58 protein-coding genes (2 of these 58 running past the window's edge) are annotated in these 55,097 nt (G+C 71.8%); 36 read left to right on the forward strand and 22 right to left on the reverse strand.

Annotation, left to right across the window (positions count from 1 at the left end):
- On the reverse strand, positions 1-936 hold the 5' portion of the coding sequence (locus ACFOX0_RS10300) for a glycoside hydrolase family 2 TIM barrel-domain containing protein (protein WP_377544015.1). The gene continues 2,115 nt to the left of window position 1, outside the view; the window shows 936 of its 3,051 coding nt (coding positions 1-936); the start codon lies at positions 934-936; its stop codon lies off the left edge, out of view.
- Positions 937-1,263: 327 nt separating this feature from the next.
- Between ACFOX0_RS10300 and ACFOX0_RS10305 the strand changes: the two genes are divergently transcribed.
- From ACFOX0_RS10305 to ACFOX0_RS10315, 3 genes are all read left to right on the forward strand, one after another.
- On the forward strand, positions 1,264-2,259 hold the full coding sequence (locus ACFOX0_RS10305; RefSeq protein ID WP_377544252.1) for a LacI family DNA-binding transcriptional regulator: 996 nt from the start codon (positions 1,264-1,266) through the stop codon (positions 2,257-2,259).
- Positions 2,260-2,400: 141 nt separating this feature from the next.
- Complete coding sequence (locus tag ACFOX0_RS10310; protein ID WP_377544018.1) at positions 2,401-2,901, forward strand: beta-xylosidase family glycoside hydrolase; 501 nt, start codon at positions 2,401-2,403, stop codon at positions 2,899-2,901.
- A 203-nt stretch (positions 2,902-3,104) separates the two neighbouring features.
- Positions 3,105-5,213: a cellulase family glycosylhydrolase gene (locus tag ACFOX0_RS10315; RefSeq protein WP_377544020.1), complete on the forward strand. Its 2,109-nt coding sequence runs from the start codon at positions 3,105-3,107 to the stop codon at positions 5,211-5,213.
- Positions 5,214-5,287: 74 nt separating this feature from the next.
- Here ACFOX0_RS10315 and ACFOX0_RS10320 read toward each other — a convergent pair whose 3' ends face one another.
- The 4 genes from ACFOX0_RS10320 to ACFOX0_RS10335 all read right to left on the reverse strand — a co-directional run bounded on the left by ACFOX0_RS10320 (position 5,288) and on the right by ACFOX0_RS10335 (position 10,364).
- Positions 5,288-6,097: a metal-dependent hydrolase gene (locus tag ACFOX0_RS10320; RefSeq protein WP_377544023.1), complete on the reverse strand. Its 810-nt coding sequence runs from the start codon at positions 6,095-6,097 to the stop codon at positions 5,288-5,290.
- Positions 6,098-6,277: 180 nt separating this feature from the next.
- Positions 6,278-6,664 carry a DUF805 domain-containing protein gene (locus ACFOX0_RS10325; protein ID WP_377544025.1) on the reverse strand — a complete coding sequence of 129 codons (387 nt, stop codon included), beginning with the start codon at positions 6,662-6,664 and terminating at the stop codon, positions 6,278-6,280.
- Between the two features lie 145 nt (positions 6,665-6,809).
- Positions 6,810-8,126, reverse strand: a complete 1,317-nt coding sequence (locus ACFOX0_RS10330) for a glycosyltransferase family 4 protein (RefSeq protein ID WP_377544027.1) — start codon at positions 8,124-8,126, stop codon at positions 6,810-6,812.
- Positions 8,127-8,426: 300 nt separating this feature from the next.
- Positions 8,427-10,364 (reverse strand): amylo-alpha-1,6-glucosidase, encoded by a 1,938-nt coding sequence (locus tag ACFOX0_RS10335; RefSeq protein ID WP_377544255.1) that lies wholly within the window; start codon positions 10,362-10,364, stop codon positions 8,427-8,429.
- 96 nt (positions 10,365-10,460) lie between these two features.
- Between ACFOX0_RS10335 and ACFOX0_RS10340 the strand changes: the two genes are divergently transcribed.
- Positions 10,461-13,316: an MGH1-like glycoside hydrolase domain-containing protein gene (locus tag ACFOX0_RS10340; protein ID WP_377544030.1), complete on the forward strand. Its 2,856-nt coding sequence runs from the start codon at positions 10,461-10,463 to the stop codon at positions 13,314-13,316.
- Positions 13,317-13,368: 52 nt separating this feature from the next.
- Here the strand turns inward: ACFOX0_RS10340 and ACFOX0_RS10345 are convergent, their stop codons facing one another.
- The gene (locus ACFOX0_RS10345) at positions 13,369-14,166 is read right to left on the reverse strand and encodes an AfsR/SARP family transcriptional regulator (RefSeq protein WP_377544033.1); all 798 of its coding nucleotides are present in this window, start codon (positions 14,164-14,166) and stop codon (positions 13,369-13,371) included.
- 365 nt (positions 14,167-14,531) lie between these two features.
- On the opposite strand from ACFOX0_RS10345, the gene ACFOX0_RS10350 reads away from it, so the two are divergent.
- The 11 genes from ACFOX0_RS10350 (at position 14,532) to ACFOX0_RS10400 (ending at position 24,858) form a co-directional block, all read left to right on the forward strand.
- Positions 14,532-15,338 (forward strand): SRPBCC family protein, encoded by an 807-nt coding sequence (locus ACFOX0_RS10350; protein ID WP_377544036.1) that lies wholly within the window; start codon positions 14,532-14,534, stop codon positions 15,336-15,338.
- Complete coding sequence (locus ACFOX0_RS10355; protein ID WP_377544039.1) at positions 15,331-15,804, forward strand: cupin domain-containing protein; 474 nt, start codon at positions 15,331-15,333, stop codon at positions 15,802-15,804. Before ACFOX0_RS10350 ends, ACFOX0_RS10355 begins: the two co-directional genes overlap by 8 nt.
- Positions 15,801-17,072: a beta-ketoacyl-[acyl-carrier-protein] synthase family protein gene (locus ACFOX0_RS10360; RefSeq protein WP_377544041.1), complete on the forward strand. Its 1,272-nt coding sequence runs from the start codon at positions 15,801-15,803 to the stop codon at positions 17,070-17,072. The genes ACFOX0_RS10355 and ACFOX0_RS10360 overlap by 4 nt, the downstream gene beginning before the upstream one ends.
- A complete protein-coding gene (locus tag ACFOX0_RS10365; RefSeq protein WP_377544043.1) occupies positions 17,069-18,349 on the forward strand; it encodes a beta-ketoacyl synthase N-terminal-like domain-containing protein in 1,281 nt (426 codons plus the stop codon). The genes ACFOX0_RS10360 and ACFOX0_RS10365 overlap by 4 nt, the downstream gene beginning before the upstream one ends.
- Positions 18,346-20,805 (forward strand): FAD-dependent oxidoreductase, encoded by a 2,460-nt coding sequence (locus ACFOX0_RS10370; protein ID WP_377544045.1) that lies wholly within the window; start codon positions 18,346-18,348, stop codon positions 20,803-20,805. The genes ACFOX0_RS10365 and ACFOX0_RS10370 overlap by 4 nt, the downstream gene beginning before the upstream one ends.
- Before the next feature lie 23 nt (positions 20,806-20,828).
- Positions 20,829-21,122: a putative quinol monooxygenase gene (locus tag ACFOX0_RS10375; protein ID WP_377544047.1), complete on the forward strand. Its 294-nt coding sequence runs from the start codon at positions 20,829-20,831 to the stop codon at positions 21,120-21,122.
- Positions 21,119-22,351, forward strand: coding sequence for a cytochrome P450 family protein (locus ACFOX0_RS10380; RefSeq protein ID WP_377544049.1), 1,233 nt, complete (start codon positions 21,119-21,121; stop codon positions 22,349-22,351). Before ACFOX0_RS10375 ends, ACFOX0_RS10380 begins: the two co-directional genes overlap by 4 nt.
- A gap of 32 nt (positions 22,352-22,383) precedes the next feature.
- Entirely contained in the window at positions 22,384-23,058 is a 675-nt protein-coding gene (locus tag ACFOX0_RS10385; protein WP_377544051.1) for a TcmI family type II polyketide cyclase, read from the forward strand.
- A 49-nt stretch (positions 23,059-23,107) separates the two neighbouring features.
- Positions 23,108-23,473, forward strand: a complete 366-nt coding sequence (locus tag ACFOX0_RS10390) for a type II toxin-antitoxin system RelE/ParE family toxin (RefSeq protein ID WP_377544054.1) — start codon at positions 23,108-23,110, stop codon at positions 23,471-23,473.
- A 3-nt stretch (positions 23,474-23,476) separates the two neighbouring features.
- Entirely contained in the window at positions 23,477-23,782 is a 306-nt protein-coding gene (locus ACFOX0_RS10395) for a helix-turn-helix domain-containing protein (protein WP_377544057.1), read from the forward strand.
- Positions 23,783-23,862: 80 nt separating this feature from the next.
- Entirely contained in the window at positions 23,863-24,858 is a 996-nt protein-coding gene (locus tag ACFOX0_RS10400; RefSeq protein ID WP_377544060.1) for an FAD-dependent oxidoreductase, read from the forward strand.
- 15 nt (positions 24,859-24,873) lie between these two features.
- Here the strand turns inward: ACFOX0_RS10400 and ACFOX0_RS10405 are convergent, their stop codons facing one another.
- Positions 24,874-25,074, reverse strand: coding sequence for a hypothetical protein (locus tag ACFOX0_RS10405; RefSeq protein ID WP_377544063.1), 201 nt, complete (start codon positions 25,072-25,074; stop codon positions 24,874-24,876).
- Positions 25,075-25,142: 68 nt separating this feature from the next.
- The gene (locus tag ACFOX0_RS10410) at positions 25,143-25,412 is read right to left on the reverse strand and encodes a DivIVA domain-containing protein (RefSeq protein WP_377544065.1); all 270 of its coding nucleotides are present in this window, start codon (positions 25,410-25,412) and stop codon (positions 25,143-25,145) included.
- Between the two features lie 248 nt (positions 25,413-25,660).
- Between ACFOX0_RS10410 and ACFOX0_RS10415 the strand changes: the two genes are divergently transcribed.
- The 3 genes from ACFOX0_RS10415 to ACFOX0_RS10425 all read left to right on the forward strand — a co-directional run bounded on the left by ACFOX0_RS10415 (position 25,661) and on the right by ACFOX0_RS10425 (position 27,268).
- Entirely contained in the window at positions 25,661-25,897 is a 237-nt protein-coding gene (locus tag ACFOX0_RS10415; RefSeq protein WP_377544067.1) for a GntR family transcriptional regulator, read from the forward strand.
- A gap of 64 nt (positions 25,898-25,961) precedes the next feature.
- Complete coding sequence (locus ACFOX0_RS10420) at positions 25,962-26,624, forward strand: tetratricopeptide repeat protein (protein WP_377544069.1); 663 nt, start codon at positions 25,962-25,964, stop codon at positions 26,622-26,624.
- Between the two features lie 53 nt (positions 26,625-26,677).
- On the forward strand, positions 26,678-27,268 hold the full coding sequence (locus ACFOX0_RS10425) for a DUF4760 domain-containing protein (protein WP_377544071.1): 591 nt from the start codon (positions 26,678-26,680) through the stop codon (positions 27,266-27,268).
- Between the two features lie 16 nt (positions 27,269-27,284).
- On the opposite strand, the gene ACFOX0_RS10430 is transcribed toward ACFOX0_RS10425, so the two are convergent.
- Positions 27,285-28,097 (reverse strand): SDR family NAD(P)-dependent oxidoreductase, encoded by an 813-nt coding sequence (locus ACFOX0_RS10430; RefSeq protein ID WP_377544073.1) that lies wholly within the window; start codon positions 28,095-28,097, stop codon positions 27,285-27,287.
- Positions 28,098-28,196: 99 nt separating this feature from the next.
- On the opposite strand from ACFOX0_RS10430, the gene ACFOX0_RS10435 reads away from it, so the two are divergent.
- From ACFOX0_RS10435 to ACFOX0_RS10445, 3 genes are all read left to right on the forward strand, one after another.
- Positions 28,197-28,580 carry a winged helix-turn-helix transcriptional regulator gene (locus ACFOX0_RS10435; RefSeq protein ID WP_377544076.1) on the forward strand — a complete coding sequence of 128 codons (384 nt, stop codon included), beginning with the start codon at positions 28,197-28,199 and terminating at the stop codon, positions 28,578-28,580.
- Between the two features lie 13 nt (positions 28,581-28,593).
- A complete protein-coding gene (locus tag ACFOX0_RS10440; protein WP_377544079.1) occupies positions 28,594-29,187 on the forward strand; it encodes a hypothetical protein in 594 nt (197 codons plus the stop codon).
- An 82-nt stretch (positions 29,188-29,269) separates the two neighbouring features.
- Entirely contained in the window at positions 29,270-29,842 is a 573-nt protein-coding gene (locus ACFOX0_RS10445; RefSeq protein ID WP_377544082.1) for a hypothetical protein, read from the forward strand.
- A 41-nt stretch (positions 29,843-29,883) separates the two neighbouring features.
- On the opposite strand, the gene ACFOX0_RS10450 is transcribed toward ACFOX0_RS10445, so the two are convergent.
- The 3 genes from ACFOX0_RS10450 to ACFOX0_RS10460 all read right to left on the reverse strand — a co-directional run bounded on the left by ACFOX0_RS10450 (position 29,884) and on the right by ACFOX0_RS10460 (position 32,802).
- Positions 29,884-31,881: a putative bifunctional diguanylate cyclase/phosphodiesterase gene (locus tag ACFOX0_RS10450; RefSeq protein ID WP_377544085.1), complete on the reverse strand. Its 1,998-nt coding sequence runs from the start codon at positions 31,879-31,881 to the stop codon at positions 29,884-29,886.
- Between the two features lie 150 nt (positions 31,882-32,031).
- The gene (locus tag ACFOX0_RS10455; RefSeq protein ID WP_377544088.1) at positions 32,032-32,316 is read right to left on the reverse strand and encodes a hypothetical protein; all 285 of its coding nucleotides are present in this window, start codon (positions 32,314-32,316) and stop codon (positions 32,032-32,034) included.
- A gap of 54 nt (positions 32,317-32,370) precedes the next feature.
- Positions 32,371-32,802, reverse strand: coding sequence for a hypothetical protein (locus ACFOX0_RS10460; RefSeq protein ID WP_377544091.1), 432 nt, complete (start codon positions 32,800-32,802; stop codon positions 32,371-32,373).
- A 348-nt stretch (positions 32,803-33,150) separates the two neighbouring features.
- Between ACFOX0_RS10460 and ACFOX0_RS10465 the strand changes: the two genes are divergently transcribed.
- From ACFOX0_RS10465 to ACFOX0_RS10495, 7 genes are all read left to right on the forward strand, one after another.
- Positions 33,151-34,437 (forward strand): ABC transporter substrate-binding protein, encoded by a 1,287-nt coding sequence (locus ACFOX0_RS10465; protein ID WP_377544093.1) that lies wholly within the window; start codon positions 33,151-33,153, stop codon positions 34,435-34,437.
- Positions 34,438-34,466: 29 nt separating this feature from the next.
- Positions 34,467-35,426: a carbohydrate ABC transporter permease gene (locus ACFOX0_RS10470; protein WP_377544257.1), complete on the forward strand. Its 960-nt coding sequence runs from the start codon at positions 34,467-34,469 to the stop codon at positions 35,424-35,426.
- Positions 35,426-36,265 (forward strand): carbohydrate ABC transporter permease, encoded by an 840-nt coding sequence (locus tag ACFOX0_RS10475; RefSeq protein ID WP_377544096.1) that lies wholly within the window; start codon positions 35,426-35,428, stop codon positions 36,263-36,265. Before ACFOX0_RS10470 ends, ACFOX0_RS10475 begins: the two co-directional genes overlap by 1 nt.
- A gap of 11 nt (positions 36,266-36,276) precedes the next feature.
- On the forward strand, positions 36,277-37,482 hold the full coding sequence (locus ACFOX0_RS10480; protein WP_377544098.1) for an ABC transporter ATP-binding protein: 1,206 nt from the start codon (positions 36,277-36,279) through the stop codon (positions 37,480-37,482).
- A 241-nt stretch (positions 37,483-37,723) separates the two neighbouring features.
- Entirely contained in the window at positions 37,724-38,350 is a 627-nt protein-coding gene (locus ACFOX0_RS10485; protein WP_377544101.1) for a DUF998 domain-containing protein, read from the forward strand.
- A 117-nt stretch (positions 38,351-38,467) separates the two neighbouring features.
- Positions 38,468-38,722: a type II toxin-antitoxin system Phd/YefM family antitoxin gene (locus ACFOX0_RS10490; RefSeq protein WP_377544103.1), complete on the forward strand. Its 255-nt coding sequence runs from the start codon at positions 38,468-38,470 to the stop codon at positions 38,720-38,722.
- On the forward strand, positions 38,719-39,093 hold the full coding sequence (locus ACFOX0_RS10495) for a type II toxin-antitoxin system VapC family toxin (protein WP_377544106.1): 375 nt from the start codon (positions 38,719-38,721) through the stop codon (positions 39,091-39,093). The genes ACFOX0_RS10490 and ACFOX0_RS10495 overlap by 4 nt, the downstream gene beginning before the upstream one ends.
- 129 nt (positions 39,094-39,222) lie before the next feature.
- Here ACFOX0_RS10495 and ACFOX0_RS10500 read toward each other — a convergent pair whose 3' ends face one another.
- Complete coding sequence (locus ACFOX0_RS10500) at positions 39,223-39,792, reverse strand: TetR/AcrR family transcriptional regulator (protein WP_377544107.1); 570 nt, start codon at positions 39,790-39,792, stop codon at positions 39,223-39,225.
- Positions 39,793-39,805: 13 nt separating this feature from the next.
- Here ACFOX0_RS10500 and ACFOX0_RS10505 point away from each other — a divergent pair, with 13 nt between their 5' ends.
- A complete protein-coding gene (locus tag ACFOX0_RS10505; RefSeq protein WP_377544109.1) occupies positions 39,806-40,567 on the forward strand; it encodes an NAD(P)H-binding protein in 762 nt (253 codons plus the stop codon).
- Positions 40,568-40,765: 198 nt separating this feature from the next.
- On the opposite strand, the gene ACFOX0_RS10510 is transcribed toward ACFOX0_RS10505, so the two are convergent.
- A complete protein-coding gene (locus tag ACFOX0_RS10510; protein WP_377544112.1) occupies positions 40,766-41,089 on the reverse strand; it encodes a hypothetical protein in 324 nt (107 codons plus the stop codon).
- A gap of 137 nt (positions 41,090-41,226) precedes the next feature.
- Here ACFOX0_RS10510 and ACFOX0_RS10515 point away from each other — a divergent pair, with 137 nt between their 5' ends.
- The 3 genes from ACFOX0_RS10515 to ACFOX0_RS10525 all read left to right on the forward strand — a co-directional run bounded on the left by ACFOX0_RS10515 (position 41,227) and on the right by ACFOX0_RS10525 (position 44,279).
- Positions 41,227-43,008: a hypothetical protein gene (locus tag ACFOX0_RS10515; protein WP_377544115.1), complete on the forward strand. Its 1,782-nt coding sequence runs from the start codon at positions 41,227-41,229 to the stop codon at positions 43,006-43,008.
- Positions 43,009-43,075: 67 nt separating this feature from the next.
- A complete protein-coding gene (locus tag ACFOX0_RS10520) occupies positions 43,076-43,732 on the forward strand; it encodes an HAD family hydrolase (protein ID WP_377544118.1) in 657 nt (218 codons plus the stop codon).
- Between the two features lie 55 nt (positions 43,733-43,787).
- Positions 43,788-44,279, forward strand: a complete 492-nt coding sequence (locus ACFOX0_RS10525; RefSeq protein WP_377544121.1) for a type II toxin-antitoxin system PemK/MazF family toxin — start codon at positions 43,788-43,790, stop codon at positions 44,277-44,279.
- Between the two features lie 63 nt (positions 44,280-44,342).
- Here ACFOX0_RS10525 and ACFOX0_RS10530 read toward each other — a convergent pair whose 3' ends face one another.
- Genes ACFOX0_RS10530 through ACFOX0_RS10545 form a run of 4 tightly spaced genes read right to left on the reverse strand, consistent with a single transcriptional unit; the run spans position 44,343 to position 48,551 of the window.
- Positions 44,343-44,897 carry a Uma2 family endonuclease gene (locus ACFOX0_RS10530; protein WP_377544124.1) on the reverse strand — a complete coding sequence of 185 codons (555 nt, stop codon included), beginning with the start codon at positions 44,895-44,897 and terminating at the stop codon, positions 44,343-44,345.
- Between the two features lie 45 nt (positions 44,898-44,942).
- Positions 44,943-46,028, reverse strand: a complete 1,086-nt coding sequence (locus ACFOX0_RS10535; protein WP_377544260.1) for a winged helix DNA-binding domain-containing protein — start codon at positions 46,026-46,028, stop codon at positions 44,943-44,945.
- Positions 46,029-46,074: 46 nt separating this feature from the next.
- Positions 46,075-47,805: a sensor histidine kinase gene (locus tag ACFOX0_RS10540; RefSeq protein WP_377544127.1), complete on the reverse strand. Its 1,731-nt coding sequence runs from the start codon at positions 47,803-47,805 to the stop codon at positions 46,075-46,077.
- Positions 47,802-48,551 (reverse strand): response regulator transcription factor, encoded by a 750-nt coding sequence (locus ACFOX0_RS10545; RefSeq protein ID WP_377544130.1) that lies wholly within the window; start codon positions 48,549-48,551, stop codon positions 47,802-47,804. Before ACFOX0_RS10545 ends, ACFOX0_RS10540 begins: the two co-directional genes overlap by 4 nt.
- 147 nt (positions 48,552-48,698) lie before the next feature.
- Here ACFOX0_RS10545 and ACFOX0_RS10550 point away from each other — a divergent pair, with 147 nt between their 5' ends.
- Complete coding sequence (locus ACFOX0_RS10550; RefSeq protein ID WP_377544133.1) at positions 48,699-49,508, forward strand: polysaccharide deacetylase family protein; 810 nt, start codon at positions 48,699-48,701, stop codon at positions 49,506-49,508.
- Here ACFOX0_RS10550 and ACFOX0_RS10555 read toward each other — a convergent pair.
- Entirely contained in the window at positions 49,456-50,040 is a 585-nt protein-coding gene (locus tag ACFOX0_RS10555) for a CGNR zinc finger domain-containing protein (RefSeq protein WP_377544135.1), read from the reverse strand. The genes ACFOX0_RS10550 and ACFOX0_RS10555 overlap by 53 nt on opposite strands.
- An 18-nt stretch (positions 50,041-50,058) precedes the next feature.
- Here ACFOX0_RS10555 and ACFOX0_RS10560 point away from each other — a divergent pair, with 18 nt between their 5' ends.
- Positions 50,059-51,372 carry an MFS transporter gene (locus ACFOX0_RS10560; RefSeq protein WP_377544138.1) on the forward strand — a complete coding sequence of 438 codons (1,314 nt, stop codon included), beginning with the start codon at positions 50,059-50,061 and terminating at the stop codon, positions 51,370-51,372.
- Between the two features lie 50 nt (positions 51,373-51,422).
- Here the strand turns inward: ACFOX0_RS10560 and tnpA are convergent, their stop codons facing one another.
- Positions 51,423-51,839 (reverse strand): IS200/IS605 family transposase, encoded by a 417-nt coding sequence (tnpA, locus tag ACFOX0_RS10565; RefSeq protein ID WP_377544140.1) that lies wholly within the window; start codon positions 51,837-51,839, stop codon positions 51,423-51,425.
- Between tnpA and ACFOX0_RS10570 the strand changes: the two genes are divergently transcribed.
- Together ACFOX0_RS10570 and ACFOX0_RS10575 are read left to right on the forward strand one after the other, a co-directional pair.
- Entirely contained in the window at positions 51,742-53,097 is a 1,356-nt protein-coding gene (locus ACFOX0_RS10570) for an RNA-guided endonuclease InsQ/TnpB family protein (protein ID WP_377544142.1), read from the forward strand. The two genes, tnpA and ACFOX0_RS10570, sit on opposite strands and share 98 nt — an antisense overlap.
- A 10-nt stretch (positions 53,098-53,107) precedes the next feature.
- On the forward strand, positions 53,108-53,509 hold the full coding sequence (locus tag ACFOX0_RS10575) for a hypothetical protein (protein WP_377544144.1): 402 nt from the start codon (positions 53,108-53,110) through the stop codon (positions 53,507-53,509).
- Positions 53,510-53,635: 126 nt separating this feature from the next.
- Here ACFOX0_RS10575 and ACFOX0_RS10580 read toward each other — a convergent pair whose 3' ends face one another.
- Positions 53,636-54,283, reverse strand: a complete 648-nt coding sequence (locus ACFOX0_RS10580) for a hypothetical protein (protein WP_377544146.1) — start codon at positions 54,281-54,283, stop codon at positions 53,636-53,638.
- On the reverse strand, positions 54,280-55,097 hold the 3' portion of the coding sequence (locus tag ACFOX0_RS10585) for a hypothetical protein (RefSeq protein WP_377544148.1). It continues 652 nt past the right edge of the window; 818 of the gene's 1,470 nt are visible here — the last part of the coding sequence; its start codon lies beyond the right edge, outside the window — the gene reads right to left on this strand; the stop codon is at positions 54,280-54,282. Before ACFOX0_RS10585 ends, ACFOX0_RS10580 begins: the two co-directional genes overlap by 4 nt.

Below are 55,097 nucleotides of genomic sequence, written 5' to 3' on the forward strand. Positions count from 1 at the left end.
CCCGTGCTCGGGGTCGAACTCGTGCCGGTTCACGCCGCGTAGCAACACCCGTCGACCGTTGACCGTCAGCACCCCGGCCGCGTCGATGGCGACCGTGCGGAACCCGATCTGCACCCGTACCCGCTCACTGTCGGTGGCCAGCACCGCCTCGTACCGGAACGGGTCCTCCGCGCTCCAGGGCCGCACCGAGTCGAAGGTGAACTCCTGCTCGACCGGCGCGTCGACGACTCCCAGCCGGGGAATGCTGACCCGCACCGGCGTGTCCGCCGCCACCTCGACCCGCAACCGGCCGCCGGTCGACACGGCGTCGTAGTCGGCGTGCACGAACACGTCGTGGATTCCGCCGGCCGGACGGGCCAGCAGCGTCACGTCGCGGAAGATGCCCGACATCCGCCAGGTGTCCTGATCTTCCAGGTAGGTCCCGGACGAGTACTGGTGTACCCGAACCGCCAACACGTTGCGGCCCGGGCGCAGCGCAGCGGTGACGTCGTACTCCACCGGCAGCCGACTGCCCCGACTCACCCCCAGCTCGATGCCGTTGAGCCAGACCCGCGCGCAGGAGTCCACCCCCTCGAAGCGCACCGCCGCGGGTGCGCCCGCCCACGACGCGGACAACTCGAAGACGCGGCGGTAGTCCCCGGTCGGATTCTCGTCCGGCACGAACGGCGGATCCACCGGAATGGGGTACGCGATGTTCAGGTAGGCGGGCCGGCCGTACCCGTGCAACTGCCAGTGCGAGGGCACCGGGAGCCGGTCCCAGCCGGCGTCGTCGAAGTTTGGCAGTTCGAATCCGTCCGACTCCGGCAGCCCCGTCGGCGAGAACCGGAAGGCCCAGTCGCCGTTCAGGTCGAGCCGGGCGGCATCCGAGGCGAAGGCCGCGCGTGGCGCGGCGAATCCGTAACCGGGTGAGAAGTCCTCGAAGTAACGAGTGGACACCAGGCTCTCCCTCGGGCCGCGGAGAAACTTTCGTAGCCGACCGTACTATCGATCAACGGGGACGTGAAGGGCGCGGAGGGCCCGGTGCCGTTGCGGCTCGCCCGATGTCGACACCCGGCCGAATCGGGTCGAGTACGGGGCGGCCTCGGTCGGTCGGTGGGGATGTCAGAATGGCTGACGCGGGCGGATGACCGGCCGGTTGACGCCGCCCGGCCCTGCTTCGGTCGGCATTCGTAGCCGCCGCGGGGCCGGTCGACAACGAGGTGAGGTCGGGTGACTGTGGCGAAGAGCCGAGCTGGAGCGCCGGGGGGCGGACGCGGCGGGCCGGTGGACAACCAGGCTCCGGTCACCATCGCGTACATCGCGGAGTCGGCCGGTGTCTCGGTTCCGACCGTGTCAAAGGTGCTCAACGGGAGGTCCGGGGTATCGAGTGACACCCGGGCCCGGGTCGAGGCGTTGATCAACAAATACGGGTACGCCAAGCCTCCGAATCGCAGCAACATCGTGGAACTCGTGTTCGACGAGCTGGAGAGCATGTGGGCGGTGGAGATCATCCGCGGCGTCGAGCGAGTGGCCCGCAAGAACCGCGTCGGGGTCATGATCTCCGAGTTCGGACTGCACGACACCCCTGCCCAGGCCATGGGCGACACCCTCGATCGTCGACCGCAGTGCGTGTTGTCGGTGGCCCAGTTGTCGGCGGAGGAGCGCGAGCAGCTGCGGGTCAAGGGCATTCCATTCGTCGTGTTCGATCCGACGACCGAGTTGCCGGACGACGTCCCGTTCGTGGGCGCGACCAACTGGCGCGGTGGCCGGGCCGCCACCCGACATCTGATCGAGTTGGGACATCGGCGGATCGCGATGATCGGTGGGCCGGACGAGGTCCTGTGCTGCCGTGCGCGGCTCGCCGGATACGAGACGGCGATGCGGGCCGCCGGTCTGGAGGTGACCTCCGACCTGGTCGTCTCCGCGGCACTGACCCGGGAGGACGGCTACGCCGCGGCGCGGGTCCTGCTGAGCGGTGCCGATCGGCCCACCGCCATCTTCGCCGCGAACGACCTCCAGGCTCTCGGTGTCTACCAGGCCGCACGCGAGGCCGGACTGCGGATACCGGACGATCTGAGCGTGGTGGGATTCGACGACCTGCCGGTCGTGGCCTGGGTGGATCCGCCGATGACCACCGTCCACCAGCCGCTGACCGAAATGGCCGTAGCGGCCACCGAACTGGCCCTGGCACTGAGCCGGGGTGAGGAGTTGCCGCAGCTCGGGATGGAGTTGGCAACCAGTCTGACGGTGCGCGAGAGTACCGCGCCGCCGTCGAGCTGAGCGGCGTTCGGGCCGACCGCCGGTGCATTGACCAAGGTCACGCCGCTGGCTAAGCTCCGCCGAAACTATCGGGGCTAGAACCTGGACATGCTCGGTCGGGAGGTCTACCTGGCGCCCGTCGGTTGGGCCGACGGTTGGCCGGTGGTGGGCGACCTCGCGCCCGTCATGAATGCGCCGTCCTGGCCACTCCATCCGGTACCCGGGTCGCCGGTGCGTGACGATTTCGACCGGTCCGAGCTGCATCCGCGATGGGTTTCACCGCGGTCGCGGCGCCCGGAGGATTGCGGCACCCGGCAGCGCCCGGGCTGGTTGACCCTGCGTGCGCGTGGTGCGTCACTCGACGCCCCCGACGTCACGTTCCTCGGCCGCCGGCAGCAGCACCTGTCCTGCCGGGTGCGGACCCTGGCCGATACGCGGGAAGGGCGTGGCGGCCTGGCGGTGCGGCTGGACGCGCGGTCGGGACCCGACGTGATCCACCTCGGCGTGGAGGACGCGGACGGGGCGTTCACCGTCCTGGCCCGGCTTGACGGCCGGTACCTGTCGACCGAGGTGGCCGGTGGTTTCACGGGCCGGGTCATCGGGTTGTACGCCGTGGCGGGCACCATGCATTTCGATTGGCTCGACTATCAGCCGCTCGACTGACGACCGTGCCGTGAACGGCAGTCAGGACATCCCGTGACGGCCGTCAGCACGCTGCGGACATTGACGTCTGTCGTGGTCAGCTGTAGGGTTCGTCCGAAACTTTCGCGCCCACGTCGAGAAAGTACTCACCGCAGCTGGCCGCCTTCGCGCGACTGGTCGTCGTGGAGAGTCGCGAAGCCGCAGGTGCCAGCAGGGGAGTTCTGATGTATTCGCAGGGTCTACGAAGATTCCGTCATCGGGTCGGTGTGATCGCCGGTGCCGTGGCCGCCCTGCTGGTGGCCGGGACGGTGGTGGCGACCAGCGCCCAGGCGGCTACCGGGTGCCGGGTGGCCTACACGGTCGCGTCCCAGTGGTCGGGTGGATTCACCGCGAACGTGGAGGTGACCAATCTCGGGGACCCGGTCAATGGCTGGAGTCTCGGCTGGGCGTTCCCGTCCGGTCAGCGGGTCACCCAGGCGTGGAACGCGACGGTGACCTCATCGGGGGCGCAGACCACCGCGACGAACATGAGCTACAACGCGGCCATCGGCACGAACGCGACGGTGTCCTTCGGCTTCAACGGGTCCTGGACCGGTAGCAACACCGCCCCCGCCTCGTTCGCGCTCAACAACGTCCCGTGCACCGGCAACGTCGGCGGCACGCCGACGCCGAGTGCCAGCCCGTCCACCTCCTCGTCCCCGTCCCCGTCCCCGTCCACCTCCCCGTCGACGCCGCCGCAGCAGGGAAACGCGGCGCAGACGGTCGCGGCGATGCAGCCCGGGTGGAACCTGGGCAACACGCTCGACGCCATCCCCGACGAGACCTCGTGGGGCAACCCGCGGGTGACCCGGGAGTTGCTGCACCAGATTCGGACGCAGGGCTACCGGAGCATCCGCATTCCGGTGACCTGGACCGACCATCAGGGCGCGGCACCGGGCTACACCATCGACGCGACCTGGCTCAGCCGCGTCCGGGAGGTGGTGGACTGGGCGCTGGCGGAGGACCTCTACGTGATGATCAACCTTCATCACGACTCCTGGATGTGGATCAACGGGTATCCCGGTGACCGGACGAACGTGAAGAACCGATACACCGCCTTGTGGACGCAGATCGCCAGCACGTTCCGCGACCGCTCGTCGAAGCTGGTGTTCGAGAGCATCAACGAGCCGCAGTTCACCGGTACGTCCGGCGACGCCGAGAGCGACACGGTGCTGCAGGAACTCAACACCGAGTTCGTCCGACTCGTCCGCGCGTCCGGCGGGAACAACGCCACCCGGCTGCTGGTGCTGCCCACCCTCTACACCAACTCCAACCAGGCCCAGCTGGACACCCTGGCGAACACGATCGGCCAGCTACGCGATCCCAACCTGGCCGCGACAGTCCACTTCTACGGCTGGTGGCCATTCAGCGTCAACATCGCGGGTGGGACCCGCTACGACAGCAACGTCGAGCAGGACATCGTCGACAGCTTCACCCGGGTGCACACGACCCTGGTGTCCCGGGGCATCCCGGTGATCGTCGGTGAGTGGGCCCTGCTCAGCTACGACTACACCCGGCCCGGCATCATCGAACGCGGCGAGATGCTGAAGTACTTCGAAGCCGTCAGCTATCACGCCCGGATCAGAAACCTCACCACGATGCTGTGGGACGCGGGCACCTTCCTCAACCGCAACGACCTGCAGTGGCGAGACCCGGGCGTCTTCGCGATGTTGAAGGCCGGCTGGACCACCCGCTCGGCAACCGCGTCGTCGGACCAGATCTACCTCCCCCGTACCGGCACGATCCCCAGCAAGTCGCTCACGCTGAACCTGAACGGCACCTCGTTCCAGGGACTCCGGCAGGGCAACACCGACCTGGTCAGGGGCACCGACTACACCATCTCCGGCAACACGCTCACCCTGACCGCCTCGGCCCTGACCCGGCTGGCGGGCAACCGTGCCTACGGCGTCAACGCCACCATCGAGGCGCGCTTCTCCCAGGGCGCAGCGTGGCAGATCAGCATCATCACGTCCGATCCGCCGATCCAGTCGGCCGCCAACGGCACGACCAGTTCATTCGTCATCCCCACCCAGTTCCGCGGTGACCAACTGGCCACCATGGAGGCCACGTACGCCAACGGCAGCCCGGCCGGACCGGCCAACTGGACCTCCTACAAGGAGTTCTGGTCCAACTTCCAGCCCGACTACGCCGCCAACACGATCACTCTGAAGCCCGACTTCTTCGCCGAGGTCACCGACGGCACCGTCAACCTCACCTTCCACTTCTGGAGTGGTGTCCAGATCAAGTACCGCATCACCAAGTCCGGAAGCTCGGTCACCGGCAGCCCCGCCTGACAAGCGATCCGGGGTGCCGCAGGCCACGGCCTGCGGCACCCCGGCGGAAGGCGGCGGTGCAGTCGCGGTCCGGCTCACAACTCGATGTTCAACCGCTCCAGCACCGACGGCGCCACCAGTCCCAGCGCGGCGAGGATCGAGATGACCGTGAACGCGACGCGCAGCACGACCACCTCCACCTTGCCGCCCACCTTGACGGCGATCTTGTTCGGGATGCCGATCATCAACCACATCCGGCGTTTGATCGGGATCGGCCACAGGATCGGCACCCCGGCGCTGGTGATGATGTCGCCCATCAGGTGCACGAAACAGCCCACCCCGACGGCGAGCCCCAGCATCGGATAGCCGCGGTCGCCGGGCAGGTTGAGGAAGGTGAAGTAGGCGCCGGCCAGCGACAGCAGGGTGACCACCACCCAGCCGGCGCGCTTGGCCCACTCGTCGAACAGGCCGCGCAGCGCCAGCCCGATCATGAAGAACAGGATGCTGATCACCGCCCACTTGCCGTACGTGGCGCACAGCGCGGTGGTGCCCCAGCCGACCAGCAGCGTGAACGGCAGGGTGTGCGTGAAGGTGCGGTGACCGTTGCGTCGGTGCGGATCCTTGCTCAGCCGGGTCGCGGTGTAGATGCCGAGCGAGATCTTCTCCATCACCTCGGCGATGAACAGCGAGAACACCCCGAAGGTGTGCGCCACGGTGGCGCCGCCCTGGTTGCGGGTCACCTTGCCGGACAGGTCCAGGTCGGGAAAGAGTGCTCCACCCGCGCAGACCGCCGTGCCCACCGCGATGGCCAGCGGCGACTGGTGGTAGTCGGCGAACTGGTCCAGCGCCCAGGAACCGGCGAGCCACACGGCCGCACCGGACAGTGCGTGTGACGGACCCATCATCGTCTGCATCCCTCCCCGAGGATCTTGTCCGCAAACCTACGTGAGCTTTGCAAGCCGACCGACGGCGGGCAACGACCGGGGCCCCACCAGATGCGCGTGGCGGGACGGTGGCCTCCGGGGCTGGGACGCGGGGCGACCCGGCCGGGCAGCCGGCCGGGCGCCTGCTCTGCTGGACCGGCGTTATGCGGCGTGGTCCTTCGGGTCGGGACCGAAGCGGTTCGAGCCGGGCGTGCCGGCCAGCACGAAGAACACCAGCAGCACGATCGCGCCGATGAAGGGAATCAGTCCGATCAGGATCCACCAGCCCGAACGGTCGGTGTCGTGCAGGCGTCGCACGCTGACCGCCAGCGACGGCAACAGGAACACCAGGTTGACGATCAGCCCGATGTAGCCACTGGAGCTGGCGGACCCGTCGAACTTCGTGCCCAGAGCGGAGTCGAGGACCGAGGCCACGATGCCGACGAGGATCGCGAAGAGGAGGAACCACCAGTACTCCGAGCGGCGGGCCCGCCCGGAGAACCCGACGTACTGCGAGAAGACCGAACGGACGGCAGCGGCAAAGGACATGGCGACTCCAGCGTCTTGAGGGGGACGAGTGGCGATGAGCGGAATCAGGGTAAGGGCAGCCGCGCGCTTTTCGCTCGCCTGAATGGGCGAACGATGAATTCGTCAGCAGCTCGTCGTCCTCCGGCGGGGGAGCCGCCGGTGCCGGTCAGCAGGCGGCGGTGGCGAGCAGGTTGCCCTCCGGAATGACGATCTTCGGCCGGCCGGCGTGGACGGCGGGTGCCGGACGGTCCCCGCCGCGGCCGCCGCGGGCGTGGCCGTAGCTGGCGGCGGTACGGTGGGCGATCGCGGACCAGCCGTACCGCTCGGACACCATCGCCCGGGCCTTGCGGGCCACCCGGCGGGCGAACACCTCGTCGGTGAGCAACGAGTCGACCGCCCCGGCCAGCGCACCCGGGTCGCTGTGCGGGAAGGTCACCCCGGTCACGCCCGGTTGGACGATCTCGGCCAACCCGCCGGTCGCGGCGACCGCCAACGGCGCGCCGGCGGCGGCCGCCTCCAGTGCCACCATGCCGAACGGCTCGTACAGGCTGGGCACCACTGTCGCGTCGGTGGCGCCGAGCACGGCGGGCAGTTGCCGCTCGGTCAGGAAGCCCACGAACCGTACGGTCTGTTCCAACCGCAGCCGCCGGGTCTCCTCCTGCAGCTCCGGCCGGTACGGCCCGTCACCGACGATCAGCACCCGCAGCCCGGGGTGCCGCTCGCGCAGCCGCGGCACGGCGTGCACCAGGTGCTGGGCGCCCTTCTCGTAGACCAGACGGCCGGCGAAGCCGACCAACGGCCCGGCCCCGGCGAACCGGCTCCGGGCCGAGCTGACCTCCCGGGGCCGGGCCCGCCAGGCCCGGCCGTCCACCCCGTTCGGCACCACGTCGACCCGGTCGGCCGGCAGGTCGAACAGCCGGGACACCTCGTCCCGCATGTAGCCGGAGCAGACGATCACCCGGTCCGACTCGTGGCACAGCCACCACTCGACCGAGTGGATGGTCCGGTTCAGCTCACCCGGCAGCCAGCCCTGGTGCCGGCCGGCCTCGGTGGCGTGGATGGTGGTGACCAGCGGCAGGTCGAGATGCTCGGCGAGGGCGACGGCGGTGTGCGCGACCAGCCAGTCGTGGGCGTGCACGACGTCGTACCCGTCGTCGGCGGCGGCCCGCAAGGCGGCCCGGGTCAACGTGTGGTTGAAGGCCATCGTCCAGGCCAGCAGGGAATCGGTGCCCAGCGGGAAGGCGACCGGGTCCTCGGGGGCGCGGACGACGAGCACCCCGTCGACGTACTCGCGCAGCGGTGCGCCCTCGGCGTGCCGGGTGACCACGGTGACCCGGTGACCGGCGGCGGCGAGCGCGACCGACAGCGCGTGCACGTGCCGGCCGAGACCGCCGACCAGGACCGGTGGATACTCCCAGGAGAGCATCAGGATTCGCTGCGGTGGGGATGTCCGGATGTCAACGACCCGGCCGTTGGCTGTCATGTGGCCCGCCCCCTTCTGCTGTCCAGTTCGTCGGCGCACGCGCCGGTTGGTGCCGTCCGGTTCGTTCGGCGCACGCGCCGGTTGGTGCCGTCCAGCTCGTCCGGCGCACGCGCCACCTGGCGCCGGAAGGGGCGCCAGGCACGTCGTCGGGTTGGCGGTAATCCTTCCGCTGTCGCGATAAATCGCGGATAAGCAACCATTGCCGGGATGTAACGAGCCGCCGTCGGCCCGGTCGCGGGTCGTCGATCCCGCGTTGACCAGCCCGAACGCGCTCGCCCGTCGGGTCTCCAGCCGGGCCGGTCAGTTCCGCCGGACGCGCAGCACCTCGGCGACCGACCAGGCCTGGAACGGGCAGCCGGTGGCGCCGTGCGGCGGCGCACCGTCGGCGGTCTCGCTGACCGAACCGAGGCCGTACTCGCCCAGGTGCGCCTCGACGCCGACGAACAACCCGTCGGCGGGCAGGCCGGCCCGCCGGCAGGCGTCGACGTACGGGCCGAGCAGCCACGGCCAGACGGTGCCCTGGTGGTAGCCGCCGTCCCGGTCGGCCGGGCCGCCGCGGTGCCGGCCGACGAAACCGGGATCGTCCGGGGCAAGGCTGCGCGGGCCGAGCGGGGTCAGCAGCGCCGCGCCGACCCGGCGCAGGACGGCCGGGTCCGGTCGCAGCGGCGGGTCCGGCAGCGACCAGGCGAGCAACTGGTTGGGCCGCAGCAGGTCGTCGTCGTAGGTGCCGGCCCCGCCCAACGGGTACGCCGGCGCCGGCGCGTCCAGCACGTCGTGGAGCCAACCGGTCGGGGCCGGGTAGCGGCGGCGGAACGACTCGACGGCCCGGCCGTGCGCCCCGGTGGCCGGGCCCGGATCCGCGCCCGCCCGTGCGGCGAGGTCGGCGACGACGGCCAGCCCGTTCACCCACAGCGCGTTCACCTCGACCGGCTTGCCGGCGCGCCGGGTCACCGGCACCCCGTGCACCCGGGCGTCCATCCAGGTCAGCGCCTCCCCGGCGGCGCCGTGGGTGAGCAGCCCGTCGGCCGGATCGACGCCGATGCCGTACCGGGTGCCGGCGAGATGACCGTCGACCACGGCGCGCAGCGCGGGCAGCAGCTCGGCGGCCAGGTCGTCGTCGCCGGTGACGGCCACGTGCCGACCCACCGCGTGCAGGAACCACAGCGTCCCGTCGACGGTGTTGTACTCCACCCGGCCGGTGTCCGCGGTGTTGGCGAGCATCCCCTCGGACAGCGTCGCCGCGTACCCGCGCAGCAGGTCGCGGCCCTGCTCGGCCCGTCCGGTCGACAGGAACAGCCCCTCATACGAGATCATCGTGTCCCGCGACCAGGCGCCGAACCACGGGTAGCCGGCCACCACGTCCGGCCGGCCGTCGCCGGCCCGGACCACGAACGCGTCGGCGGCCAGGACGAGCGCGCGCTCGACGTCGTCGGCCGGGCCGGCGGCCGCCACCACATCCCGGTTGCGCCGCCGGGCCGCGGCGACCACCTCGACCGCGGGCGCCGGCTCGGCGGCCAGATCGCCGGCCCAGGCCAGCACGGCGACGGTGTCCCCGGGCCGGTCCAGCTCGGCGCCGAACCGGCCGGCGTGCCAGAGATCCTCGTCGGACGGCAGTCCGCGGGCGGCCTCCTCCCGGTGGCGTACCCCGTGCCACCATTCGCCCACCGGCTCCCAGCCGGGTCCGGCCAGTCGGAACGCGCCCTCGACGATCGCCCCGCCGGCCGCCGGTTCCAGCCGCGGCGGCGGCCCGTCGGCCCGGCGCTCGCCGTGCGCGTCCCGCCAGGTGCAGGCCGCGGCCAGCTCGAGCCGGACCGGGCCGCCGGCCAGCAGCCGGTGCACCACGGCGACGCAGGACCGCCCGTACGCCATCGCCAGTTCCCGTTCGATCACCAGGTCGCCGATCCGCCACCGCCAGCGGGGCAGCCCGTCGGTCAGGTCGAAGCGTTCCAGCAGCTCGAAGCCGCGCGGGTCGACCGACCCCGAGGCCCACTCGTGCGCGCCGAGCCGGGCCTGCGCCCCGGACGGCCAGACCACCGCCGGGTCCAGGCTGACCAGGCCGACGTGCCGGACCGCCGGGGTGGACCCGGGCACCACCAGCAGGCCGTGGTACCGGCGGGTGCGCAACCCGCTCACCGTGCCCATCGCGTAGCCGCCCCGGCCGTCGGGGACCAGCCACTCCCGGCTCGTGCCGACGTCCAGGTGACCGCACACCCCGGGGCCGAAGCCGAACGCGATCAAGAGCACCTCCGTAGATCTTGCCGAGCGTCGCATCTACCATGCCCCGGAACAACCAACAGTCTGCTGAAGTTCCGGTAGAAGATTGAGGACGTGGAGGTGATCAACGCCGTGTCGACCGCGACCGGCCCGGGGGCGGATCCCGAGCGGATCCGGCTGGGCGAGGCCGACTCCGGTGCCGTCGCCTGGCGGTCCTGGGGGCCCTACCTGTCCGAACGCGCCTGGGGCACGGTCCGCGAGGACTACAGCGAGCACGGTACGGCGTGGGACTACTTCCCGCACGACCACGCCCGGTCCCGGGCCTACCGGTGGAACGAGGACGGCATGGCCGGCGTCTGCGACGACCGGCAGACGTTCTGTTTCGCTCTCGCCCTGTGGAACGGCGAGGACCCGATCCTCAAGGAGCGGATGTTCGGCCTCGGCGGCGACGGCGGCAACCACGGCGAGGACGCCAAGGACTACTGGTGGTACCAGGACTCCACGCCCACCCACTCGTGGATGCGCTGGCGCTACCACTATCCGCAGGCCGCCTTCCCGTACGACGACCTGGTCGCGGTCAACGCCCGCCGGCGCCGCGACGAGTCGGAGTACGAACTGGTCGACACCGGGGTGTTCGACGACGACCGGTACTGGGCCGTCACCGTCGACTACGCGAAGGCGTCACCCACCGACTACTGTCTGCTGGTCACCGTCGCCAACCGGGGCGACCGGGCCGCCCGGCTGCACGTGCTGCCCACGCTGTGGTTCCGCAACACCTGGGCGTGGGGGCTGCCCGGCCGGGACGACCAACCGGTGCTGCGCGCCGAGGGCGCCCGACTGGTCGGCCGGCACCGGGAACTCGGCCAGTTGGTGCTCGCCGGTGACGGTGAACCGACCCCACTGACCTGCGACAACGAGACCAACACCGAACGGATGTGGGGCCTTGCGGGGCGCAGCCGCTACCCGAAGGACGGGATCAACGACCACGTGGTGAGCGGCGCCGACACGGTCAACCCGGCCGGTGAGGGCACCAAGGGCGCGCTGCACTACGTACTGGACGTGCCGGCCGGTGGGCAGGCGGAGATCCGGCTGCGGTTGGCCCGGACCGCGCCGCCGCCGGCCGCCGACCCGGCGCCGGCGCTGGACCTCGGCGCCGGGCACACCGCCGTGCTGGCGGCCCGCCGGGCCGAGGCGGACGGGTTTTTCGCCGGGGTGCTGCCGGCCGCCGCCACCGCGGACGAGGCGGCGATCGCCCGACAGGCGTTCGCCGGGCTGATGTGGGGCAAGCAGTTCTACCACTTCGACGTGCGGCGCTGGCTGGACGGCGACCCGACCGCCGTGCCGCCGCCGGCCGGTCGCCGGCAGGGCCGCAACTGCACCTGGTCGCACATGACCAGCTTCGACGTGATCTCCATGCCCGATCCGTGGGAATACCCCTGGTACGCGGCCTGGGACCTGGCCTTCCACTGCGTCAGCATCGCCCGGATCGATCCGGGTTTCGCCAAGTCGCAACTGCTCCTGCTGCTGCGCGACTGGTACCTGCACCCCAACGGCCAGATCCCGGCGTACGAGTGGGCGTTCGGGGACGTCAACCCGCCGGTGCACGGCTGGGCGGCGGTCCGGGTGTTCGAGATCGACGGCGCTCGGGACTACGACTTCCTGGCCCGGGTGCTGCACCGGTTGATGCTCAACTTCACCTGGTGGGTCAACCGCAAGGACACCGAGGGGCGCAACGTCTTCGAGGGCGGGTTCCTCGGCCTGGACAACGTCGGACCGTTCGACCGGTCGGCGGCGCTGCCGGTGGCCGGGGCGCTGGAACAGTCCGACGGCACCGCCTGGATGGCGATGTACGCGCTGAACCTGATGGACATCGCGCTGCGGTTGGCCGAGCGGGACGGCAGCTACGTCGACATCGCCACCAAGTTCTTCGAGCACTTCGCGCACATCGCCATTGCCGCCCAGGACCAGGGTCTGTGGGACGCCGAGGACGGGTTCTTCCACGACGTGCTCCGGTTGACCGACGGCAGCCGGGTGGCGTTGAAGGTGCGGTCGGTGGTCGGTCTGCTGCCGCTGGCCGCCACCATCCGGCTCGGCTCGGCCCGGCTGGCCGGGCTGCCCGAGCTGACCGACCGGTTGCGCTGGTTCCTGACCAACCGGCCCGGCTCGGCCCGGGTGCTGGCCGCCCGCCGGTTGGCCGCCGACGGCCGGCAGCAGCGGATGCTGTCCATGGTCGGGCCGGACCAGCTGGTCCACCTGCTGGCCCGGATGTTCGACGAGGAGGAGTTCCTGTCCCCGTACGGGCTGCGTAGCCTGTCCCGGGCGCACCTGGCGGAGCCGTTCACGGTGACCCTGGCCGGGCAGGACTTCACCGTCGGCTACGAGCCGGCCGAGTCGACAAGCGGCCTGTTCGGCGGCAACTCCAACTGGCGCGGGCCGATCTGGCTGCCGACCAACTACCTGCTGGTCGACGCGCTGCGCGAGTACGCCGCGTTCTTCGGCGACGACCTGCGGATCGAGTACCCGACCCGGTCGGGGCGCAAGTGCACGCTGACCGAGATCGCCGACGACCTGGCCGACCGGCTGATCGCGCTGTTCCGCCGGGACGCGTCCGGCCGCCGGCCGATCTTCGGCGCGAACGAGACCTTCCAGCAGCATCCGGACTGGCGGGACCTGATCGTCTTCCCGGAGTACTTCCACGGCGACAACGGCGCCGGGCTGGGCGCCTGGCACCAGACCGGCTGGACCGCCCTGGTCGCCGACCTGATCCTCACCCGCCGCGCGGTCCCGGCCCGCGACCGGCCTGACCCGGTGGCCGGCGGTGGCCCGGTGGCCGGCGGTGGCCCGGTGGCCGGCGGTGGCCCGGTGGCCGGCGGTGGCCCGGTGGCCGGCGGTGGCCCGGTGGCCGACGGCGGCCCGGTGGCCGGCGGTGGCCCGGTGGCCGGCGGTCCTGATTTCGGGCCCACATCGGATTCGTAGTAGCTACGCCATCTTCGATGTGGCGCCGCGCGGGTGCCGCTCCGGTCCGCGTTCACGGGGCGCGGGAGATCGGTTGTCGAGGCGCTCGGGCGGCGGTGGTCGGGCGGGGTGCGGTGGGCCGGGGCGCGGGGCGGCCGAGCGGGGTGAGCAGGTCGCCGAGCAGGGCGCACATCGCCTCGGACGGTTCGAGTTGCAGGTCGCGCAGGAGCAGGTCGCGGTAGACGTAGAACGCGTGCAGCGCCTCGTACGCGTTTCCCTCGGCGAGGTGCGTCTCGACGATCAGGCGGTGCGGCGTCTCCCGTAGCGGCTCGGCGCGGACCGCCTCCAGGGCCGACTGGAGGGCCTCGCCGTGCCGACCGAGGCGCAGTTGGACGCGGGCCATCTCCTCCAGGGTGTGCAGCCGCAACTGGCGCAGCCGCTCGCGTTCCAGCAGCACCCAGTCGTCGTACCAGCCGGGCAGCAGGTCGTGCCGGCCGGTGGTGAGGATCCGGTCGGCGCCGCGCGGGTCACCACCGTCGCGGATCCGGGCCGCGGTCCGGACCAGGTCGTCGACGTCCACGTACACGTCGGGGTCGAGGGCGATGGTGTCACCGACGGTGACGATCGGACAGTGCGCCTGGCGGCGCAGCCGCCAGAGCGCGGTGCGCAGCGAGGGCAGCGCCCGGTCCTCCGGGGTTTCCGGCCAGAGCAGGCCGGCCAGGTGGGTACGGGTGGCGCCGGGGCGCAGCGCGACCAGCGCGATGACCCGCTGCAGTCCGCGTGGCACCAGCACCGGTACGCCGGCTCGCAGCAGCCGGAAGCCGTCCAGCAGGAACAGCTGCGGCCATCCGGCGTCGATCGGACCGGCCACGGCTCACCTCCCTGCACCGGGACGTCCCGGAGATATCGCCGGTGACCCCGCTGGCCGGTAAGCGAGCACTGCCCGAAATCAGGCGAAGAGTACCTATTGTCCATGCGGCTCGTCAATCAACCGTCAGTTTTCGGACTCGACCGGGGTGTGCCGCCCCCGATCGACACATGACCGGCGCACAGGGCTCACACAGGATCGCCCGTTCTTCGTCACCACCGCGTCACGGACCCGTCATCGCCAGGGCGTGACCGGCCGGGCCCGGCCGGTGACCTGTCGGTGACGCCGGCGGCTGCATCGTGACCAGCGGATCGATCGCGAGGTCAACCGTCGCCGATGACCCGCTCCCACACCACGAGGAGTACCAGATGACCGGAATCAGCGAGCAGCGGTACGTCGCGACGACCGCCGACATCACCGCGATCCTGGTCCGCAACTGCGGGCTGGACGCGGACCTGGCGGCCGGGTCGCCGCAGGCATCCCTGGAGGAACTGGGCATGGACTCGCTGGCGTTGCTCGAACTGCAGGCGGTGGTGGCCGACCGCTACCAGGTACGGATACCCGACGAGGCCCGGCATCTGAGCATCGGCGAACTCGCCGAACTGGTGGACCGCTCCAGCGACGACGACCCGACCGACGGCACGCCCGGGCACACCGAGAACAGCGTGCTCATCGCCGCCCCGCTGGCCCTGGTCTGGGAGGTGACCAACGACCTCAGCCGGTGGACCGACCTGTTCACCGAGTACCGGTCGGTGGACGTGCTGGCCCGGCACGGGGACACCGTCCGGTTCCGGCTGAGCATGTTCCCGGACGACAACGGCGTGGTCTGGAGCTGGGTCAGCGAACGCACCATGGACCCGACCCGGTACGAGGTGCACGCGCACCGGGTGGAACCGGGGCCGTTCGAGTACATGCGGATCCACTGGCGCTACACCGAGGAACCGGGCGGCACCCGGATGACCTGGGTGCAGGACTTCGCGATGCGGCCCACCGCACCGGTGGACGACGCGCAGATGACCGAGCGGATCAACACCAACAGCCGGCTGCAGATGGACATCATCCGCGACAAGATCGAGCGGCTGGCCGCCGAGCGGGCCGCGGATCAGGCCGGCGCCGGCGTACCGGCCCAGCCCGGAGCCGGGATCGACGTACCCGCCGGAGCCGGCCATGAGTGAGCCGGGGGACCGGGTCCGGGTGGCCGTCCGGGACGTCCCGCCGGACCGCCGCCGGGGCGCCGAGATCCGGGTGCTGCTCGGTCCGCGCACCGTGGGCAGCGGTGCGGGCTTCCTCGGCGTGGCCGCGCTGGAGCCGGGGGAGCGGATCAACGAGCACTACCACCCGTACAGCGAGGAGTTCCTCTACGTCGCGCGCGGCGCGATCACCGTCGACCTGGACGGCCGGCCGGTGCCGCTGGCCGCCGGGGAGGCGCTCTTCGTGGCGGTGAACACCCGGCACCGGCTGCGCAACACCGGCGCGGAGCGGGCCGAGGTGGTGTTCAGTCTCGGACCGTTGGCGCCCCGCCCGGAGCTGGGCCACGTGGACACCGAGGGACCGGCGGTGCTCGGCCCGCCACCCGGCCCACCGGTCGTCGCGCAACCCGGCGGGACCGGCCCGGTCGACCGGACGGGGGTCGGGACGTGAGACCCCGGCGGACGGTGGTGACCGGGATCGGGGTCGTCGCGCCGGGCGGCGTCACCCGCAAGCAGTTCTGGTCGGCGATCGTCGAGGGACACACCGCGACCCGGCGGATCACCTTCTTCGACCCGTCGCCGTTCCGGTCCCAGGTGGCCGCCGAGTGCGACTTCGACCCGGTGGCGGCCGGGCTGACGCCGCGCGAGCGGCGCCGGGCCGACCGGTACGTCCAGTTCGCGCTGGCCGCCTCGATCGAGGCGGTGCACGACAGCGGGCTGGAGCTGACCGAGGAGACCCGGCAGCGGGCCGGCGTGGTGCTCGGCACCGCGGTCGGCGGCACCATGGCCCTGGAGCAGGAGTACGTGCTGGCCAGCGACTCCGGCGCCGAGTGGCTGGTCGCCCCGGACCGCGGTACGCCGTACCTCTACCAGGCGCTGGTGCCGAGCAGCCTGGCCGCCGACGTGGCCTGCCGACACGGGCTGCACGGGCCGGCCATGGTGGTCTCCACCGGCTGCACCTCGGGCATCGACGCGATCGGCTACGCGCACCAGCTCATCGCCGACGGCGAGGCGGACGTGGTGGTCACCGGCGCGTCGGACAGCCCGATCTCACCGGTCACGGTCGCCTCGTTCGACGCGATCAAGGCCACCACCCCGGACAACGACGATCCGGCGCACGCCTCCCGGCCGTTCGACGCGGGACGGCAGGGGTTCGTGCTGGCCGAGGGGGCGGCCGTGCTGGTGCTGGAGGAGTTGGCGCACGCCCGGGCCCGGGGCGCGCACGTCTACTGCGAGCTGTCCGGCTACGCCAACCGCAGCAACGGCTACCACATGACCGGGCTGCGTCCGGACGGCGTGGAGATGGCGCTGGCCGTCGGCGCGGCGCTGGCGCAGGCGCGGGTCGACCCGCAGGACGTCTCCTACATCAACGCGCACGGCTCGGCCACCCGGCAGAACGACCGGCACGAGACGGCGGCGTTCAAACGGGCCCTCGGCCCGGCCGCCTACCGGGTGCCGATCAGCTCGATCAAGTCGATGGTCGGGCACTCGTTGGGGGCCATCGGCTCGATCGAGATGGCGGCCTGCGCGTTGGCGATCGAGTTCGGGGTGGTCCCGCCGACCGCCAACTGGGCCAACCGGGATCCCGAGTGCGACCTGGACTACGTACCGAACACGGCCCGGGACGTCCCGGTCGAGGTGGCCTTGTCGGTGGGCAGCGGATTCGGCGGCTTCCAGTCGGCGATGATCTTCCAACGGCTGCGGGAGCTGGACCGGTGACGACCGTCGGCGTGCCGGTGGTCACCGGCATCGGGGTGGTCGCGCCGACCGGCACCGGCGCCGCCGAGCACTGGCGGACGGTGCTGGCCGGCGAGCACCGGATCCGCCGGATCAGCCTGTTCGACCCCGACCGGTACGCCACCACGCTGGCCGGCGAGGTGGCCGACTTCGACCCGGCGCGCTGGGCCGACAGCCGCCGCACGGTGCAGACCGACCGGTGGACCCAGCTCGGTTTCGCCGCCACCCGGCTCGCCCTGGCCGACGCCGGGCTGCCCGAGGTGGCCGACGAGCCGTACGCGCGGGGTGTCACGTTGGCCAGCTCGTCCGGCGGGAACCTGTTCGGGCAGCGGGAACTGCAACGGCTGTGGAGCCAGCCGTCCCGCACGGTCGGCGCGTACCAGTCGATCGCCTGGTTCTACGCCGCCAGCGTCGGGCAGATCTCCATCCACCACCAGTTCAAGGGTCCGTGCGGGGTGCTCGCCAGCGAGGCGGCCGGCGGGCTGGACAGCCTGGCGCACGCCGCCCGTACCGTCCGGCGGGGTACCCCGGTGGTGCTGGCCGGCGGCACCGAGTGCCCGCTCAGCCCGTACGCGCTGGTCTGCCAGCTGCGCGGCGGTCTGCTCAGCGCGGGCACCGACCCGCGCCGGTCGTACCGGCCGTTCGACGCCCGCGCGAACGGCTACCTGCCCGGCGAGGGCGGGGCGGTGTTCGTGGTGGAGGACCTCGCGCACGCGCTGCGCCGCGGCGCACCCACCATCTACGGTGAGCTGGCCGGCTGGGCCGCCACCCACGACGCCCGACCCACCAGCACGGACGGTGACGTCGATTCCGGGCAGTACGCCCGGGCGATCCGGCTGGCCGTCGAGCGCGCCGGGCTGTCCCCGGCCGAGGTGGCGGCGGTGTTCCCGGACGCGCTCGGCGTGCCCCGGTACGACCGCGCCGAGGCGGCCGCGTTGCGGACCGTGTTCGGTGCGCAGCCGCCGCCGGTGACCACCCAGAAGCCGCTGCACGGGCGGGCGCACCAGGGCGGTGCGGCGCTGGACGTGGCGACCGCGCTGTTGGCCCTGCGGCACGACCTGCTGCCGCCGACCGCCGCCCCGGACCGGCCGGCGTCCGGGTGCGAGGTGGACTTCGTCCGGCGGGCCCGGCCGCCGCGCACCGGCGCCGCGCTGGTCTGCGCGCGTGGCTTCGACGGCTTCAACAGCGCCCTGCTGGTCCGGCGGCCGGCGACCGGTCCGCACGGCGCGACCGCCGGGTCGGTCGGGGGGACCACGTGATCAGGGCGATGTGGCGGATCCGGGTCCGCCCGGGCCGCGCCGACGCCGTGGTCGGGGTGTGGCGGACGGTTGTCGACCGGATCGGGGCGTTGCCCGGGAACGTGCTGCACGACCTGTTGCGGGACGCCGATGATCCGTACTCGTTCACGGTCGTCACCGAGTGGGTCGACGAGGCCGCCTGGCGGGCGTACCGGGACGGGCCGGTGGCCGCCTGCCTCACCGACGCGCTGGACGCGCTGCGCGAGCCGCCGACCCGGGCGGACGTCGGCGCGGACGCCGACGGGCAGCTCGTGCTCCGCGAGGTGTTGTCCGGCGCCGCCGAGTTCCGGGCACCGGGTGCGGCGGCACCGTCCGGAACGGCCCCCGACGGCCGCGCAGGGGCGGCGGCCCCCGACGGCCGAGGGCGGGCGGCGGCCCCCGACGGCCGCGTGCGGGCGGCGGACGCCGACGGTACGGCGGTCTTCGTGGACGTCGAGATCGTCGTGCCGGCCGACCGGCGGGTCGAGTTCGACCGGGGCTACCCGCAGGTCGCCGCCCGGGTCGCCGCGGTGCCCGGCTACCGGCGCGAGTACCTGCTGCGCGAGCCCGACTCGGACGTGTACCACATCTTCGCCGAGTGGGCCGACGAGGCGGCCTTCCGCCGCTGGATCGGCAACCCGGCGCACGCCCGGGAGGAGGCCGGCCCGATCGCGCCGTTCCTGATCGAGTTCCGCCGCCGCATGTTCCACCACCTGCCGCAGGCCGAGAAGAACCCGCCGACCCGTCCCGCGGACGGCCGGGAACCGGGTACGGACAAGGAGAGCGATGTGCACACCACAACGGACGTACTGATCGTCGGGGCGGGACCCACCGGGCTGACCGTCGCGGTGGAACTGGCCCGGCGCGGCGTCGACTGTCGGCTGATCGAGAAGCAGGCCGTCCCGCCCGGGCAGGCCGACAAGGCGATCGGCATCCACTGCCGCACCATGGAGATCTGGGCGGACCAGGGCATCGCGCGGGAGGCGATGGACGCCGGGATCTGGTTGACCGGGAACACCGTGTACGTCAACGGTGAGCGGATCCACCAGATGAGCTGGGAGTTGCCGGATCTGCCCTACGGTCACCTCGGCCTGCCGCAGTACGAGACCGAACGGATCCTCACCGAACGGTTGGCCACCCTCGGCGTACGGCCGCGGCGCGGCACCGAACTGGTCGGCTTCGCCCAGGACGCCGACGGCGTGACGGCCACCGTGACCACCGCGGCCGGCGAGACCGCGACCGTACGGGCGAAGTACCTGCTCGGCTGCGACGGCGCGCACAGCCGGGTCCGGGAACTGCTCGGCCTGACCTTCTCCGGCGGCCTGGGCCGGTTTCCCCAACTGTTCATGCTCTGCGACGTGGACGTCGACTGGGACATGCCCGACGGCCACCTGCTGCGGTTCCTGCACGAGACCGACGGGCGGATGGACGGCATGCTGGTCTGCGTCCCGCTGCGCGGCGAGTCCCGGTACCGGATCGCCACCCTGGCTCCGCCCCGGTTCTTCGCCCAGACCGGCGGGCAGGACGCGCCGCCGGGATTCAGCGAGGAACTGGCCGAACCGACCCTCGACGACCTGCAGGTCGCGCTGGACCGGCTGGCCCCGCCCGGCACCCGCGCGTCGAACCTGCGCTGGTCGTCGGTGTTCCGGATCAGCCACGGCATCGTGGACCGGTACCGGGACGGCCGGGTCTTCGTGGCCGGCGACGCGGCGCACCTGCACCCGCCGGCCGGTGGCCAGGGGATGAACACCGGCATCCAGGACGCCTGGAACCTGGGCTGGAAGCTGGCCCTGGCGGTGCGCGGCACCGCCGCGTCCGGGCTGCTGGACAGCTACGAGGCCGAACGCCGCCCGGAGGGCGAGGAGATCGTCGGCCGCGCGGTGCGGATGGCCTTCACCGACGAACTGGACCGCGACGACCTGCGCCGGCAGTTCCTGCAGGAAATGGGCATGCTGCTGAGCTACCCGGACAGCCCGATCGTGGGCGAGTCGCTGTCCGCGCCGGACGCGCTGCGCGACGGTCCCCGGCCCGGCGACCGGGCGCCCGACGTCGGCGGCCTGCGCCGCCAGGGGGTCGCCCACGACCTGCGGCTGCGGGACCTGACCCACGGCACCCGGCACACCCTCCTGCTGTACGCGGACGGCACCGCCGGGGCGGCCGTCCTTGCCGGCCTGGCCGTCCTGGCCGCCGACGTGCGCCGCCAGTGCGCCGGTGACGTCGACGTGTACCTGCTGCTCGGCCCGGACGCCCCGGACCCGCGGCTGCTCGACCCGCCGGTGCTGCGCGACGCCGCGGGCGGGTTCCGCACCGGGTACGGCGCCGCCGGCAGCGCCCTGTACCTGGTCCGCCCGGACGGTCACGTCGCGTTCCGCAGCCGCCCGATCGACGGCGACGCGCTGGTCAAGCACCTGCAACTGGTCTTCGGTGGTGCCCGGTGACCCGGGTCCGGACGGTGCTCGCGATGCGTACCCGATCCGGGTGTGAGCGGCGGTTCGAGGCCGAGTGGCGGGCGGTGGCCGAGGAGATCCGGGACCTGCCCGGGTGCCTGCGGCAGGACCTGGTCCGCGACGCGGACGACCCGCGCAGCTATCTGGTGATCAGCGACTGGTCCGACCGGGAACGGCTGGACGCCTTCGGCCGCAGCGACCTGCGCGACCGGCTGCTGCGGGTGATCCGTGAGCTGCGCGAGTCCGCCGACCGGCACACCTACGACGTCCTGCACAGCGTGCCCAGCCGACCCGGGGAGCAGACATGACCGAACAACCACCGGGGTTGGCCGCGGCCGACCTCTACACCGACGAATTCGCCGCCGACCCGTATCCGGCGCTCGCCCGGCTGCGCCGGGACGCCCCGGTGTGCCCGGTGTCCTCGCCGCGCTTCGACTCGTACCTGATCACCCGGTTCGACGACGCGAGCGCGGCGCTGACCGACCCGAGACTGTCCAAGGACCTGTACGGGCCCGGCCGGCAGTACCTGCGGATCTTCGGCCCGAACTCGGAAGGGCTGAACAAGAACATGCTGAACGCGGACCCGCCGGAGCACAGTCGGCTGCGCCGGCTGGTGTCGCAGGCGTTCGCGCCGCGCCGGATCGAGGCGCTGCGGCCGCGGGTGCAGCGGATCGTCGACGACCTGCTCGACAAGATCGTCCCGCTCGGGCAGGCCGAGCTGATGCGCGACTTCGCCATCCCGCTGCCGATGACGGTGATCTGCGAGCTGCTTGGCGTACCGGTGGCCGACCACGACCGGGTGCTGGAGTGGACCCAGGTGATCCGCACCTCCGGCTCGTCCCGGCGACCGCCCGAACAGGAACGGGCGGCCGTGCAGGAGGCGCAGGCGTGGCTGCACGGCTACCTCGCCGACCTGGTCCGGGCCAAGCGCGCCCGGCCGGACGACGCGATGGTCAGTGCCCTGATCGAGGCCTGCGACTCCGGCGGGAAGCTGTCCGAGGCGGAGCTGGTCACCACCACGTTCCTGCTGCTGTTCGCCGGGCACCAGACCACGGCGGACTTCCTCGGCAACGCGGTGGTGGCCCTGCTGACCCATCCGGCGCAGCTCGCCCTGCTGCGCGCCGACCCGGAGCTGCTGCCGGCCGCCGTCGAGGAACTGCTCCGATTCGACGGGCCGCTGCCGGTGGCCAGCCCGCGGATCGCGACCGAGGATCTCGACCTGCGCGGGGTGCGCGTCCCGGCCGGTTCGATCGTCGGGGTGGCGCTCAACGCGGCCAACCACGACCCGGCCCAGTTCGTCGACCCGGACCGGCTGGACCTGCGCCGGGAACGCGGCCCGCACCTCGGTTTCGGCCACGGGGTGCACTACTGCCTCGGCGTCTCGCTGGCCCGGATGGAGGCGCGGATCGCCATCGGGTCCCTGCTGCGCAGGTTGCCGGGGCTGCGCCTCGGCGTACCGGTCGACCGGCTGCGCCGGCTGCCGGCGGCCTCCCCGTTCCGGGGGCTGCTGGAGCTGCCGGTGCGCTTCACCCTCTGAGCCCGCCAACCCCAGTCGCAAGGAGAGCTGTCATGACCTTCCGCAACGTGATCGTGTGCCGCATCGTGCCGGGCAGTGAGAGCAAGGTCGGTGAGGTGTTCGGACACTACGACCGGGCCACCCGGCCGCAGGACCTCGGCGTGATCGGCCGTACCCTGCTGTCGTTCCACGGCCTGTACATCCACCTGATCGAGCGGGTCGCGGACCCGAAGGTGACCGGCCAGACCCGCGGCCTGCCGGCGTTCCAGCAGATCGCCGAGGAGATCGCACCGTACGTCACGCCGTACCCGAGCTACTGGAAGAACCCGTCCGACTCGGTGGCCAAGGAGTTCTACCACTGGGCGCCGCCCGGTGGGCCCGAGCCGGACCAGGCGACGGCCGCGGCGAACCGGACCGTCATCGTGGCCCGGATCAAGCCCGGCGCCGAGCCCGAGGTCGCCCGGATCTTCGGCGAGTCCGACGCCGGGCAGCTGCCGGTCCAGTTGGGCGTCACCGGCCGCTGGCTGTACGCCATCGACGACGTGTACGTACACGTGGTGGAGCGCCGGCCCGACGCGGACGCGATCGCCGAGAGTCACGACCGGCCGGCCTTCTCCAAGATCATGGATGATCTGCGGCCGTACATCAGCCCGTACCACCCGGCGAGCTGGCACGGCCCGGACGACGCGGTGGCCACCCCGTTCTACCGCTGGCAGGCCGAGGACTGACCGCCGGCCCCACCTGCAGATCCGGCTGACCCGCTATATACTCGCGTATATGGGGGATCGGTATGATGTCGAACTGGAGCCCGAGGTTCGAAGGTGGTTGGACACGTTACCGATCCCCGCATACCGGACGGTTGAGTACCATGCAGACCGGCTCGCCGGCTCGCCGACCACGCTTGGTGAGCCGTACAGCAAGCATCTGCGGGGGGCGGTCCGTGAGCTGCGCTTCCACCTTGGCCGGACCGCCTGGCGAGTCACCTATTGGCTCGCGCCTCAGCGCCGGATCGTGCTGTTGACGGTATTCCGCAAGACCCGAGGCAAGGAGACGGGCGAGGTCGAGCGCGCCGTCCACGCCCAGAGGGTGTGCCAAAACGAGCATCGGCGGGCGACACATCTCTACGACCGTGACGGGGAGTAAATCATGAAGGGGTATCACACCAACTGGAATGTTCCGGACGCGCATCGGGAGAGCCCCGAATACGTCGAGGCCGGCGCCCGCATCGCCCTCGGCCAGGCGGTCTATGACCGGCGAACGGCCCTTGGGATCAGCCAGGCCGAGCTTGCCGCCCGGGCCGGCACCACGCAGACCGTGATCTCGCGGTTGGAGGGCGGTGCGGTCACGCCGACGCTTCCTCTGCTGCATCGTCTGGCAGGTGCGCTGGAAGGTGAACTCGACATCAAGATCACGGGCACGAGCACCCGCGCCGAGTTCCCGCTCGCCTCGTAGCGGCCGACCGACCTCCGCCAAGACGCGGAGGCGCGCCCGGCCGGTGGACAAGGCGGCCGGGCGGCGGGTTTGCTGGGTGGATGCTGGACGCGGTGGTGGTGGGGGCCGGGATCGTCGGACTGACCAGTGCGGTCCGGCTCGCCGAGGCCGGGGCGCGGGTCGCGGTGCTGGCGGCCGACCTGCCCCGGGAGACGGTGTCCCGGGTGGCCGCCGCCGTCTGGTATCCCACCCACACCCGCGCCGACCCGCGGGTGCTCGGCTGGGCCGCGGCCACCTTCGACGAGTTCACCGCGCAGGCGGCCGCCGGCGTGCCCGGGGTGGTGCCGCGCCCGACCCGGATGCTGCTGCGCACCCCGACCGCCGGACCGCCGTGGTGGTCGACCCCCGTCGGCGACTTCCGCGCCGCCGGACCCGCCGGCCTGCCTTCCGGGTACGTCGGGCAGTGGCTGTTCACCGTGCCGTCGGTGGAGATGGCGCCGTACCTCGACTGGCTGGTGGAGCGGCTGCGGGTGGCCGGCGGGACGCTGCGTCGCCAACGGCTGAGCACCCTCGCGGAGGCGGCCGGCGAGGCGCCGCTGCTGGTCAACGCCACCGGGCTCGGCGCGCGGACACTGGCCGACGACCCGACCGTGCACCCGATCCGGGGGCAGATCGTGCTGGTCGCCAACCCCGGCCTGGACACCTCGATCCGCGACGAGGACGACCCGGCCGGGCAGACGTACGTCCATCCCCGCTCCCGGGACGTGGTGCTCGGCGGCACCTTCGAGCCGTACGAGTCGGGAACCGTGCCGGACCCCGACGTGGCCCGCGCGATCCTGCGGCGTTGCGCGGCGCTGGTGCCGGAGCTGACCGACGCGCCGGTGCTCGGCCATCTCGCCGGGCTGCGGCCGGGCCGGACGGCCGGGCCCCGGGTGCAGGCCGATCCGCGTCCGCTGCCGGGCGGCACCCGGGTGATCCACAACTACGGACACGCCGGGGCCGGGATGACGTTGAGCTGGGGATGCGCCGACGAGGTCGCGGCGCTGGTCGACGGCAATGGCTCCACGGGTACGCCGGGCCGAGACGATGTCGAGTGAGGAGGTGATCGTTAGTCATCGATCGATAAGCGGGTCTTCCGGAACGTCAAGACACGGACCCTCATGGCCGTCGCGGCGGTCGCAGTTGCCGGCGCTGTCGGGTAGCGGCAATCCGCACCACACCCGTCGGCGCAGCAACTGGGTGTCCTCTGCCGATAGCGTGATCTCCGCCAGATCGAGCACCGACACATGACTCAACGACTCGCGCATCGTCACCGCCAACTCCTCTGCGGCCTCCGGCGAGGTGAGCGTGGTCGGCAGGTGCAGGATCCACCGTGGCCCGGTCACTGTGGCCGCCGGCTGTTCATCCGTAGCCACGGCTCGGTGAACCGACACCCGTTGTGCCGCTCCTTCCACAACCGCAACCCCTGCCGAACCCGTACCAACTCGGCATGCGAGGTCGTCGCCTCCCGTTCCAGCCGCGCGATCTCGTCCGCCACCTCGCCCAGAAACGCGTACACCTGATCCGGATCCAGACCCCGCCAGCGGGTGCCGAACACCCGCGACCGCACCTGGTACGGCGCCAACCGGTCCGACCACGACTTGTAGATCACCCCCACCTCCAGTCCGCTGCTCTCGGGAGTCCTCTCGAATGACTTGATGTCGGAGCAGCGCTCTGGCCCATCCCGAGTCACCTCGGCCAAGCTGACCGCTGCCCCGACCGGGGACCCGTCCGCAGTGCCTAGCTGGGGCGTTTCCCTCCCGATACACCTTACCGACGTTATTGGTAAAGTCAACGTTGCCCTTGAAGTCCTCCCGGCTGCCGTGATCAAATGTGTGGGCCTAGCTGGGAGTACTTCGCATGCCCACACCACGAAAGTTTGAGCCGCACTACCGGCGGATCATCGCCGACATCAGGGAACGGATCGCCTCGGGCGAATGGCCGCCCGGCCACAAGCTGCCCTCGACCAAAGCCCTCGCCGAGCTGTACGAAGTGGGTAGCCAGTCGACGGTCCGTCAGGCCATTACGATCCTGATCGAGACCGGCGAACTATACGGACATCAGGGGCTTGGGGTCTTCGTGCCGGACGGGAAGTAGAGGGGACTGGAACTAGACTCCCGATCCGGCCCGCAGCCGGTGCGGCCAGGACGGGGGACGGGGAATGAATGCCGAGGATCGGCTCGGACGAGCCAGGGCGCGCTACGAACAGGCCGTCTACGGTGGTCACGCCGACGGCCTGACCGACGCCGAGCGGGAGCTGGACGCGCTGGAGGCCGATGCCGCGCTGGCCCGGGGGCGGATCCTGCACGCCCGGTTCCTCCACGAGCGCGCCGGCGCCGGTCCGGCACCCGTCGAGGATCCGGCCGAGTTGCCGTTGTTCGAGCGGGCCGTCGAGCTGTACCGGGCACTGGGCGACGTCCGTGGTGAGGCCGAGGCGTTGTTCTGGATCGGTTGCCTGCATCAGGTCATCCGGCGGGACAACGAGACGGCGGTTCCCGCGCTGGAGTGGTCGTACCGGCTGGCGGCGGAGGTCGGCGACGAACGGACCCAGGCCGAGGCGTTGCGGCATCTGGGCATCGCGGCACACCTGGCCGGGCGACTGGACGAGGCGCGCGAGCGGCTGGAGGAGTCGTCCCGGTTGCGCCGGGAGATCGGGGCCCTGCCGGGCGTGGCCGCCAACCTGGTCGGGCTGGCCTACATCGCCGCCGCCCAGGACCGCCGGGCGGACGCGCTCGCGACGCTCGACCAGGCCCAGACCATCGCCCGGGCACACGGCGCCTACGCCATCGTGCGGCAGATCGAACAGGCGCGTACGGCGGTCTGAAGGCACGATCGCGGGCCGGTCCGATGTGGAGCGGCCTTCGTACGATGGCTGCCATGGATGTCACCATCGTGATCAACGCGGTCGCGGCCGCGGTCTCGGTGCTCACCGTCGGGGTCTCGGCGTTCTTCGCGTTGCGGCAGTTGCGCCTGTCGCAGAGCGCCAACCACACCCTGGTCGCGATCGAGCTGCTCACCCGCGACCGGATGAGTGACACCTTCCTGGAGAGCCAGCAGTACGTGCTCTCCGAGTTGGCCGCGGCCGGCCCGACCGACGTACCGGTCAGCGAGCTGCCGCCCGAGGCCCGCAAGCACGTGAACCGGATCGCGCTCTACTACAACGGGCTGGGCCAGATGCTCGCCTTCAAGGTGATCGACCCGGCCCTGCTGCTCGGCACCGGCGGCTACCGCGCCCGCGAGGCGTGGGCCGTGCTGGAGCCGTACATCCTGGCCGAGCGGGTGGTACGCGGCGTGTCGTACCTGTCGAACTTCGAACATCTGGTCGTGCTCGCCACCGAGACGCCGTGGCCGGTCGCGGTGCGCAAGCTGGGCCTGCGCCGGTTCGACCGCTACCCGGCCGACCTGGGGCTGGTGGCTGGATCCAGCGGCGTGGCCGGCGTGGCCGGTTCGGGCGACGCGACCGGCTGAGGCCGCCGAAAAGACGCTATTGTTCGGGTTTGTCTCCGGGGATCAGTTTCTCCGTGAGGTCCAGCAGGCGCTCGGCGTCCCGCGGGTCGAGGGTGGGGAAGCTGAGCGGAAGTTGTTTCTTCCGGTCGACGGCGGTCAGCGGCGCGGCCGGTGGCGCGTCGAGGAACCGGTGGATCGGGGCCACCGCGTCCGCGACGGGACGGGCCGCCACCGAGGCCACCGCCAGTAATCCCCGGACGACCGCAGGCAGCGCGCTACGGTCGCCGCTCCTGGTGAAGCCGGGATGGTAGAGCACGTACCGTGCGCGGCTCCCGGACCGCCGGGCGAAGCCCACGCCGAGCAGGTCGTTGGCCCGGCCGGCCTGTAGCTGTGCGCCGACGGCCGAGTATCCCGATGCGAGCTGCGGGTCGGCCCACCGCACCGCACCCTTGGTGACGCCGACGCCCGCGACGTTGACGATCACCGGCGCGGTGGCCCGGTCCAGAGCCGGACGCAGGCCGAAGCTGAGCAGATGGCGACTGAGGTAGTAGAGCGCGAAGGTGCGCTCCAATCCCTCCGCCGTCACGATCCGACGCGGCGCCACAGCGTTGGCGAACAGTGCCAGCGCGTCCACCACGGGGTACTCGGCGAGAATGTGTTCGACGGCCTGTCGGGTCTGCGCCACGCTGGACAGGTCGACGGGAAGGAAGGCGACGGAGTCGCCTGCCAACGCCTCGCCGCGTTCCCGGTTCCGGCCGAGGACCAGGACCCGGTCACCGCGTTCGGCCCGACCGAGGGCGAGTGCACGTCCCATTCCGTTGGTGCCGCCGCTGACCACCACGACTCCCATGTCACCTCCACTACGGTTCTTGCACGGACTGCGCCCATCCTGGGTCGCCGGCCGGCGGAGGCGAAAGAAGGCACTTTCATGGCCGGAGGGAACACAGGTGTGCGTGTCGTGCTGGACGGTGACCGGTTGCCGGATCCCGTTCCGGCCGGCGAGTACGAGACCTGTCCCGTGACCGACGTGTTGCGGCGACTGAGCGACAAGTGGACACTGCTGCTGATCACCCTGCTCGGCCGGCGGCCGTACCGGTTCAACGAGCTGAATCGGGCGGTGGAGGGCATCAGCCAGCGGATGCTCACCCGAACGCTGCGCACGTTGGAGAGCGACGGCCTGGTCGAACGGGAGGTGTTCGGCACGTCGCCGCCGAGCGTCGAGTACCGGCTGACGCCGCTGGGCGTCAGCCTGCTGGAGCCGCTCTCCGCGTTGGCCGGCTGGGCCGTCGACCACCAGGCCGAGGTCGCCGACGCCCGTCGGCGACTCGCGTGAGACGCTGCCGGTGGTGCGGCGCGACCCCGATCCTGCTCTCGCGCCCAACGCGACCTCGTCCCGAAACGTCGGCCCGGAGCGGTACGTGGAACTCGTCGAGATCGAACGTGAGATGGCCCGACTGGATGCCGTCTACCGCCCGGTCGCCACCGCACCGGTCGGGATCACCGATCCGGACGCGTTCCTGGACCTGGGGACCGCCGTCGAGGCGGACCTGACCCGCCTGGGGGTGGCCGATCAGGCCGAGGCCGTCCTGCGGGCCGTGGTCGAGGCGTACGCCGCCGGGGACGAGCCGGTCCGTACCGCCGTGCGGCGGCTGTTCGACCGTTACCCGTCGTTCCGGTGGGCCGCTCACCTGCCCCGGGACTGGACGACCGCCGGGGAGTTCCGGGCCCGTCTCATCTGCCTGTCCGCCCGGGACCAGGGTGCGGACACCCGGGACGAGATCCTGGCGTTGCGGGATCTCTGCCACCGGGCCCGCTGCGCGGGAATCGACGTCGATCCCATCCTCGACGAGGTGGCCGCGATGTCCAGCGACCGGGACCGGTACGGGATGGGCTCGATGCGTCACGTCATCCTGACCTACGGCCGGGGCCGTACCGGTTGACCCGGACATCCGCCCCACATTCCCGGACCTCGGGTCGTGCCGGCGTGGACAGTCGGACATCGGGTCCGGCAGCGTCGCCGGCATGAACGTCGCGACGCGGGACCCGCTGGTCGGGAAGAGCTTCTGGAGAAACCTCGGACACCGGTGGCCGGCCGCTGTCGGCCTGGCCGCCGCCGTCCTGCAACTGGCGTCCGGCGTGAGCCGGGAGACGGTTGCGGTCACCCTCTGTGCGGCCCTGTTGTGCTACCTGGCGGCGGCCGCCTCGAACCGGCCCTGGGTGGGGTGGGCGAGCATCGCCGGCGCGGTCGTGGTGGTGGTCGTCGGTGAGCTGGTCGGCCTGGTGTGGTGGGCCGCCATCGGCCTGGCCGCGCTCGTCCTGGTCGTCGTCGGGCTGTTCGGCCCGGCCTCCCGGCCCGCGCTGACCGGGCAGGCCGCCGCCCTGCTGGGGTACGGCGCCGTCGCCGTGGCCGCCCTGCACGTGGCCCCGCGCGCGGGCCTGGTGCTGGCCGGCGTCGCGTTGGCCGGTCACGCCGTCTGGGACGTGGTCCACTATCGGCGCAACCGGGTGGTGCCCCGGTCGCTGGCGGAGTTCTGCGTCGTGCTGGACGTACCACTGGGCCTCGGAGCCGTCGTCCTCGCGATCGTCGACGGCTGACCGGGCGGCCGGGGACCGGGCGGCCCGGCTGGTGCGGCGGCTCAGGACAGGGTCGGCTGGGCGGCCAGGGCGCTGCTGCGGCGGACCAGCTCGTCCAGGCCGAGCGGCCGGCCCAGGTGGAAGCCCTGGCCCCGGTCGACCCCGAGGGTTCGCAGCACCGGCACCAGTTCCGGTCGGTCGATGTGCTCGGCGACGGTGCCCATGCCCAGCCCGTGTGCCGCGCGCACGACCGCGTCGATCAGCACCCGGTCGCAACTGTTCCGGTCGGCCTGCCGGACGAACTCGCCGTCGATCTTGATCTCGCTGAACGGCAGGTGCTTGAGGTAGACGAACGAGCCGTAGCCGGCGCCGAAGTCGTCCAGGCTGAACCGGCAACCGGCCGAGGTCAGCACGGAGGCCAGTCGCCGGGCCGCGGTCAGGTTGGCGATCGCCGTGGTCTCGGTGATCTCCAGTCCGAGCTGGGTGGCCGGCACCGACCGGGCGCGCAGCGCGCCGACGACCCACTCGCCGAAGTCCGGGTTCTCCAGCGAGCGGCCGGAGACGTTGACGTCCAGCCGCAGCTCCGCACCGGCGGCGCGGGCGAAGGCCAGGGCGCCCACCGCCTGCTCCACCACCCACCGGTCCAGCTCGCACACCATGTCGCCGCGTTCGAGGGCCGGCAGGAAGTCGGCCGGTGTCAGCCGGGGCTCGCGGTCGTCGGGCATCCGGACCAGCAGCTCGTAACTGCGGGGTTGTTCGTCGGCCAGGTCGATGATCGGCTGGGCGGCCAGTCGCAGTCGACCCTCGTCCAGGGCCCGGCGTACCCGGGAGACCACGTCGACCCGCAGCGCGGCCTGGCGCTGCTGCTCCGGGCTGAACAACCGGGCCCGGTCGCGGCCCTCGCCCTTGGCCTGGTAGAGCGCGAGGTCGGCGTGCGCGAGCAGTTGCTCGTGGTCGTGCCCGGGGTCCAGCAACGCCGCGCCGATGCTCAACGTCACCCGCAACGGCTCGCTGCGGACCAGCAGCGGCGTGCGGGCGGCCAGGTCGCACAGGCCGGTGGCGACCGCCAGCGCCCGCTCACCGTCGGTCCGGCCGAGCAGCACGGCGAACTCGTCGCCGCCGAGCCGGGCCACCATCGCGTCCGGTTCCAGGCGGGTAGCCAGCAACTGCGCGAGTAGCCGCAGTACCTCGTCGCCGACGGCGTGACCGCGCAGGTCGTTGATGTCCTTGAAGTTGTCGATGTCGATGAGTAGCAGGGCCGCGTCGGGGTGGTGGATGGTGTCCAGGACCTTGTCGATCCGGGCGGTGAGGGCCCGCCGGTTCGGCAACCCGGTGAGCGGGTCGTGCTCGGCCAGGTAGGCCAGTTCCTCCTGCACCCGCCGGGTCTCGGTGACGTCCTGGGCGGTGCCGAGCACCCGTACCGGTGTGCCGGTCTGATCGGTGAGGACCTCGCCGAAGCACTCGAGGATGCGCAACGTCCGCCGGTCGGCCAGGTAGATCCGGTGGGTGAAGGCGAACGGCGCCGGGTCGCGCAGCGCCCGCTCCAGCGTCGACTCGACCAGCGCGACGTCGTCGGGGTGCAGCAGCGACCGGTAGGTGGCGTAGTCCGACGGGGCGGTCTCGGCGAAGCCGAGCAGGGCACGCATGGTGGGCGACCAGACCACCTCCTGGGTACGCGGATCCCACTCCCAGGTGCCTACCCGGGACAGTTGCTCGATGCGGGAGAGCCGCCATTGGTAGGTGTCCGCCCGGTGCCGGTCGGCCCGTCGTTCGGTGATGTCGGTCAGCTCGTAGAGCAGGTCGGTGTCGGGCAGGCGCCGGCAGGACACCTCGACGTAGCGGGGCGGCGCCCCGGCCATCGGGCAGCGGACGCGTACCGGTGGGCCGTCGGGGGTGGCCGCCGCCAGCGGCAGTGCGGTCAGCTCCCGGCCCAGGTCAACCAGCAACCGCTCGGCCGCGCGGTTGCGCCAGCGCGTCTCACCGTGAGCGGACACGACCACCAGGGCGGCCGACGCGACGTCGAGCACGGAGCCGAGCACACCGGCCGGCAGTGCTGGCACCAGGCCTCCCGTAGAGTTGTCACCAGGCTCAATGATCGACGGCCAGGGCCATCGATCACCGTGGCGGCAACGAGTCTACGCCCGGCGGGCCGTACCGGTGGGCGGCACGCGCCGGGCGCCGCGGCGCCCGGCGGACGGGCGGAGTCGGCGTCACTGGGGTTGATGGACGTCGCCGCGGACGATGGCGACGGCGATCCGGCAGAACTCGTCCATGTCCGGCGTGAAACCCGCCGCGATGTCCGGGTGCAGGCCGGAGCGGGTCTCGTCCAGCAGGCGCTGGCACACCACCTCGACGGGCTCACCGGCGTAGCCGCCGCGCACCCGGTCGGTGGCCGCCCGCAGGGCCGAGGTGAGCTGCTCCTCCAGCGGTCCGCGCAACCTCAGCTCGGTGGGACCGAGACCGCTCGGGTTCAGCGTCACGTGTGGTTCCGACATGGGTTCTTCCCCTTCTTCTCGTCCGGCTCCGCGGTACCCGGTCGCGCGGGCCGGTCAAACCGCGGCCGGCAGTTCGGCGACCCGGACCAGATAGGACATGGCCGGCGCCGGTTCCTCCTGATAGGAGATTCGTCGCAGCTGGCGTTCGTCGCCGTAGAGGGCGACGTCGACCAGCACGCCGAGGTGGCTCGGCCCGATGGCGGAGATCCGCTTCTTGTCCTGCAGCACCGTGGCGATCCCGCCGATCAGGTTCGCCGCGTCGGCGGTCCGGCGCCCGGGCGGGCAGCGCAGCACCACCGCCAGGGCGACCGGTCCGGTGAGGGCGGTCCAGCCCTGCGCCTGGGCCGCGGCGCAGGCGGCCGTCAGCAGTGCCCGTACCCGGACGGCCTGCCGGTGCCCGGCCGTGAAGATCGAGAGCCCGTCGGTCCGGATCGGGGGTGGCCCGGCGACCTCGAACGACAGGGCGAGCGCCCGGGTGTCCTGCACGGCGTACCTCCTCGTGAGGACGATCCTGCCCAATCACCCCACCCCGGCGGGCCGCTTTCCCCGATCGGGGACCGCCCGAGCCCCGGCGACGGCCCGTCCGGGCGGCTGCATCGGGGAGCCGAGGCGGGTCGACTAACCGGGCATTAGCCATGTAACAGGCGCAAACCCGGTGTATCTCCGATGGTGATGTTTCGCGGCTTCGGCGGTCGGGCAGTGGGGGTAGCACGAATGGCCCCCACCAGCCGGAATCGCCTCACGATGATCTTCCGGCCGGAGGCGGGGCCGGTTCGTCGTGCCGGGGGAGCAGGGAGGCTTCCCGGCGCGCCGCCGAGTGGGAGGAGAGGCGCGATGACCGACGCCGGGGAACGACCGGGTCGACGACTACTGAGACGGCTGGCCGCCGTCGGGACCGCGCTGGCGGTGACCGCACCGCTGGCGGCCTGCGGCTCCGGCGGCGACAGCGGCGGGACACCGACGGTCAACCTCTACTACGGCCCGGAGGAGAACCTCCAGAAGGTGGTGGACGACTGCAACACCAAGGCGGCGGGCCGCTACCGGATCGCCTACCAGGTGTTGCCCCGACAGGCCGACGACCAGCGGACCCAGCTGGTGCGGCGGCTCGCCGCCCAGGACACCGGGATGGACATCCTGGGCCTGGACGTCACCTGGACCCAGGAGTTCGCCAGCGCCAAGTGGATCCGGGAGTGGACCGGGGCGCGCCGCGACGAGGCCACCCAGGGCACCCTGGCCGGCCCGCTGGCCACCGCCACCTACCGGGACAAGCTCTACGCCGCGCCGAAGAACACCAACGTGCAGCTGCTGTGGTACCGGTCGGACCTGGTGGACTCCCCGCCGAAGACCTGGGACGAGATGATCCAGATGTCCCAGCAGCTCAAGGGTCAGGGCAAGCCGTACCAGGTGCTCACCATGGGCGCCCAGTACGAGGGCCTGATGGTTCTCTACAACTCCCTGGTGGCCAGCGCGGGCGGCAACATCCTCAACGAGGACGGCACCAGGGCGGTCTACGACGAGGGCGCGGTCAAGGCGCTGGAACAGTTGCAGCGGTTCGCCACCGCGGGCGTCACCGTCCCGTCGTTCAGCAACAACATCGAGGACGAGGTCCGGCTGGCGTTCCAGTCCGGCGGCGGCGCCTTCCAGATCAACTGGCCGTTCGTGTACCCGGCGCTGCAGGAGGCCGACCCGGAGCTGGCCAAGAAGGTCAAGTGGGCGCGCTACCCGGGGATCGACGCCGGCACGCCCAGCAAGACCACCATCGGTGGCTACAACCTGGCCGTCTCGTCGTACTCGAAGCACCCGGAGGAGGCGTTCGACGCGGCGTCCTGCCTGCGCGACGCCGAGCACCAGAAGTTCTCGGCGATCAACGACGGCGTACCGCCGACCATCGAGAAGGTCTACGCCGAGCCGGAGATGGCCGAGGCGTACCCGATGCGGGACACCATCCTGGAGGAGCTGAAGGACCCGGCGGTACGGCCCCGCAGCCCCGCGTACCAGAACATCTCGACGGTGACCACGACGACGCTGTCACCGCCCGCGTCGATCAAACCGCAGCAGACCGCTGACGAGCTGCGCAAGGCGACCCAGGACGCCGTTGACTCCAAGGGGGTGCTCCCGTGACGCAGGCTTCCACGTCGCTCGGGTCGGAGCTGGCGGCCGACGGAACCGCCCGCGCCGAGGACGTCGAGCGGGGCGGCACCGGTCGCCGCCGCGGCGGCCGACCGCCGCTGAGCGAGGGCAAGCGGGCCGAGCGCCGGCTGGGCCTGCTGCTCTGCGCGCCGGCCGCGCTGGTGATGCTGCTGGTCACCGCCTACCCGATCCTGTACTCGGTCTGGTTGTCGCTGCAGCGGTTCGACCTGAAGTTCCCGGACCAGACGAAGTTCGTCGGGCTGGACAACTACGTCACCGTGCTGAGCAACCAGTACTGGTGGACCGCGTTCGGGGTGACCGCGCTGATCACCGTCGTCACGGTCGCCGTCGAACTGGTGCTGGGCATGGGCCTGGCGATCATCATGCACCGGACCATCGTCGGCCGCGGCCTGGTCCGCACGTCCGCCCTGATCCCGTACGGCATCGTCACGGTGGTCGCGGCGTTCTCCTGGCGGTACGCCTGGACGCCGGGCACCGGTTATCTGGCCACCCTGATGGGCGAGGGTGCGCCGCTGACCGACCGGGCCGCCTCGCTGGCGATCATCATGCTGGCCGAGATCTGGAAGACCACCCCGTTCATGGCGCTGCTGCTGATGGCCGGGCTGGCGCTGGTGCCGGAGGACCTGCTCAAGGCCGCCTCGATGGACGGGGCCACCGCCTGGCAGCGGTTCACCAAGGTGATGCTGCCGGTGATGAAGCCGGCGATCCTAGTCGCGCTGCTGTTCCGGACGCTTGACGCGTTCCGGGTCTTCGACAACATCTACGTGCTGACCGCCGGGGCCAACGAGACCTCCTCGGTGTCGATGATCGCCTACAACAACCTGATCCGGGGTCTGAACCTCGGCATCGGCTCGACCATGTCGGTGCTGATCTTCATCGCGGTCGCGATCATCGCGTTCGCGTTCGTGAAGTTGTTCGGCACCGCCGCGCCGGGTAGCTCAGAGGAGGAGAGACGCTGATGGCCGCCCTGGACACCACCCCCGCGGCGAAGGTGCGCTGGGGACTGCTCGACCTCGTCGTGGTGGTCTTCGCGCTGGTCCCGGTGTTGTGGATCGCGTCGCTGTCGTTCAAGACGACCGCCACCCTGACCGACGGGAACTTCATCCCCCGGGACTGGACGCTGGACAACTACCGGACGATCTTCCAGACCGACCAGTTCGTCCGGGCGCTGGTCAACTCGATCGGCATCGCGCTGATCGCCACCCTCGTCGCGGTGGTGCTCGGCACCATGGCGGCGTACGCGATCAGCCGGCTGGACTTCCCCGGCAAGAAGCTGCTGGTCGGGGTCTCCCTGCTGATCGCGATGTTCCCGCAGGTGTCGCTGGTCTCGCCGCTGTTCGAGATCGAGCGGTCGCTGGGCCTGTTCGACACCTGGCCGGGACTGATCCTGCCGTACGTGACGTTCGCGCTGCCACTGTCGATCTACACGCTGTCGGCGTTCTTCAAGCAGATCCCGTGGGACCTGGAGAAGGCGGCGAAGATGGACGGCGCGACCCAGGGGCAGGCGTTCCGGCGGGTGATCGCCCCGCTGGCCGCGCCCGGGGTGTTCACCACCGCGATCCTGGTCTTCATCTTCTGCTGGAACGACTTCCTCTTCGCCATCTCGCTGACCTCCACCGAGCGGTCCCGCACGGTGCCGGTGGCGTTGTCGTTCTTCACCGGGGCGTCGCAGTTCGAGGATCCGACCGGGGCGATCTGCGCCGCCGCCGTCGTGATCACCGTTCCGATCATTCTGTTCGTGCTGTTCTTCCAGCGCCGCATCGTGTCCGGTCTGACGTCCGGCGCAGTCAAGGGGTAGGTGGGTGAGTCATGGCTGACATCGTGCTGGACAAGGTGAGCAAGAGTTTCCCGGACGGGACGGTCGCGGTCCGCGAGGTCGACCTGGAGATCGCCGACGGCGAGTTCGTGATCCTGGTCGGCCCGTCCGGGTGCGGCAAGTCGACCACGCTGAACATGATCGCCGGGCTGGAGGACATCAGCTCGGGCGAGCTGCGCATCGCGGGCGAGCGGGTCAACGACAAGGCGCCCCGGGACCGGGACATCGCCATGGTGTTCCAGTCCTACGCGCTCTACCCGAACATGACCGTCCGGGAGAACATGGCCTTCCCGCTGCGGCTGGCCAAGCTGGACAAGGCCACCATCGACCAGAAGGTCGACGAGGCCGCGAAGGTGCTGGAGCTGACCGCACTGCTGGACCGCAAGCCGGCCAACCTCTCCGGCGGCCAGCGCCAGCGGGTGGCCATGGGCCGGGCGATCGTGCGCAGCCCCAAGGCGTTCCTGATGGACGAGCCGCTGTCCAACCTGGACGCCAAGCTGCGGGTGCAGATGCGGACCGTGGTGTCCCGGCTGCAGAAGCAGCTCGGCACCACCACCGTCTACGTCACCCACGACCAGACCGAGGCGATGACCCTCGGCGACCGGGTGGTCATCATGCGGGGCGGCGCGGTGCAGCAGGTCGGCCCGCCGCAGGAGCTGTACGACCACCCGGCCAACCTGTTCGTGGCCGGCTTCATCGGCTCCCCGTCGATGAACTTCCTGCGGGCCACGGTGGCCGAGGGGAAGCTGCGGACCGCACTCGGTGACCTGCCGCTCGGCGACCGGGTACGCCGCGAGCTGGAGAGCGAGAACGCGCCCCGGGAGTTGATCCTGGGCATCCGGCCGGAGCACTTCGAGGACGCCGAGCTGGTCGACGAGGCGGCCCGCGGTCGGGGGTACGAGTTCGAGCTGCCGGTCGACATCGTCGAGTCGATGGGCTCGGACAAGTACGTCTACTTCACCGTCGAGGGGGAGCGGGCCTCCTCCGCCGAGCTGGAGGAGTTGGCCGCCGACACCGGGGTGGACTTCGGCGGGGACGCCGCCAACCTGGTGACCCGGCTGTCGGCCGAGTCCCCGGTCACCGAGGGCGAACATCGGCGGGTCTGGTTCAACCTGGACAAGATCCACCTGTTCGACCCGGCGGACGGACGCAACCTGACGCTGCACGAGGGCCGATCGGCGGGCGCGCTGGCCGGCTGACGGGCCGCCCGGCGCGGTGGGGCGGCCGGCCGGCCCGAGCGCGCGACGACACCGGGACACCCGCTCGGGGCATCGATGACGATCATCGACCCCGGGCGTGTCCGGGTCCGCGGCGGGTGGCACCCTGACCCGGTACGTGTGACCCGCCACCGACCGGGAATAGCGGAGCCACCGCCCAGGAGGCAAGGGCCGGACCCCACCGGGCGGAGCGGGCCGACCGACCGCGCAGAAGGGTGCCTTGATGTCCGTACGGCAGATCGTCGGCCTGGTGGCGATCGGGTTGTCGCTGGTGCTGCTGACCGTGCTGCACGTGGTCGGTGCCGACATCGACCCGGTGAGCGGCACGCTGAGCGACTACGCGCTGCGGTCGTACGGCTGGATCTTCGACGTCGGTACGACGGTGCTGGCGGTGGGGTCGGTGACGCTGCTCGGCCCGGCGCTGCTGCGTCGGGTGACCGTACCGGTGGAGGCGATCTGTTTCGGCTGCTGGTGCCTGGGCCTGGTGGTGCTGACGGTCTTCCCGCGTGATCCGGTCGGGGTGCCGGTCAGTCTGGTCGGCGAGATCCACCGGTTCGCGGCGGTCGCCACCCTGGTCGGGCTGCCGCTCGGCGCGCTGCTGACCGCCGCCCGCCGGCCCCGGCACATGCTGCGGGTGCCGGCCCGGGCGGTCACCGTCGGCGCGCTGGTCTGCCTGGCCGCGCTGGTCCCGTTCGTCATCTCCTACCTCACCGGCTCGCCGCTGAAGCCCTACGTGGGGCTGATCGAACGGCTGGTCTCGGTCGGCGAGATCGGCCTGCTGCTGCTGGTCGGCCTGCGCCTGCACCGGTTCGCCCCGGCCCGCAGCCCGGAACAGGGCCGACCCGGCTGACGGGCCGCGCTCCGGTTGACCAGGTGGACGCGACCGTTCGCCCCGGCGAGTCGATCGTCGTCCCGGTGCACCTGCTTCGGCTAAGCTAACGTCTTAGCTAACCGAGGGGGAGGCGGCATGTCGGCTGAGGCCGCGCACTACAACATGCATGATGCCAAGACCCACCTGTCGCGCATCATCGAACGGGTGGAGCGCGGCGAGGAAATCATCATCGACCGGGCGGGGACTCCGGTGGCGAAGGTCGTACCGCTGGTGCGCCGGGCCAATCGCACCGCGGTGGGCTCCCTCGCCGGGCAACTCGACCTCTCCGGTGACTGGGACGCACCCGAGACCAACGCCGAGATTGCCGCCGACTTCGGTATCGGCGCATGACCCTGCTGTTGGACACCCATGTCGCGCTCTGGGCCATCACCGGCGACCAGACTCTCGGCACCGAGTTTCTGGACCGGCTTCGCCACGAGCCGGACATCTTCCTCTCTCCGGTCAGCTTGTGGGAGATCACCATCAAGCAGAGTGCGGGAAAGCTCGCGGGGCCTCCCGATCTCGCTGAGCGAGTACGGGACATGGGCTTTCGTGAGCTCCCGGTGACGCACGCCCACAGCATCGTCGCGGGCCGCCTGCCACCGCATCACCGTGATCCCTTCGACCGCATGCTGGTGGCACAGGCGGTGGTCGAAGGCTTGACCCTGGCATCGCGCGACACCTCGGTGGCGCTGTACGACGTGGATGTCCTCAAGGTGTGAACCGGAAGTAGCTCTGCTTCCCTGGGGCCATGGATACCCACCGTTTCGTGCCCGGCGAGACCCTCCCGCCGCGCCGACCGGCGGTCCCGATTCCGCCCACACCAAAGAACTGGTAGCTGGGCCTGTTGCTCAGGAATGTCGGGCACCTGGGGTGCCGGTGGGCAGGGCGTCGAGCCATCGGGTGAGGCGGGCTCCCTCGCGAGTCATGATCTCCGGGTCGCGCAGGGCGTTGGCCAGGAGCGACATGCCCTGGTAGGCGCCGACGAGGGTGATCGCGAGATCGTCGGCATCGGAACGGCCCAGTTCGCGGAACTGGTGCCCGACCCAGTCCAGCAGCAGCCGGATGACCTTGCCGGCCTCGACGTCGATGCCGCCCTCGGAGCGTTTGTCGAGTTCGGCGGCGAGGGTGCCGGTGGGGCAGCCGTAGCGGGCCGCCATGTCGCGTTGGTCGACCCACCCGGCGACCAGGGCCTTGAGCCGGTCGAGCGGGTCGGGAAGCCGGTCGAGTTCGCCGGTGAGGTCGGCGAGGTGCCCGGCATGCTCGGAGAGGGCCGCCTGGACCAGGTCGTCCTTGGTCTTGAAGTAGTAGTAGACGTTCCCGACCGGGACGTCGGCCGCGTCGGCGATGTCGGCGATGGTGGTGCGCTCCACGCCCTGCCGGTGCAGGACCTGGGCGGCGGCGGCCGTCAGCCGCCGCATCGGCGACTCCGACGTGCCGCCCGGGGTCCGGACGGTCGGTGCCGACCTGACCCGGCCGGCGAGCCTGCGACCCGCGCTCACCGGCGCCGACGCGATGTTCCTGTTGATCTCGGGCGACTTCGTGTCCGCTGCCGGCGATCCGGGCGGCGCCGTCAGCGACCTCCTCGACGTCGCCCGGACGGACGGACTCAAGCGGGTCGTGCTGCTCTCCTCGCAGGGTGTCGCGACGCGGCCGGACTCGCTCTCGCACGGCAGGATGGGAGCAGCCGTTGAGGACGCCGTCCGGCGGTCGGGCCTGGACTGGACCGTCCTGCGGCCCGGTGGCTTCAGCTCCAACGCGTATGCCTGGGCCGAGTCGATCAGTGCCCGGCGGACCGTCGCCGCACCGTTCGGCGACGTCGGACTGCCCTTCGTCGACCCGGACGACATCGCCGAGGTCGCCGCCGCGGCCCTGCTCCAGGACGGGCACGCCGGGCAGATTTACGAACTGACCGGGCCGGCCCTCACCTCGCCCCGGCAACGAGCCGAGGCGATCAGCGCCGCGCTGGGCGAGCCGGTCCACTTCGTGGAGCAGACCCCCGAGGAGGCCCGCGCGCAGCTGCTCCAGTTCATGCCCGAGCCCGTCGTCGAGACCACCCTGGCCATCATCGGCGAGCCCACCCCCGCCGAACAGCGCATCAGTCCCGACGTCGAACGGGTCCTCGGCCGAGCACCCCGTACCTTCGCCGACTGGGCCCGGCGGCACGTCGCGGCCTTCCGGGTGCCGCGGCGATGAGTCCGCCGGGGAACCCCGGTCCACCCTTCCGACCGAGACAACCGACTCACCGGCAGTAAGGCCTGGGCCTCATCCACATCGAGCTGTTCGCGGCCCGCGACCTCGTCGCGCCGTCCGGGCCGGGGCCAGCCCCCGACCCGGACGGCGGTGTGGCACCCGGTCCACGGAATGCCACGCCGGTGGACCAGGAGGAATCCGTTACAGGATCATCAAGGTCGAGCCGCTGATCTCCGTGCCGCTCGGGCAGCGGGCGATCGAAGTGCCCCGGCCCGGCCCGTACACGGCCGAGCCGTTGACGTGGATGTCGGGGAGGCCGTTGAACCGCTCACAGGTCAACCGCAGGTACCAGGTCTCCTGCACCAGGTCGGTGCAGGTCGCGGATTCCTGATTGAGGGAGAGGTTCCAGCCGTAGGTGCAGTTGGTGGGGGCCGCCGCCGCGGGTTGGACGTCGAACGCGACCAGCGTGGTGCCGGCCACCAGGGCGAGCAGGGCGCCGATCCGGATTCGCCGTGCCTGGAACACGAGCCACCTCCTCGGTGATGGGAGAACGTCTCTGTGGTACGCGCGTACCCGGAACATATCCGCTCCCATGGATGCCGAAGTCTCACATCCGTCTCACCGATGGTCATCCGGCGACGGTGTTGTATACGTTGCGGTCCGTGACTGTCACAACACTCGCGTTCGAGTCGGCCGTTCGGCGGGTGGACACCGCGCTGCGGGGCGGTGATTGCCCGGTGGTCCAGCTGATCGGGGCGCTCGGCACAGGTAAGAGCACCGTGGCGAGGGCCAGCCTGAACCGGCTGCGCCGTCCTGGTCTCCCGGCGATTCCGTTGGTGGACGGGGTGGACGGCGCCCGGCAGGCTCGGGCCGCCTGGCGACTGTGCCGGGACGTTCCGGCCACCGGCCCGGTCCTGGTCGCCGGTCGCCGCCCCCTGACGAACTACCCCGAATGGACCGGCACCGCGATCACCGAGATCCGCCTGGCGCCGTGGTCCCGGGCGGACATCGCTGCCCTGGCGTACGGGCACGCGGTGCGTCGGGAACCCGACCTGGACCGCGTGCTCCGGCTCGCCGGTGGACTACCGGTGATCGCCGCGGCGGTCTGCCGGCAACTGCGCCAGGGCGGCGACGGGCTGAGCGACGGGACGCTGGCGCACGCCGCGGCGACCGAGATACTGCGTCGGGTACGCACCGAGGTGCCCCGCCGGGTACCGGTCGCGGTCCCCGTACTGGCCACCGTGGACGGCGCGGACGACGACCTGCTACGCCAGTTGGTCGCCGCGCCGGCCGACTCCTTCGACTGGCTCAGCGAACTGAGCATCGTCCGTCCCGACGTGCACGGCCTGACCGTCGCCGAGCCGTACCGGACGGTGCTCGACCTGGCGCACCGCTGGCGCCATCCGGTGAGCAGGGCTGCGCTGGCCGCCCGCACCAGCGCGTACCGCTCCCGGCAACTCGCCGGTGTCACGGAGGCCTCGCTCCGTGGCCGGCTGGTCAGCCAGATCCTGAACCTGTCGGCGACACCCCGGGTACGCGCCGACCTGTTCGTCGAGCCATCCGGCCACGTCCGGGTCCGGGACGCCGGACCGTCCGACGCCGACCATGTCGGCCGGCTGATCCGTCGATGGGCGGACGACGAGGGACTGTCCCGTACCCGGGCGGAACGCATGGCGCAGCTCTGGCTGTCCGGCCCCGTACCCGGCTTCCGCTTCCTGGTGGACGCGGACGACGAACCGCTCGGCATGGTCAACATCAGCCCACTCGATCCCGGGCTTCCGGTCCTGGACCGGCTGCTCCAGCAGCACGTCGACGCACTGCCGTCCGATCGCGGGATCGTGGTCGGGATGATGGCGATGCGCCCAGGAGCGGAACGGCTGCAACCTGTCCTGGTACACGAGATCCTGGTTGCAGGGCTGCGCACGGGGCGACTGGTCGTCTCCACCCCGTGGTTGCCGTACCAGCGGCTGTGTGACCGGTTCGGACTGCGCAGGCTCGGCGGCACCCGCGACGACCTGTACCGCTGCGGCCGGGCCAACGTCGTGCTGTCTCGGACGTTCGACGCGGACAACCTGCTGGGCTGGTTGCGGCGGATGCAGCGTGACGGCCCGGCGGACCGGGCCGCTCGCGCGGTACGCGACGCGCTGGTCGACGTCAGCTCGCCCGGTGGGCTCGCCCGTTCCCCGCTGGTGGCCTGGACCGGTGCCGGTTCGGGTGCCGCCCTCGCCGCCCTGCTGCGGTCCACGATCAGCACACTCGCCGAATCGCCGGAGCCCGTCGACGCCGAAGCCGGGCGGATCCTCGCCCAGTATTATCTGCGCGCGGCCGGCGGGCACGAGATCATCGCGCACCGGATGCACCTGAGCCGGGCGACGTATTTCCGCCGCTTCCGCCACGGCATCGAGCGGCTGACCGATCTGCTGCTGCCATCCGCGGACCGCTGAGCCCCGAAGAAATCGGCTGATTCCGTCTAGGCTCCCCTGACGGCGCGACCGTGGGGGAGGACCGCACGTGATCGACACGATTTTCTTCGACGTCGGCGGGACCATCGTCGACGAGACCCGGGAGTTCGAGACCTGGGCGGACTGGCTCGGTGTTCCCAGGCACACCTTCTCGGCGGTCTTCGGTGCGGTGATCGCCCGGGGTCTGGACTATCAGGAGACGTTCCGCGCCTTCCGACCCGACTTCGACCTCGCGACCGAACTCGACCGGCGAGCGGCCGCTGGCTGCCCGGAGTCGTTCGGCGAGGCGGACCTCTACCCCGACGCGCGGGCGTGCCTGACCGCCCTGAAGGAGCAGGACCTGCTCGTGGGCCTGGCCGGCAACCAGCCGGCGCACGCCGAGGCGACCCTGCGCGCTCTCGCCCTACCCGTGGATGTGATCGGCACGTCGGCCGGGTGGGGCGTGGCGAAACCGTCACCGGCCTTCTTCGAGCGGGTTGTCCGGGAAGGCGGTGGTGCGGCGTCGACCATGCTTTACGTCGGCGACCGACCCGACAACGACGCCCGCCCGGCCATGGCGGCCGGTATGAAGGCGTGCCTGATTCGGCGCGGTCCGTGGGGCCACATCCTGGACGATCCGGCCGTGGCGCGGCGGTGTCTGTTCCACATCGGCTCGTTGGCCGAACTCCCGGCCCTGGTCGCGAGGCACAACGCGGCAGGGGACTGACACCGGACCGGACACCGTCGAGCGGACCTTCCCCGGACCCGCTACGCTGCCCGCCGTGGCGAATCTGTTGAGGGGTGTGGCGGCACAGGTCGGACGACTGACCGGACGGGTGGCCGCCGGCAGGTCGGACGGGCCGGTCCCGGCCCAGCCGGCGCGGCGGCGCCAGGTGGCGGCGCTGCAGCGGCGGCAGCTCAGCTACGCGCCGGAGCCGGACGGCCAGGCCGACCCGGGCGAGATCGTGTGGACCTGGGTCAACTACGAGGACGACCCGCGCCAGGGCAAGGACCGGCCGGTCCTGGTCGTCGGACGCAACAGCCGCACCCTGTACGGCCTGATGCTGTCCAGCCAGAGCGACCGGGACGGCCAGCGGCACTGGCTGGCCCTCGGCCCCGGCGACTGGGACCGGGAGAAGCGGCCGAGCTGGATCCGGTTGGACCGGGTGCTCACCATGCGCGAGGACGGCATCCGGCGCGAGGGCGCGGTGCTGGACCGGGCCCGCTTCGACAAGGTGGGTCAGGCCCTGCGCGCCGGCTACGGCTGGTCCTGACACCGCACGCCTTCGACCGACCGTCGGCCACCGCGAGCTTCAGCCCGTGGTGGCCGCGCGGCGTCAACCGAGGTCGTACTCCGCCGGGACGGCGTTGAGGACCCAGGCGAGCGGCATCGTCGCGCGGACCACGTACTGGTCGCCGTCCAGGTGGTACAGGGTCACCGTCTGAGCCGGGTCCTGGTCCACGACCCAGTACTGCGGGATGCCGGCGGTGGCGTACTCACCGCGCTTGGTCACGGTGTCGATGCCCTCCGAGCCGGGTGAGACGATCTCGACAACGAGGAGCACGTCGGAGACCGGCAGCCAGACGCCGTCCTCTTGGGCCTTGCTCCAGACGACCAGGTCGGGAATGCGCCCGCCCACCCCGCCGTGCCGGCCCGGGATGCGCAGGCCGACGGCCTGGGCGATGCGCTCCGCCGGGACACCGCCCTGGGCGAGCCACACCATGAGCCGGGTCGCGATGATCGCATGGGTGTATCCCGGCGGCGGCATGATCGAGAGAACTCCCTCAGGACTGATCTCGTACCGGTGGTGTTCGTCCGCGGCCATCATCGCGGTCAGGTCATCGAGCGTCACGACCGTGGGCATGTACCTGCCAACCGCCTCTGAGCTCATGTGGGACATCCTATCGGTGGCCTGACCCGGACCGCGTCGACGCGGTCAGGGCCAGTCGACGCGGAGCGGCTGGTCGACGTACGTCCCGTACGGTGCGAACGCCCGCTCGACCCGCTTGCGGTCGCGCGCGCCCAGGGTGACCAGGGGCTGGACCGTGACCGTGGTGCGGGTCTTTCCGGTGGTCCGTTTCCAGGTGGCGATCACCCGGCCGGCGCGGACCACCGTGGACTGGAAGACCCCGTTGCCGCCGGGGACGATCGCCCGCAGGTGCTCCGGGTCGGCCATCAGCGACCGGTCCTTGAAGCCGAGCAGGTACTCGTCGAAACCGGGCAGCGTGAACAGGTCGTCGCCGTCCGGGCCGGCTGCGGCGGAGGCGTACGCGTCCAGCAGCGCCGGCTCGGCGTACAGCTCGACGCCGTCGACCCGGACGGCGGTCAGCGCGACGCCGGCCACCGCGATGCCGCGCTTGGCGTCGGCGGCGGTGAGGCCGGTCCAGCCGGCGAAGTCCTGCCGGGTGGTCGGGCCGTGGCTGCGGAAGTAGCGCAGGGCGAGGATGCCCAGCGCCTCGTCCCGCTCCGGGCGGCGCGGATCGGGCACCCACTCGTCCAGCAACACGAAGGTCTGCTGGTTGCCGACGTGCGGGGCGATGCACAGCACGCCGCGCTGGCTGGCGTACCAGAGCAGGTGGTAGAGGCGCTGGCCGGCGCCGTCGACGCCGGCCGCGGTGAGCGTGGCCAGGCACTCGGCCCGGGTGAACCGGCCGCCGCCGGCCAGCGCGGCGCCGAGCGCCTCCACCGCCCGGTCGGCGTCCCGCTCGGACAGGCCGATGACCTGCCGTCGACGTTCGGCGGCGGCCAGCGCCCGTACGCCGGTCAGGTCGAGCATCCAGCGCGCGTCGCGCGGCGGCACCAGGTGCACGGTGCCGCGCATCGGCCAGGTCCGGACGGCCTCCCGCCGTTCCATCGCGGCCAGCACGTCGACCTGCGTCCGGCCGGGCAACCGGACGCCCAACGACCACATCCCGCTCGCCACGTCCTGCGCCTGCATGGCGCCGAACCACTCGACCACGCCCGCCACGTCGTCCGGCGGGCGGATCCCGCCCGGATGAGCGCGCAGCAGCAGGCTCACCATCCGCAGGGCCAACACGTCCGCCGGTCTCAGCTGCACGGCCGCCAGCCTAGGGGCGGGGACCGACACCGTCCGTCGCCGGCAGGACGATGGTGAACGTGGTGCCGACACCGAGCCGGCTCGCCACGCCGATGGTCCCGCCGTGGTCGGTGACGATCTGTTTGGCGATGGCCAGGCCCAGCCCGGCGCCACCGGTGCGCCGGGCCCGGGACGCGTCGGCCCGCCAGAACCGGTCGAAGACGTGCGGACACTCCTCCGGCGCGATGCCGGTGCCGGTGTCGGCCACCTCGATCACGGCGTCCCGTCCCCGCGGTCCGGCGCGCAGTTCGATCCGGCCGCCGGCCGCCGTGGCCCGGACGGCGTTGCCGACCAGGTTGCCGATCACCTGCCGCAGCCGGTCCGGGTCGGCCGTCACCCGCACGGGCGTGGCGGCCACCGACAGGGTCACCCCGGCCGCGACGGCGGCCGGCTGGTGGCTGGTCCCGCACAGGTCCAACAACTCGGCCAGGTCGACCGGGCCACGGTGGTACGTCAGCCTGCCGGCCTCGGCCAGCGCCAACTCCTGCAGGTCGGCGACGATGCGTTGCTGGAGCACGGCCTCCTCGTGCAGCGAGGCGAAGATCTCCGGGCCGGGTTCGACCACCCCGTCGGCGAGCGCCTCCAGGTAGCCGCGCAGGTTGGCCAGCGGTGTCCGCAGTTCGTGCGCCACGTCGGCGGTGAGCTGGCGTTGCCGTTCCTCACCCCGTTGCAACGAGTCGGCCATCCGGTTGAACTGCCGGGCCAGCTCGGTCAGCTCGTCCCGACCCCGGATCGGCACCCGGATGGTCAGGTCGCCCTGGCCGAGCCGGCGGGCGGCGTCGGTGAGCCCGCGCACCGGGCGGAGCACCCGGTTGCTCAGCAGCGCCGTGGCCAGGATGGCGACGGCGGCCACCCCGCCGGCGACCGCCAGCAGCGGGCCGGTGGCCAGCGGGGCCCGGTCGTTCGGCGCCCCCAGGTAGAGCCGGGCGGGCAGCGGCGCCACGTCGACGATGTCGGCGGTGAAGGCGGCGGCCAGGCAGGGCTTGGGATCCAGGTCGTCGGACTGCCCGGCGGTGGCCCCGGGTACCGGTATCTGAGTCGGGCCCAGTCCGAGCCGCCAGGCCTGCCTGCCGGGCAACGACAGACAGTCGAGCAGGTTGGCCTGCAGCGATTCGCGCGGTGTCCAGCTCAGCTCGGCCCGTTCCTGACAGCTGTCGATGGTGGTCGAGGGGGCCCCGTCGACGGAGACGTCGGCCTTCAGCTTCGGCACGCCGTACCGGATCGACGTGACCCGGACCGGGATGCCCGCGGCGGACAGGCAGTTGGAGAACAGGGCGTCGATCCGGTACGAGCGGATCAGATCCTCGGTTATCCCCACCAGGGTCTTGTCGTCGGCGCCGGCGGGCAGGGCCAGCGCCGGGCGCGGGTCGACGAACGAGGTGACCAGCCCGAGCGGACGGGCCGTCCGTCCGGCCAGCGTGTCGGTGTCCGCGATCACCGTGCCGTTCTCGGTGACCAGGTGGATCCGTTGCCCGGTCTGCCGGTGCAGGTCCTGGATCTGGGCGGCCACGCCGGTCCAGCTGGCGTGTTCGCGGCCGTAGTCGGTCAGCCGGGTGCCGATGGTCTCCGCCTGGGCCCGGTCGACGTTCGCCGTGTCGGTGATCTGCTGGCTGGCCTGGCGCAGCACCAGCCAGGTGGTGGCCACCGTCGCGGAGACCGCCACCAGGACGAGCAGACCCAGCACGCGAAGCCGGAAACTCACCGTGGCTCGCCGCCCGGGGCCCGGCGCGACGGCGGAGCCGGGTCGTCCTCGCCGGCCTCGGCCAGCCGGTAGCCGCGTCCGGTGACGGTGCGGACGTAGCGGGGGGTGGCCGGGTCGGGTTCGATCTTGCGGCGCAGGTTCATCACGTGCGCGTCCACGGTGCGTTCCAGCACGTGGTGGTCGAAGCCGAACGCCCGGTCGATGATCTGGCCCCGGGTGAAGACCCGGCCCGGCTCGCCGGCCAGCACCTCCAGGATGCCGAACTCCTTGGCGGTGAGCCCGACCGGCCTGCCGGCCACCCGTACCTCGAACCGGCCGGGGTCGATCTCCAGGTCGCCGACCCGCTGGATCACGACGTCGGCGTTCTTCACCACGCCGGAGCGGCGCAGCAGCGCCCGGGCCCGGGCCACCAGTTCCCGCGGGCTGTACGGCTTGGTCAGGTAGTCGTCCGCGCCGATGTCCAGGCCGAGCAGGACGTCCTCCTCGGTGCTGCGCGCGGTCAGCATCAACACCGGTACGTCCGACTCGGCGCGCAGGATCCGGCACACGTCCAGCCCGTCGACCACCGGCATCATCACGTCCAGGATCACCAGGTCCGGCCGGCGGGTCCGGGCCCGGTCCAAGGCGGTACGACCGTCCCCGACGACCAGCACCCCGTAGCCCTCGCGTTGCAGGTACAACCGGATCAGGTTGGCCTGCTTCGGGTCGTCCTCGGCGACCAGCACCCGTGCGCTCATCGTTTCCATCCTGCCCTGTCGGTCGGAGGCGATCTCACCGCGGGGGCCGTGAAGAATCGATGAAGTTCCGATGCGGAGGCCGTCCACGAACTTTTCGTGGTCGCCCATACGACTTCTTCACGGCAAACGCACAGCCGCCGGTTACGGTCCGGTGCTGTGACCTCCACTCGTCGTCGACTGCTCACCAACGCGGTCGCCGCCCTCACCGGCTCCGGTCTGACCTACGGCGCCCGGCATGCCTACGACGCCCTCACGGCGGACCGGCCGCTGCCCTTCTACGGCGGCTACGCCTCGGCGATCCACGCCGACCGGAAGACCCCACCCCGCGCGGACCGGGTCGACGTGGTCTGGCAGGTCTCGACGACGAAGAAGTTGGTGGCGCTGACCTTCGACGACGGTCCGCACCCCAGGTGGACGCCCGAGGTGCTGGACATCCTCGACCGGACCGCCACCCCGGCCACCTTCTTCATGATGGGCCGCAACGCCCGCGAGCACGGCCACCTGGTGACCGGCCGGCTGGACCGGCACGAGGTGGGCAACCACACCTGGGCGCACCACGACCTGGCGAAACAGACGTACGAGGAGAGCCTGACCGCCCTGCGGGACAGCCACCGGGAGCTGACCCGGCTCTGCGGTCGCGAGCCGGTGCTGATGCGCCCACCGTACGGGCACCTGGCCGGCGCCAGCCTGCTCGCCGCCAACGAACTGGCCTACCGGGTGGTGCTCTGGAGCCGGCAGATGCTGGAGTCCGAGTACCCGGGGGATCCTGCCGGCCTGGCCCGCTACGTCGTGGACTCCTGCGCGCCCGGGACGATCCTGCTGGCCCACGACACCGGACCGGAGGACCGGCTGGTGGCCATCCGCGGGCTGGCCAGCATGATCGAGGGCCTGCGCGGTCGGGGGTTCGACTTCGTCACCGTCTCCGATCTGCTTCGACAGGCGGACGCGGAGCGGGACCGCGGTTAGCGCGGTGGGCCGCGACCCGGGTCCGGCTCGCGCAGGTGCTGTCGCAGTAGCGTCGGGTCGGTCCGGGGCCGTGCCGCAGCACGGCGTGCCCACAGCCGGCCGCGGCGCACCGGGCCAACACGTCCACGCCGTGTTCCGCGACGAGCAGGGCGAGCGCCATCGACCCGGAGGCGGCCAGCCAGCCACCCCACGTCGAACCGGGTGCGTCCACGTGCAGGTGCAGCGGCGTCCCGCCGCCGACCAACCGGGGCCGGGCGGTGCGGGCGAGCAGGTCGTTGAGCCGTTCGGCGATCCGCTCCCGGTCACCGGCGGCGGCGAACACCGCGGCCAGGTCGGTCCGCGCCGCCCGGGCGTCGGCCAGGTCGACGTCGTCCACCTCGACCGGTTGCGGTTCGTCGTGAGCGAGGAGCAGGTCCCGTAACCGCCCCGGTGAGGTGAGCAGGTCGGGGTGCCGCTCGGTGGGCGCGGTGTTCACCAGCGCCACCGCGAGCCGGGCCCACCGGGTGGAACCGAAGCGAATCTGTCCGGCCATCTTGTTACGGTACCAAACATGAAACCCGTTACAGGACCCGTACCGGGAACGTCCTCCGCCGTGCGCCTCGGTGGACGTGGCGTCCGGCTGCTGTCCGCCGCGACGGCCTCCCGGCTGGCCGACGAGGCGGCCGGGATAGCCGTGGTGCTGGTCGTCATCGCCCGCACGGCCGATCCCCGGCTGGCCGGACTGGTGGTCGCCGCCTTCGCGCTGCCCACCCTGGTCACCGGGCCGGTCCTCGGTGCGCTGCTGGACCGGCTGCGCCGCAAGCGGATCCTGTTCGTCGTCAACCAGGTGACGTTGGCCGGCACCCTCCTCGCGGTGCTGCTGCTGGCGGGCCGGGCGCCCGGGCCGGTGCTGGTCGGCCTGGGTCTGCTCGCCGGGGTGACGGCGCCGGTGTTGACCGGCGGGTTCAGCAGCGTCCTGCCCCGGGTGGTGCCGTCCACCGCGCTGCCCCGGGCCAACGCCGTCGACGGAGCCAGCTACAACATCGCCGGACTGGCCGGTCCGGCCCTGGTCGCGGCGGTGGCCGGCAGCCTGGGCGCCGGCGCGGCCCTGGCAGGTACCGCCGGGCTCGCCGCCGTCGGTCTCGGGCTCGTCCTGGCCGCGCCGATGCCGGCCCCGCCCGAGCCTCGCGCCGGCGTCGGCGGCCGGATCGAGCCGGGTGCCGGCGAGCCGGACCCGACCGCGTCGGCGGTGGCCGGGCCGAACCCGGCCACCGCCGGATTGCGCCGAAACGAACCGGCCGTCGGTGACCGGCACCGACTGGAGTCGTTCCCGGTGGCGCTGGCCCGCGGGCTGCGGCTGCTGGTCCGCGTCCCGCTGCTGCGCGCCACCACCGTCGCCACGACGATCGGATACGCCGCCCAGGGGCTGCTACCGGTCACCATGCCGCTGTACGCCGTCGCGCTGGGACATCCGGCCGCGCACGGCGGCTGGTTGTTCACCGCGATCAGCCTCGGCGCGCTGGTCGGCACCCTGCTCTCGGAGCGGCTGCTGGCCCGCCGGTCACCCACCGCGGTGCGCGGCCACCCTGGCCGTCCGGCAACGCTGCACGCCGACACACCGGTACGGTCAGGTCGTCGCTACCACGGCCAGCGTCAAGACCGGCGCGTACGCCCTGGGCGCCGCCGCCACCGGACTGCTCGCCGCGCAGCTGACCGCCCGGCAGCTCCTGCTCGTCGTCGCGGCCGGTCAGGCGCTCGCCGTCACGGCGTTCGTCCTGTCCGGACGGTCGGTAGGGCGGTCGGAGGACATGGCCGCACCCGTGGGTCGACGTCGGAGGCTGTCGAGCCGGGCTACCGGAATGCGGGCCAGTGCTCCGGCCTTTAGGCCGGGGGTGAAGGCCCGCGCTGGGAGGGCCGCCGGGCCCGAGCAGTGCCTTAACCCGGACGGTTCTGCTGCTCGATGTACTGCTTCATGACGGTCAGCGGTGCGCCGCCGACGGAGCCCGCGAAGTACGAGCCCGACCAGAGTTTGTTGGCTTGGTAGTAGTGCCGCACGAGGTCGGGGAACTCCTGCCGCAGGCGGCGCGAGGACACCCCCTTGAGGCTGTTGACCAGCCGAGCGACCGCCACCTTGGGCGGGAAGTTCACGAGCAGGTGGACGTGGTTGTTCTGGCCGTTGAACTCGACCAGTTCGGTCTCGAAGTCGGCGCAGACGTCTCGCATGATCGCTTTCATGCGGGTCAGGTGTCGGTCGGTGAACACTTTGTGCCGGAACTTTGTCACGAAGACCAAGTGGACATGCATCGCGAAAATACAGTGTCTGCCAGTGCGGATACCTGCGTGTTCAGCCATAAACCAACATGGTACGTTGTTGTACGTGCAGTTCCGGTACAACTTCCGCGTCTACCCGACGCCCGGGCAGCAGATCGAGCTGGCGCGAGCGTTCGGGTGCGCGCGGGTGGTGTTCAACGACGCACTCAGGCTGCGCCAGCAGGCCCGCGAGCAGGGCTTGCCGTACATCTCGGACGTCAATCTGTCCAAGCAGGTCATCACGCAGGCCAAGAGGACCGAGGCCCGAGCCTGGCTGGGCGAGGTTTCGGCGGTGGTGTTGCAGCAGGCCCTGGCGGACCTGAACACCGCCTACCGCAACTTCTTCGCCTCCGTCACGGGCAAGCGCAAGGGCCGCAAGGTCGCCCCACCGCGGTTCCGGTCTCGGAAGGACAACCGGCAGGCCATCCGGTTCACCAAGAACTCCCGGTTCAAGGTTCTCGACAACGGCCGCCTGCGGCTGCCGAAGATCGGCGATCTCGCGGTCCGCTGGTCCCGGCCGCTGCCGTCGGACCCGTCGAGCGTGGCGATCATCCGAGACGCGTCGGGCCGGTACTTCGCGTCGTTCGTCGTCCAGACCACGGACGAGCCGCTGCCCAAGACGGACTCGCAGGTCGGGATCGACCTCGGGTTGACCCACTTCGCGGTCATGTCCGACGGCACGAAAATCGCGGCGCCGAAGTTCCTGCGCCGCGCGGCCCGCAAACTCAAACGGTTGCAGCAGGACCTCTCCCGCAAGCAGAAGGGCTCGGCGAACCGCAAGAAGGCCGTCAAGAAGGTCGCTCGCGCTCACGCGCGGGTGGCCGACACCCGGCGGGACTGGCAGCACAAGCTGTCCACGGCGATCATCCGCGACAACCAAGCGGTGTACGTCGAGGACCTGTGCGTCGTCGGTCTCGGCCGGACCAGGCTCGCGAAGTCCGTGCATGATGCGGGCTGGGCCAGTTTCACCGGCATGTTGGAGTACAAGGCCGCGAGGTACGGGCGCATCTTCGGTCGGGTGGACCGGTGGTTCCCGTCCACTCGCATGTGTTCGCAGTGCGGACGCATCAACGGCAAGATGGCGCTCAACGTTCGATCGTGGGACTGCCCCTGCGGAGCAACCCACGACCGGGACCTCAACGCCGCCATCAACGTGTTGGCCGCCGGACAGGCGGACAAGTCAAACGACCGTGGAGCGCACGTAAGACCAGGACTCGTCCCGGCAGCGCGCGGTGAAGCGGTAACCCACCCGGATGCCGCGTGTTCCACGCGCAGCGTGGAGGGAATCTCCGTCCTTTAGGGCGGAGAGGATGTCAATGGTGGTGCCGGCGACCTGGTTGTGGCGTCTGCGGCATCCGGTCGGCCGGTTCCTGCACCGCTACCTGCTGCGGCCGCTCGGTGTGGCGGTGGCCTGGGTGTGGCGGTACACCGTGGTGGCGCTGTTCCGCGGCCTTGTCGCGATCGGCCGGCTGGGCTACCGATACCTGCTGCGGCCGGTCGGCCTGGCGGTGGCCTGGGCCTGGCGACACACGGCGGTGCCGCTGTTCCGGGGCGTCGTCTTCCTGCTGCGGGTCACCGTCGTGGCGCCGGCCCGCTGGACGTACCGGGCGGTGCTCGCGCCGGCCGGACGGTGGCTGCGCGACGACATCCTCCGCCCGATCGGCGCGGCCGTCCGCGAGGTCCTGACCGCCCTCGGCGTACGCCGAGGCTGACCGCGGCCCGGCCCTCGGTCCGGGCGTCGGTGCGGCCGCCGGTCCGGCTGCGTTTCCTGTCGCGGCAGTGGCGACAGACGCGCCCGGTTCGGCGTGCGGGCGCCACCGATGCCGGGGTGGCAGCGCTCACCCGTCGGGAGCGTCGCGGGCGCCGCGTAGCGCGATGGCGGTCAGGCCACCGATGAACACCAGCCCGGCGCAGAGGAGGGCGCCGACGTCGTGTGCCGGGCGGGCGGGCCAGATCCATGGTGTGGTGAGCGCGGGTCCGTGCCACTGGGTGTACAGGGCGTAGATGGCGATCATGAGGTAGGCGGTGGGGCCGCTCCAGGCGAGCGTGCCGCCGAGAAGAACGGCGCACAGCAGCCCGAGGCCGGTCAGTCCGGCGAGGTTGCGCAGCACGTCCAGCGTGCCGCCGGCGAGGTGGCCGCCGATTCCCGCGATGGTCAGCGCGCCGGCCGCGCCGGCGGTCAGGGCCAGTGCGGTGCCCAGTCGCAGCAGTGGCAGCCATCGGCCGGTGGCACGTTCCGGCTCGCCGAACGGACTGGCGCTGGCGACGGCGATGGCGGCGGCACATCCGGCTTCGAGGATCAGCGGGAGTTGGCGCGCACCGTATGCGTCCCATTGCCGATGCAGGGCGATCCGTAGCACGGCGGCGCAGACCGCGATCGCGGCCAGGGCCACCGGAAAGCGGCGGCTGGTCAGATGCAGCCGGGCCAGGCGGAGGCCGGCCCGTCCGGGTCCCGTCGGCGGCCGGCCGGCCGCGGCGGGCGTCATGGCAGCTCCGCGAGGGCGATCCGACCGGCCCGCAGGGCGGCCACGTGCTGCGTGAGCCAGGCGCGTCGGGCAGCGGGCGGCAGGGCGCCGAACCGGTGCGCGGCGGCGGCAGTCGGGCTACCGGGAGGGAGGGTGGCGGTCCTGAGGATGGCCTCGGCGACCGCCTGCTGCGCCTCTGTCGTCGTGCGCCGGTCGCCGCCGATGACCTCGCTCAGGATGTCGCGCGCGGTGCTCGTCCGCAGTTGGACGGCCAGTTCGTCGGTGCTCAGCGAACGCCCCAGTTGGACGGGGAGGAGTATGCGCAGCGTCGGTGGGGCGCCGCTCGCGGCCGGGTCGGCTCTGCTGATACCGACCTCGTTGCCCGCTCCCTGCCGGTAAGTGGCGGGGGCCTGCTCGATGCGGACCGGTGCGCCGGGCAGGCCGGCCAGCTCGCCCAGGACCGGGTTGAGCGCGGCCGTCACGGTGGGCAGGTGGACGGCGTAGGCGGGGTGCAGGCAGACCGGGATCGGCGCGTCGCCGCACACCGGCCGATAGCGGACGGGACGGTCGTCGGCCGGGTTGTGCAGGGCGGGAACAGCGATCATGCCGTGCGGGTCGAGCTGTCCGGTGCCGGCCAGCGCGGTCGCGGTGCCGACGGCCAGCAGACCGGCCGCAGCCAGGGCGGCGGCGCCGCCGCGCAGCCATCGGCCGCCGGAGCCGGCGGGCAGACCCAGCACCCCGAGCAGCGCCGCGGTGAGTCCGGTGAGGAACATCAGTTGGACGACCGGCAGGTCGGGCAGGTAGCGGTAGAACGTGGCGACGCCCTGGTCCGGGC

This window comes from Micromonospora zhanjiangensis, assembly GCF_042650605.1.
Classification (GTDB): Bacteria; Actinomycetota; Actinomycetes; order Mycobacteriales; family Micromonosporaceae; genus Micromonospora_J; species Micromonospora_J zhanjiangensis.

Bases quoted from the DNA above. Each gene is read 5' to 3' on its own strand.
- ACFOX0_RS10315 (WP_377544020.1), top strand. From the start codon at position 3,105: ATGTATTCGCAGGGTCTACGAAGATTCCGTCATCGGGTCGGTGTGATC.
- ACFOX0_RS10320 (WP_377544023.1), bottom strand. From the start codon at position 6,097: ATGATGGGTCCGTCACACGCACTGTCCGGTGCGGCCGTGTGGCTCGCC.
- ACFOX0_RS10325 (WP_377544025.1), bottom strand. From the start codon at position 6,664: ATGTCCTTTGCCGCTGCCGTCCGTTCGGTCTTCTCGCAGTACGTCGGG.
- ACFOX0_RS10330 (WP_377544027.1), bottom strand. From the start codon at position 8,126: ATGACAGCCAACGGCCGGGTCGTTGACATCCGGACATCCCCACCGCAG.
- ACFOX0_RS10350 (WP_377544036.1), top strand. From the start codon at position 14,532: ATGACCGGAATCAGCGAGCAGCGGTACGTCGCGACGACCGCCGACATC.
- ACFOX0_RS10355 (WP_377544039.1), top strand. From the start codon at position 15,331: ATGAGTGAGCCGGGGGACCGGGTCCGGGTGGCCGTCCGGGACGTCCCG.
- ACFOX0_RS10375 (WP_377544047.1), top strand. From the start codon at position 20,829: ATGCGTACCCGATCCGGGTGTGAGCGGCGGTTCGAGGCCGAGTGGCGG.
- ACFOX0_RS10380 (WP_377544049.1), top strand. From the start codon at position 21,119: ATGACCGAACAACCACCGGGGTTGGCCGCGGCCGACCTCTACACCGAC.
- ACFOX0_RS10385 (WP_377544051.1), top strand. From the start codon at position 22,384: ATGACCTTCCGCAACGTGATCGTGTGCCGCATCGTGCCGGGCAGTGAG.
- ACFOX0_RS10390 (WP_377544054.1), top strand. From the start codon at position 23,108: ATGGGGGATCGGTATGATGTCGAACTGGAGCCCGAGGTTCGAAGGTGG.
- ACFOX0_RS10395 (WP_377544057.1), top strand. From the start codon at position 23,477: ATGAAGGGGTATCACACCAACTGGAATGTTCCGGACGCGCATCGGGAG.
- ACFOX0_RS10400 (WP_377544060.1), top strand. From the start codon at position 23,863: ATGCTGGACGCGGTGGTGGTGGGGGCCGGGATCGTCGGACTGACCAGT.
- ACFOX0_RS10415 (WP_377544067.1), top strand. From the start codon at position 25,661: ATGCCCACACCACGAAAGTTTGAGCCGCACTACCGGCGGATCATCGCC.
- ACFOX0_RS10420 (WP_377544069.1), top strand. From the start codon at position 25,962: ATGAATGCCGAGGATCGGCTCGGACGAGCCAGGGCGCGCTACGAACAG.
- ACFOX0_RS10425 (WP_377544071.1), top strand. From the start codon at position 26,678: ATGGATGTCACCATCGTGATCAACGCGGTCGCGGCCGCGGTCTCGGTG.
- ACFOX0_RS10430 (WP_377544073.1), bottom strand. From the start codon at position 28,097: ATGGGAGTCGTGGTGGTCAGCGGCGGCACCAACGGAATGGGACGTGCA.
- ACFOX0_RS10445 (WP_377544082.1), top strand. From the start codon at position 29,270: ATGAACGTCGCGACGCGGGACCCGCTGGTCGGGAAGAGCTTCTGGAGA.
- ACFOX0_RS10455 (WP_377544088.1), bottom strand. From the start codon at position 32,316: ATGTCGGAACCACACGTGACGCTGAACCCGAGCGGTCTCGGTCCCACC.
- ACFOX0_RS10465 (WP_377544093.1), top strand. From the start codon at position 33,151: ATGACCGACGCCGGGGAACGACCGGGTCGACGACTACTGAGACGGCTG.
- ACFOX0_RS10475 (WP_377544096.1), top strand. From the start codon at position 35,426: ATGGCCGCCCTGGACACCACCCCCGCGGCGAAGGTGCGCTGGGGACTG.
- ACFOX0_RS10480 (WP_377544098.1), top strand. From the start codon at position 36,277: ATGGCTGACATCGTGCTGGACAAGGTGAGCAAGAGTTTCCCGGACGGG.
- ACFOX0_RS10485 (WP_377544101.1), top strand. From the start codon at position 37,724: ATGTCCGTACGGCAGATCGTCGGCCTGGTGGCGATCGGGTTGTCGCTG.
- ACFOX0_RS10490 (WP_377544103.1), top strand. From the start codon at position 38,468: ATGTCGGCTGAGGCCGCGCACTACAACATGCATGATGCCAAGACCCAC.
- ACFOX0_RS10495 (WP_377544106.1), top strand. From the start codon at position 38,719: ATGACCCTGCTGTTGGACACCCATGTCGCGCTCTGGGCCATCACCGGC.
- ACFOX0_RS10500 (WP_377544107.1), bottom strand. From the start codon at position 39,792: ATGCGGCGGCTGACGGCCGCCGCCGCCCAGGTCCTGCACCGGCAGGGC.
- ACFOX0_RS10530 (WP_377544124.1), bottom strand. From the start codon at position 44,897: ATGAGCTCAGAGGCGGTTGGCAGGTACATGCCCACGGTCGTGACGCTC.
- ACFOX0_RS10535 (WP_377544260.1), bottom strand. From the start codon at position 46,028: ATGGTGAGCCTGCTGCTGCGCGCTCATCCGGGCGGGATCCGCCCGCCG.
- ACFOX0_RS10545 (WP_377544130.1), bottom strand. From the start codon at position 48,551: ATGGAAACGATGAGCGCACGGGTGCTGGTCGCCGAGGACGACCCGAAG.
- ACFOX0_RS10555 (WP_377544135.1), bottom strand. From the start codon at position 50,040: ATGGCCGGACAGATTCGCTTCGGTTCCACCCGGTGGGCCCGGCTCGCG.
- ACFOX0_RS10560 (WP_377544138.1), top strand. From the start codon at position 50,059: ATGAAACCCGTTACAGGACCCGTACCGGGAACGTCCTCCGCCGTGCGC.
- tnpA (WP_377544140.1), bottom strand. From the start codon at position 51,839: ATGGCTGAACACGCAGGTATCCGCACTGGCAGACACTGTATTTTCGCG.
- ACFOX0_RS10575 (WP_377544144.1), top strand. From the start codon at position 53,108: ATGTCAATGGTGGTGCCGGCGACCTGGTTGTGGCGTCTGCGGCATCCG.
- ACFOX0_RS10580 (WP_377544146.1), bottom strand. From the start codon at position 54,283: ATGACGCCCGCCGCGGCCGGCCGGCCGCCGACGGGACCCGGACGGGCC.